This window comes from Flavobacterium sp. K5-23 (assembly GCF_023278045.1).
Classification (GTDB): domain Bacteria; phylum Bacteroidota; class Bacteroidia; order Flavobacteriales; family Flavobacteriaceae; genus Flavobacterium.
The window spans coordinates 2089557-2147227 of record NZ_CP056783.1; the positions used below are offsets into that span (position 1 = coordinate 2089557).

Here is a 57671-nt window from a genome sequence, read left to right on the forward strand (position 1 = left end):
TGTAATGCCTCTTGTCATATCTGGTTTAGCCTCTGGTATAGCAAAAGGTTTAAATTCATTTCCATTATAATAACAAGCTCCTTGTAAAGTACCTATCCATACTATTCCATTACGGTCTACTGCAATACTCCAAACATCATTATTTATCAAGCCATCCTTTTCATAATAGTTTGTAATAGCTTTTCCATCATATTTACTGACACCTCCTGTATGTCCAAACCAAATATTGCCATATTTATCCTCCGCAATATCTTTTATTGTTACCCCTTTACCTATTTGATTTTTAATTTCGTCAATTTTATCTAGTGTGACACCATTGTAACGGTATGCGCCACTTTCGCAACCAAACCAAAGATTCCCCTTTTTGTCTTGAATTACTTTACGTACGACTCTATTAAATTGTTCATCATTAATTGAATAGAGAAACGGTGCACTAAAATTTTGGTTATTTTGTTGAACTGTTTTTCCAATTGAATCTGTTTTTGATATAATAGTAGTATCCTGTTGTCTATTTATTTTATTTTGACCATTACACGAAAGGATGAAAACTGAAAAAAGTAGCCATAAATAGTTCAATGTATTAACTTGATGAAGTTTTCTTTCTATTCTTTCTTTCATATTTTTTAATGTTATGATTTTTGAAATCGGGTTTGTTCTTTCATTAATTAGGTTAGTCAATTTCGCCTTTAAATTGATGTTTCAAAATGAACTTATTAGTACAATAAAATTCATCAGCTTGGGAATATCAATAATTATGGCATAATATTAAAATACACGATTACATCTTCATTCGAAACTACGTTTCATTTCCCGGTTAGATTCTGGGAATAGAGCTTTCCAGAAAACAATATTATAAGTAATAAATCTTCCTCATTAAATCCGGTTTAAAGCAAAATAGCTTATTTTAATTAAGTACTAAAATAAGCTATTTTATATAAAGTCCACCCAATTGTTTTATTTCGAATAAGCACCTGAAGAATAGGTCAATTCATAACTATGCGTGTAGATTTCGAAAACAATTCCAAAAGGGTCTTCGACATAACACATTTTGAAAGGCTTGTCATTCGGGTAGTATTCTCTAATAGGCATTCTTTGCTTTCCTCCATAAGATACAATTTTATCTATTAAGGCTTCAATATTTGGATCTTGGACACAAAAATGAAAAAGACCTGTGTTGAAAGGATTAAATTCAGGTGCTTCTTTAACTCCGTTTGGAAAAGAAAATAATTCAATCCCAATTCCATCCGATGTTGAGAGATGAGCAATTTCAAATTCTTCCCATTCTTCCCCAAAAACGTCAATACACATTTGCCCAATGGCGGTTTCTTTTTCTTTTTTTACTTTAGAAGGTTCCATAATTACATACCATCCCATTACTTCTGAATAGAATTTTACGGCTTCTTTTATATTTGGAACCGTAAGGCCAATATGCGAAAATGATTTTGGATAATTTGTATTTGTAGTCATAAGTAATAATTTAGATTGCGAAATTAATCTATATTTGCCTTTTAAGCAATAACTTACTAAAAAGCAATATAGTTACCTAAACGAGTAAAATAATGATTATCAATACAATAAAATTATAATTTTGACTAAAGATAATAGTTGCCCTTTAAATTACACTATGAATTTAATAGGAACAAAATGGAAACCTCTAATTTTATTTCATTTGTTAGAAGCTGATTTACGCTCAGGAATATTACAAAAGAAAATCCCAGGCATATCAAATAAAATGTTTACTCAAACAGTGAGAGAGTTAGAGAGGGATGGGCTTGTTTTAAGAACCGTTTTTCCTGTAGTCCCTCCTAGAGTGGAATACAAATTAAGCGAAAGAGGCAGATCACTTGAGATGATTTTAAGAAGTTTAGATAAATGGGGGTTGGAGGATAACCAGAATTAATAAAATCGTTTTTTTTATGTTTTAGGCACTGAGTATAAGAATGAAGTTATAGTAAAATGTTTCAATATCAACTCAAAATCAGCAATTTGTGAAAGCGGAAGTCAGCTATAATGTTATCCTAATTTATGGCGAGTTTTCTTAAAATGTCTCTTTAATTAGTTAACTTTATTAAAATACTAAAGTTATGTCAAATATATTTAAAGTAATTCTCTGCATTGTTGTTTTAATGCAAGTTTCGGTTTTGGGCGCTCAGAATTTGAATGAGTCAAAGTTGGAAAGAAATGTTCCTTTAATTGTTCTTGAAATATTCGACCAAAAATTTCCTTCACAGGATCCTGTTTGGTTTTCTAGATATCAAGGAAGATTTAATGAAAAATTAGTTTTTGAAGGAAAGTTTATTTTTGACAATCGGTACTCCATTGTTGTTTATGATATTAATGGAAATCTTTTGGCTTTCGCTGCAACAATTGATAATAAAGAAATACCAGACAATGCAATCAAGTATATGACTGAAAATTATCCTTCTTTCCCTATTGTGGAAGCTTTATTAGTGACTCGAGGAAAAGAGGAAGTCACATATGAAATTGGAATTTATATCGATAATCAATTTGTGATACAAGTATTTACAAAAACAGGAGATTTTATAAAAAGTACAAAAGCGTAATTTTTTGAAGGTTTTTAAGCTGACGAACAACGCTCTTGTATATGGAAAACAACGATTTTTAACGCACTAATTTTTCGATTATACTCAGACTATAAATTATATAATTCATTTCGGTTGTGTACTCAAAACGCTATTTTTATATAAGTTGTTTGCTACTGACATTTACCTTTTAGCTTGGTTTTTAGTGCTGGTAAAGAGATATACTTCTGTGATTTTTGGCTGGTTCAAATTGCAAATGGATTTGACTTTTTAACAACAACTTTTATTCTCTTGGATTGGTGGACAAGGTACTGTTCCGTAGGAGCAATAAACACAACAATCTCCTTCTTTTGGTTTCAAAATCGTTTTGCAATTCTCACACTCGTAAAAGAATTGACAAGCGTTTGTTGGCATATCTTCCACTTTTTTATGTCCGCAGTTTGGACAAGTGATTTCTGATTTCAATTGGACTTTCATTAGTTTTCTTTTTTGTTGGTTACTTTGTATCCTGTTGAGTTAATTGCTTTCTCAATTTCCATTTCATTGGTTTTCGTTCTGTCAAATTCAATGACTGCATTTCCATTTTCGTATGACGCTTTTGCGTTTACAATTCCGTTGAGTTTATTTACTTCGAGATTTACGTGTTCTTCGCAACTGGCACAGGTCATTCCACTAATTTTAAATTCAATTGTTTGAATGTCCACTTTATCAACTACGATTATTTGTTTTTTGGTGTTAGGGTAAAAAATTCCAGAATAATAAGGAAAAGCCAACATTACAATTGTAAACACAGTTACTATTCCTAAAAAGGTTTTTGACTGCGTAAATTTGGGTTTTTCGTCCGTTTCGCATTCACAGTCGATTTCCTTTTGAGGTTTTAGTTTTTGATACCAAGCAAAAGCAAGGACCAAAATTGTAAGCCCAATTAGATACGGTCTAAAAGGCTCTATCCAAGAGAATGTCGAAGCAAGTCCGCTTGTACCAGCAATTAGAGCCAAAACAGGTGTAATACAGCATAACGAAGCTGTAATTGCAGTTAACAAACCTGCACCGATTAATTTATTTTCACTTTTCATATCGGTTCTAAAATTATCTTTTTATCAAGTGTTTCAAAATTTCTTGAGTATCTTAATCGGTTTCGAATAAATTTCTGTCTTTCCTTTTTCTCATATGTTGAGAATTAGCAGAAATGTTCATTCTAGGAATATCGCTTAAATCAAAAAAGCAAAGTCTTTTTTCCTCAATACAAAGGTAAAGTATTCAAGCCTTACCTTGTTTCAAATAAATGATAGTTAAATTTCTCCAACAAATTTTAAAAAGACTTTTTTCATGAAGTTCAAGATCCATATTTGGAGAATGAGCTACACGGGCAATATAATCTTTGTCACCTTCTTTAGTTGTTCCTTGAGTAGAGGTTGCAGGTATCTCCAATAACATCCTTTTAACGGACCATAACTCACGCAATACTTACTTTCATTTGGGATTTCAGATAGCATTATCTTGAAGCGCTTAAAAAAAGGTGTTTATCATGGCCATTAATTTTTCTTGATTAATTGGTTTGGAGACATATGCGTTACATCCAGCCTGTAAAGCCTTATTCTCATCTTCAGCCGATGCGTATGCAGCCTGAGCTATAATGATAACTTTTTTATTAAATTTTCGAATTTGACGTGTCGCTTCTAAACCATTTGTTTCGGGCATTTGTATATCCATTAAAACCAAATCAATATCCTGATTGTTTTGACAAACTGCTATGGTTTCTGAACCCGTTTTAGAAAAAACAATATTTTTGGATATTGGTTTAACAGTAATATTTAGCAACATTTTCGATGGTTCGTCATCTTCTGCAATTAAAATATTTAGTTTCCGAATAGGATCTTCTACACTAACAATTGAATCCTCAATTTTCACATTTTCTATTTCTTTGGAATCGGTGTCATATGGAAGTGTAAAATAAAATATAGATCCTTTATCGGTTTCGCTTTCCAACCAAATATTTCCTCCAAGCATTTCAACATAAGCCTTTGTAATGGCAAGTCCAAGTCCCGAACCCTGTAATGCCCTTTTATCTTCTATATCGGCCTGTTCAAAGCGATTGAAAACGGCACGCTGTCTGTTGGCTGGTATACCAATCCCGGAGTCCTTTACATGGAATTCAAGATATTTTTCTTTTTTAATACATCCCACACTGATTTTTCCTTTGTCGGTAAATTTTATAGCATTATTTATCAGATTTGTAAAAATGGAATTCAACTTAGTGTTGTCGGTTTTTATTATAATAGGCTCCGAAGTGATGAAGTTATCCACTTCTAATAGCAGCGCTTTTTCCAGACATCGGAGTTTGAAAAAATGGTGTAAATCATTTATTTGTTTTGTAATATCAACCTCCTGAATTGAAACAAGCATTTGTTTGGCCTCTATTTTTGAAATATCGATAATATCATTAATAGTATTGAGCATCCGCTCTCCACTTATTTCAATAATTTTAATGTATTCCTGTTGTTCTTCTCCTGTAAGTCCTGGTTCCTTCAATAAATTTGAAAAACCAAGAATTCCATTCATGGGTGTTCGAATCTCGTGGCTCATATTAGCAAGGAATGCTGATTTTAATCGATCACTTTCCTCTGCTTTTTCTTTGGCTATGGTTAATTCGTTATTTTTTAAAATGAATTCGTTGTTAATTTTAGAAAGTTCATTATTTTTTGAAATTAAAAGATTTTCGAATAAAAGATTTTCTAGTTCATGGGCCGTTTTAATTGCTACAATTTGAAGCGCTAATTCAATTATTTTTTTATCAAGTATAGGCTTGCTATCCATTATTGCAATTAGGCCTATTGGATCTCCATTAGAACTCCATAATGGAATTCCAATATAACTATCCACATTCATTTGTTTTAATAAATCATCTTGAGGAAATAAATGTTGAATGTTTTTCTCATAAGTACATAATTTACTTCCTATTACATTTTCACATGGGGTGAATTTTAGTTCATAGGTCATATTTGGAAGAAATGTACCTTTATTATAAATTGCAATAGTTTCAGCAAAATTTGGGGTTAAAATTGAATATTTATCAATTAGAACATAATCAACATTAAATAAATCACCTAAGTATTCTGTTAATGAATTAAGAAAAACAGTCTTATGTTCTTCCTTCCCTTTATTGGAAACAAAATCGAGTGATTGTTCTATAATTTTCTGATAATAAGTATTCATTTTTTAATTATATGAAAATAGTTAAAGTAATTTATTGATATGATTTTTCATATCAGTATTGATTATAACGTCTGAGTGTGTATGTAGTATGGAATTTCGGGATATTTTCTTGTCCACAGACACCGCAATTTGAGCTGTGCAGAATATTTGAATTGCCCCAGAAACTATATTAAATATACTCTTTATTTGTACCCCGTATTATTAGATTACGACTCGGAACCTATATAAAATTCTAAAATACAATTTTTAGGTTACAAACTGTTTTTTTAAGGCGTTATTTTTCCATAGGGGAAGTAACTTATAGGCGGATTGCCCCTAAGCCACTAATACGTCGAAAGGTGTAACTCTAAAAAGGTACTGAATAAAATAAAAAAAAAGGGAGGCGCTTACGGCCTCCCAATGGATCTAAATATTTTCAACAAATTTTAAAAAGACTTTTTTATGAAGTTCAAGATCCATATTTGGAGAAAGAGCTACACGGGCAATATAATCTTTATCACCTTCTTTAGTCGTTCCTTGAGTAGAGGTTGCGGGTATCGTCCAATAACATCCTTTTAACTGGCCATAACTCACGCAATACTTACTTTCATTAGGGATTTCAGTAATCATTAAGTTGATTAATTTAAGGTTTAACTCCCTTTTATATTCTTCTTTTTCTTCAGCAGTATTCCCTTTAGTGGGAAGATCCAGTGAAAACACAGAGGGAGTAAACCCTTGTTTTGCTAGTTCTTCAGAAACAAAATTGATTTTAGCGGCTGGCAAAACCTCTTGAATAAAGTTTACAAATTCACGTGTGTTCTTATAAGCATCCTCAATTCTTTGATTCATTGAAGGCATTTGTTTGGCTAATATTTCATATTGAAGAGCTGTAGCCTCATTGTCGCAAAGGATGAGATGCTTTTCAATTTTTTCCATCAAAGCTTCCGTTTTCGTATTTCCTACGCAGTAGCCAGCAGTACATTGCCCGCCACTTGGAAATTTTGATCCACTAGCAAATGAAATCGTCCTAACGGTTGAGAGTATTTCGCCTTCACCTAAAAAGTGAACATTAGGACAAAATGTTTGATCTAATATAAAAACGGGATCTATTGCTATTTCACCAGTTGCAGTTTTACGCACTTTACTTAAAACAGCTTTTAATTCTATAAGTTCAGGTACTTCAACTCTAGGATTTGTTGGAATTTCAGCGATTATATAAGGGATAGCGTCTTCTTGCGCCATTTTATTTAAAACGTAATCAATACTTTGAACCATATCATTACCGCCGTCAACTGCTAAATCTAATACTTCAACATTATCAATACAAGCAGCAACTCGTCTTGCTTGGTCATTGGTACCACCATAACAATTAGGGGGAACAATGATTTTTATAGCCTTTCCTTTGTGCATTTCTTGAGCATCGTGAATCAGCCCCATTAAAATCGCATATTGAATCGATAATCCACTTGAAGCAACTAGTGCCTTTGTGTTTGATCCGGTAATAGTTGCAATAGATTCTAAGACAAGTGCTTTGTCTTTCTCGATATTGCTTTTTTTAGTTTCAAAAGAGGATTTTTCTATTAGAGAATGCAATGCAGTTAGACAATTAGCTGGTGTCATTGCAATTGTTTCTCTTCTTCGTACGTGCTGAATTTCTGAAATATAACTTTCGTTTTGTTCGCCATTCACTAATAAAACACTTCCAAGTGGAGAATGAAGGTTGATGAAAAAGTCAATCCCGATAGCTATCGGGAGGTTGAGATCGCTAGTGCTAATTTCATCCTGTTGTGAAATGAAAATGGTACTGCCGTTAAATACTGGAATGGCTGACGCTTTCTCAACTTGTTTTAAATCAAATTTATAACCGTAAATATTCCTTAATACATCAGCATCAAAAAACTCAGGTAACTCTCCTGTATAAAGGATTTGGGTGTTTTTATTATCTAATAAATTTTTTCTTAAAATTGCCAAAACAGGAATCGTCTTCGAAGAAAAACTAATTACATTTTCTGGTTTTATATGATTAAATTTAGCAATAACCCATTCTAGAACACACGATAATGGATGGCCTAAACGGATATAGTCATATGCAGTGGGCAATTCACTTAGTACTGATGATTGATAATTATTGTTGTTATATAAGGTTTCAAACTGTTCCAAAAATTGAGTTTTAGCCAATTTTTCATCATAAATATCTAGTCGATGGGTTGTTATATTCAACCAGCCCGCTGGCATATTTTCTAATACTTTTTTAATATAATTAATCATTTTATTGTCTTCCATTATTTTCACCTTTATATAGGCCTGCAAGATACATTAATTAGATATGTTTTAAAAGAGTACTAATCGTTTTGTTGTATTATGGCTGACTTTAGTAAATGTAAATTTGGGTGAATTTGTGAAAGGATTTTTCGAAAGAAAATAAGAAGATAGCAAACGAGTAACTCACATTGGTTAAGCAAAAAGCAACAATTAATTATACACTGTGTTGCCCATCGTACTTTTTTCGCAATACTATTCCAATTAGTCGTGGAATTCCAATTTTATTTTCTTCGTCAAACCATTCTTTTAATTCCACCAATTCAAATCCGTTTTCGGTCGCAACGTTCAAATATTCCGAAATGTGATGAGCATAAGTTTCTAGTTCCTGTGTTCCGTTTTCGGTTTCAAATTTGGCTTTACTTCCGGAGTATTGTTTGAATGGATGAAGTTCGCTGATAAAGAAAATCCCACCATTTTTTAATTTCTTATTTGCTTGGTTAAAAACAAAATCTAAATCTTTGATATGTTCAAGAACTAAACTACAGGTTATTAAATCAGCAAAATCATTTTCAATATGCCATTCTGCTGTTAAATCTGCTTTTAGAAATTCCGCTCTTTCGTCTTGAATTTTCTCTTTGGCTTTATTCAGCATTTCTTGCGAAAAGTCCATTCCGATAATCTTATCCGCTTTTTTTAATAGGTAACTTGTGTTTTTTCCTGTTCCGCAACCTAATTCTATAACTTTTGAAAAGTCAAATTTACTCAGCGTTTCGATTGTAGATTTCGTGTCTAAATCTCTCGTTTTATTCAAGTTAGTGTCATATTGGTCAGCCCAAATGTTATATGCTTTTTCAATGTTCATTTAAGATACGATTGGTTTTTCTGTATTATTGGCTACGGTTCGCTGCTTTGAGATGGTGAGCTTTTTTAGTTATTTTTTATCATAGTATGTGCTATCGGTTTTTAACTTGACTTTAAAGATAAAAAAGTAACTTTGAATAAGCGCTAAAAACGCTATTATCTATAAACGGTGTTATGTCGATTAAAATTGATGTACTTTAGCAGTTAAACTATATCAAGAGATGAGACATTTAATGAGTAATACCAAATTTATGAAACTATCAAAATCATTTATGATAGCTATGATTATTATTTCTTCAATATCTTGTTCTTTTTTACGTGATAATGCTGTTAATCTTGCCTATGATTTAGAAGCAGCCTCTAAAACACTTAAGCCTCTTAAAATTGGAAGTGAGTATGTTATCAATTTTGAACCTGCTGATACAGAAGCTCCATTCACAATATTAATATTATCAGAAAAGGGAGTGACTTTTAATGAATTAATTGAAAAAGGACTTGATCCTCTTTTAGTAGAGGATTTATTTCCACAGCTGTCTTATATTGATTTAAAGAATGGAGCCACAAGTGTTGTATATCAAAACGGCACAATTAGTTTTACCACTTATTACAGGCGTTTTGTTGATGTCGCTACTACTCAAATAATTAATGGTAAAGGGAATACTGATATTCTTGTGAAAACTATAGGAGTTGCACCAGGAAACCTTTCTAATGAAGTCTTATTAATTGAATTACATTAAGGTATTAGTTAGAAACCTCTTTGTCTTATAAATAGGTTATAATAACGGTTTGTTTATGAAACGTAGCTTTTAATTCCGCTTTGATTTTTATTCAGCGTTTTTTCTTTGTTTTTTCCTATCACGAATTTTTAGAGCCATTGCTATAATCACTAAAACACTTCCAATAATTCGCATCCAAAATCCTAAATTCATTTCATCTGACGGGAAAATAAAATTCAATACGATTAATATTAAACTCGCAACAATTAAAATTAAAGGTAAATTATCTTTTTTCATTAATTAAATTTTTAGTTTTGAGTGTGTTACGCAATGAATGGCAACGTTTATGTATATGGACAGTTGCGGGTTTGCTTGCGAGGATTTTTCGAAGGGTAATCAAATGTAGCAAACACGTATCGACCTTTGTTTTAGTACTAAACCGCAATTATTTTTATACAGTGTTTTAATGCTTTTTACTACAGGTAGATGACTTAAATTGTTCGCACACAATTATCATATTTTCGTCAAATTCCTCATTAAAAGGTTTCATTTCTCTTGTATAATAATCTTTATGAACCTTTTTCCAATACCCTAACGTTTTATCACCTTCTCCTTCAATTTCAGCAAAATCAGATGTAATTTTGTTGTAAGGAACTTGGTCTACTTTAGTTGTTTTAATTACTGCTTTAGCATTTCCGCTCCAATCTGTTATAATATATTGGTCTCCAACTTTCGGAAGTGACTCATTATTTTTTTCATACCACCATAATGAAGTTGCTGTTGCTCTTTTTATTCCTTTTACAACTAAATCAGCACATTCATTGGCATCAAATTCATTATCACAAAAGTAGAAGGAAATAGGTGTTTTTAGACTTTTATTTTCAGGGTTTTCAGCGATATAATTTTTCCATAGAATTTTAACAGATTTTTTGTTTTCTTCGACATCTTTCATATGATTTTCAGTGTTTTCAGATTTGCAGTTAATTAATAAAAACAAAAATGGTAGAAGAATTATCTTGGTTAAAATACTATTCATTGGTTTTTGTCAAATGCATTACGTTCTGGTACTAAAGCGGGTTTGGTACTAAATTAAGCCCAATTTTCTGATTTGCCAAAATATCCTAAATCCGTTGTAGTAGCTATTTTATTTATTCCGCTAATCGGTTTTCAATATCCATTCTTTCGCATAAAACTCTTACGACTTCAATTACATTAGTTTTGTCTTTTCTAAAGAAAATTAAATGTGATTTTACTTTTGAATATTTATATGATTTTTTAATTTTTCCAAAGTCACGCCCCATTTCAAAATTATCTACAATATATTCAATTTCATCAATAATTAAGTTATAATATCTATTTGCTTGTTCAACTGACCAATTTTCTGCTGTATAAATCCAAATGTTATTAATGTCTTCTAATGCCTTTTCACTAATTATATACTCTGACATTATTTTTGAAAATTAGCTTTTAGCATTTCAAGATTTTTATTGCGGTCAAAATTTCTGATTTTGCTACTCTTTTCACCGATTTTTAGTTCATTGATTAAAGATTTTGTTTTAGTTTCTTCTTGCTCGAAAATTCTTAAAGCAGTTCTAACAACTTCGCTAACTGAACTATATTTTCCTGTTGAAATTTGTTCCTTAATGAAATTTTCAAAATGGTCTCCTAATAGTATTGATGTATTTCGTGCCATAATTTTTTTTATCAAAGATACCAATAATTGGTATTAGATTCAAATTTTTTAGGTTTTTGTGTAAAAATTTAGGCTAACGGTTTTGGGCTTGGCGAAGGTGGCGATTTTCACCACAAATGTTGATACGGAGAAGCAAACTTTGATTAACCACAAAACTGACTGTGGAGCACTGAACCGCCACTTTTGCCAAACCCGTGTGTGTGCCCTGCATGAGCAGGACCCACACTGTAAGCTCGAATAAAAATTCGAAAATACAAATTTACGAATTCTAAAACAAATCTTACAGTGTGTTATTTTTCCAGAGGGTATAAGTCCCTTATGGGCGGATTGAAACCCCGAACCATTAGTACGTCGCAAGCTGGTTTATCGTGAGATATGCAGTGAAGGAAGCGAAACGGCAAAATCCGGTACTGACGAACAGAAACGGCATAAGAGGCTGTTATACGAGGATAAGCAAGCACAGCATTGCAACGTCCAAAGATTATCAAAATCGTATCTCAGTAGATGTCGCAGGGATTGGACGAAGGAAAAAGCTCTTACCAGGGGAGGTCTTTGCAACCACGAGTTGGTAAAGTAAAGAAGTCAGCAGAAGTCATAGTACTTGGGGCAACGAGTTGCGAATAGATACCGCACAAGTCTCACAAACAAGGAAGGACTGAACGCAAGTGGTTCTTAATTTCTAAAGGAATGACGCAAGTTATAGCCCTAGAAAAGCGGAACAGTAAGAATTTAATGTAAAACTTAAGAATGATTGCACAAGTAACACATCCTTACAATCTCCAAAAGGCGCTACGTCAAGTAGTAGTCAACAAAGGTAGTGCTGGCGTTGATGGTTTAAAAACCACTCAGCTGACGGATTATTTCCGTGAACATAAATCTGCATTACTGGAAGATATTAAGAATGACCGTTATCTACCGCAACCCATTCTTGGGGTGGAGATTCCCAAAGGAGGCGGAAAGTTCCGACTCTTGGGAATCCCAACAGTAGTCGACAGACTACTTCAACAAGCCGTATCGCAAGCGATGATGCCAAGATTCGAAAAGGATTTTAGTGTGAATAGTTTCGGATTTCGACCCAATAAAAATGCCCGCCAAGCGGTAGGCAAAGCCTTGGGAAACATTCACGAAGGCTACAATTATATTGTAGATATTGACCTAAAGACCTTCTTTGACGAAGTCGATCATTGCTTGTTGCTGAACCTAATTTACCAAAAGGTAAAATGCCCAACGACTTTACGGTTAATCCGCAAATGGTTGCGAGTGCCTATACTCATCAAAGGAAAACTGGTCAAACGTAGAAAGGGCGTTCCGCAAGGAAGTCCGATTAGTCCGCTTTTGTCAAATATCCTACTCCACGAATTGGACAAGGAATTGACAAGAAAAGGAGTGAAGTTTGTTCGTTATGCCGATGATTTTAGCATTTACACCAAATCGAAAACCCAAGCCAAAACGGTTGGTAATGCTATCTTTCTGTTTTTGAGAGACAAGCTAAAACTGACTATTAATCAAGAAAAGAGTGGGATTAGAAAACCAATTCAGTTCACGATATTGGGATTTTCTTTTGCATCGACTTATCAAAAAGGCGTAAAAGGCAGGTATCAGTTAACGGTAGGAAAGAAAGCTTGGGCAAAACTCAAGCAAAGTTTAAAGGAAGCGACCCGCAAAACCGCACCTAGAAGTTTCGAGGAACGAATCCGAAAAATCAATGAAATCCAACGAGGATGGTTAAACTATTTTCGGGGAACGAGTATTCAAGGAAAGCTACGAGATATTGATGGTTGGTTGCGCAATCGTCTGCGCTATTGCATTTGGACGGACTGGAAGAAACCCGAACGCAAAAGGAAAAACCTGATGCGACTAGGAGTTGATAAAGACCACGCCTATGCTTGGAGCAGGACAAGAAAAGGAGGCTGGCGTATTGCTCAAAGTCCGATTCTAACTTCTACAATTACCCTACTACGGCTTAAGAAGAAAGGTTATCGGTCTATGTTGGAAACACACATTGAACTCAACCCATCACTTTGCGAACCGCCGTATACGTGACCCGTACGTACGGTGGTGTGAGAGGCGCACTCCGTTAGTTTCTAGCGGAGCCGTCTACTCGATTAGCGGTTGTGGTTTTATTTATTCAGTAATAATAAATTCCATTGTTTTTTCAATATGCTTTTGTTTGATTATTCCTTGAGCATATTGAGAATTACTTCCACTGTCATATTTCTCTAAATATGCATTATTGATTTGTTCAGAAATTTCAATTAAATCATCAGGTATTATGGCTTCTATATTAAAAACAGTTTCTCCACATTTTATTTGTCCATTGCTATCAGATAAAAAAGTATTATACCAACTTTTTTCTGCAAAACCCCAAGAACGAGCAAAGATTCGGTCATTAACTACTACCATCCAAATTTCCAAAAATGTTATTCGAAATTCACCTGCTTTTAGCCCGATTAAGTTATGTGTTTTAATATATTCTATTACTTCTGAATCTTTCATTTTGTTGTAATTTTAGTTTGTTTACCATAACCGCTAACTAGTGTATAGGCGCTACTAAGTAGCGGATTGTTGTCAAATATATAAATAATATTTTTATTACAAATCATCGAATGGGCTTTTTATATGTTGTAGATTTTTCGTACTAACGTGGGTGTATATTTGGGTGGTTTTACTGCTGTTGTGGCCTAATAATTCCTGTATATATCTTAATTAAATACCACTTTCTGGTTAGTAGGTCGCGTGAAGGATTAAGGCTTTGTTTGAGCTCCTTTTGGTGGAGCGTAGCGGAAACCAAAGAGCGAGTGCCGAAAGCCTGACGCTGCTGGAACGGAGTGGAAGCTGGGGCACGCCCATAAAAAAATCCGACTTGCTTTCACAAATCGGATTGATATAATAAAGTGGAGACGTATTGTTATGCGTCTCTACGGGATTGTTTTACAAGTGAATTACTTCTCCGTAAGCATCAGCCACGGCTTCCATAACCGCCTCACTCATTGTAGGGTGCGGGTGAATGGATTTTAGGATTTCGTGTCCTGTAGTTTCCAGTTTACGCGCCACAACTGCCTCAGCAATCATATCCGTTACTCCGGCACCTATCATATGACAGCCTAACCATTCGCCATACTTAGCGTCAAAAATTACTTTTACAAATCCATCAGGTGTTCCTGAAGCTTTCGCTTTTCCAGAAGCTGAGAATGGGAATTTACCAATTTTTAATTCGTATCCTTTTTCTTTGGCTTGTTTCTCAGTCAATCCTACTGAAGCGATTTCAGGAGTAGCATAAGTACAACCCGGTACGTTTCCATAATCGATAGGGTCAACGTGCATTCCTGCAATTTTCTCCACACAGTTGATTCCTTCGGCAGAAGCTACGTGAGCTAGTGCTTGTCCCGGAGTCACATCACCTATGGCGTAATAACCCGGAATGTTTGTTTGGTTGTAAGCGTCTACTAATATTTTGTCTCTGTCAGTAGCGATTCCCACTTCTTCCAGACCTATGTTTTCAATGTTGGTTTTAATTCCCACTGCCGATAGTAAGATGTCTGCCTCAAGAACTACTTCTCCTTTGGCCGTTTTTACAAATGCTTTTACACCAGCTCCTTTAGTGTCGATAGTCTCTACTGAAGAGTTAGTCATAATTTTAATTCCCGCTTTTTTCAACGAACGCTCAAATTGTTTTGAGATGTCTTCGTCTTCTACAGGGACAACATTTGGCATAAATTCTACGATAGTCACATCAGTTCCCATCGAGTTATAGAAATGAGCAAACTCAACTCCAATAGCTCCAGAACCTACGATGATCATCGATTTTGGTTGTGTTGTCATTGTCATCGCTTGACGGTATCCTATTACTTTCACACCATCTTGTGGCAAGTTAGGCAACTCACGTGAACGTGCTCCTGTAGCCACGATAATATGATCAGCACTGTATTCCGTTACTTTATTATCAGCGTCAGTAACATCGACTTTTTTACCTGGTTTTAGTTTTCCAAAACCATTGATAACGTCGATTTTATTTTTTTTCATCAAGAATTGAACTCCTTTGCTCATATCACTGGCAACTGTTCTACTGCGTTGAACTACTGCAGGGAAATCCTTGTCGAATGATGATACGGTCAATCCATAATCGGAAGCGTGTTTTAGATAATCAAAAACTTGTGCTGATTTTAATAATGCTTTCGTAGGGATACATCCCCAGTTCAAACAAACTCCACCTAAGTTTTCTTTTTCAATTACGGCTACTTTAAAGCCTAATTGTGATGCTCTAATGGCAGTTACATATCCGCCTGGTCCACTTCCTAAAACAATGATATCGTATTTCATCTTTTATTTTTTTATTTCTTTTAGTTGAAAAAATTGAATTCGCCAAAGCGCCTTTCCTTTTCTTGTTTTTTTTCTTTGTTTAATTGACTGTGCGAATTTAAGGATTTATTCTGTTTTGGAAAAATTTAAAGATTCAATTATTTAAAGATTTGTTAGGAAAAGAGAAAAGAGAAAAGAGAAAAGAGAAAAGAGAAAAGAGGAAAGAGGAAAGAGAATACTTTCTATTTATAACCCATAACCCATAACCCAAAACCCATAACTCATAATTCATCATTAATTCGCTACCGAAAACTGAGAGTCATACAAGTTCTTGTAAAAACCTCCTTCAAGATTGATTAATTCTTGATGTGTTCCTTGTTCTACTATCAATCCCTGATCCATAACCACAATTTTATCAGCATTGACAATCGTTGCCAGTCTGTGGGCAATAACAATTGAAGTTCTTCCCTCAGTGATGGTTTCTGTAGCGCGTTGTATCAACTCTTCTGAATAGCTGTCGATTGACGAAGTCGCCTCGTCTAGAATTAAAATACTTGGATTACTGACGTAAGCTCTCAAGAAAGCAATCAGCTGGCGTTGTCCTGATGACAGCATCACTCCGCGTTCTTTCACGTCAAAATCATAATTGTCAGGCAAACTCATAATGAAGTCGTGTACACCTATTTTTTTGGCTGCAGCCAAAACCTGTTCGCGAGAAATATCAGGATTGTTTAAGGTGATGTTATTGAAAATAGTATCTGCAAAAAGAAATACATCTTGAAGTACTACCGCAATTTGGTTTCTTAAAGAACCCAATGTGTACTCTTCAATATTATGGTTGTCTATAAAAATCGTTCCGCTATTAATTTCATAAAAACGGTTCAATAAATTGATAATGGTTGATTTTCCGGCTCCTGTAGAACCTACAATAGCAACGGTTTCTCCCGCTTTCACTTCTAGATCGACTCCTTTTATAACTTCCTCTTCAGGAATATAGCTAAAACGAACTTTATCAAACCTGATGCTTCCTTTAAAAACGGGAGCGTCAATTTTTCCAGTGTCTTGAATTTGATCTTGTGTGTCAATAATAGCAAAAACACGATTGGCAGCAATCATTCCCTGTTGCATTTCGTTGAATTTATCAGCAATTTGACGTAGTGGGTTGAATAACATTCCTATGAACATTGTATAAGAGAACAAATCCCCAAAAGTGGTAAAAGTATCTCCGTTCAAAATTTTCATTCCGCCATAAAGCACGATGAAACCTAAAGTCAAAGACGAAATAATATCAGCAATAGGAAAGAAAATCGAGTTGTATAAAATGGTTTTTATCCAAGCCTTTTTATGCTTGTCATTGATTTCTTTAAATTTTTCATATTCAGTGTCTTCGCGATTAAAAAGCTGAACAATTTTCATACCCGTAACTCGTTCCTGAACCATCGAGTTCATATTAGATATTTGATTGCGCACTTCTTCAAAAGCAACTTGCATTTTGCGTTGGAATATTCGAGTAATAAAAACTAGAATAGGCATAGCGACAATCACAATCCAGGTAAGCGTCCAGTTCATATAGAACATAAAAAGCAACACCACAACCATTTTCAACAAGTCACTGATGATCATAAAAATCCCCTGACTGAATATGCGGGCAATCGACTCAATGTCAGACACAGAACGAGTTACCAGCTGACCTACAGGAACGTGGTCGAAATATTTCATTCGGAAACTCAATATATGTTTGAATAATTTAATTCGAATATCTTTCACAATATCCTGACCCAGCCAGTTAGCCCAATAGGCAAAGTAAAACTGCGAAATAACCTCCATCAACAATACGATTCCCATTAAACTGATGTAGTACAAAAGCCCATTAGCATCTCGAGTTTGAATATAACCATCTACGGTTTGCTTCAGTAAATAAGGGCGCAATGCCGCAAATACAGAAAGGGAAATGGCAAAAAGAACCACACCGTTAAAACGCAACTGGTACGGTTTAGTGTAATGTAATATTCTCTTGAATAATCGGGTGTCGAATGCTTTTGCTTTCATATTATGAATGATGATTTATGAATTCCGATTTAGGGTTTTTATAACTACTAATCGGGATGCTGTATTTATTTTGTTATTGTAATACACTGTTATGTGTAAATTAATTTATATTATTTTTTAACCACATAGAAGCATAGTTTTTATAAAGTCGTTTCACTTAATTATAGTAAATCATAGGATTGTGACCCGATAGCTATGGTCGTACTGTCTATGCGAAACCAATTAATTGGTCTGTCTCATTCTATTTTTCTATGTTACTAACTTTTATTTATGTTTTTTTTTTTAATTAATGTTTAACGGGTTATTATTAACCTGTTATGTGTAAATTAATTTATATTATTTTTTAACCACATAGAAGCATAGTTTTTATAAAGTCGTTTCACTTAATTATAGTAAATGATAGGGTTGTGACCCAAAACCAAAGTCGTACTGTCTAAACGAAACCAATTAATTGGTCTATCTCATTCTATTTTTCTATGTTACTATGTGGTTAACTTTTATTTCCGCTATATTTTTTATTCGGTTTCATTACTTAAAAAAAAACACTCGAATTGATGATTTAAATGCTTGAACGAAATAAGTTTATTACCAACCCAAAACCCAAAAAACTATTTACAAATAATCGTAATGAATTTCAGTTAAATACAATCCGTGTGCCGGTACTGAAAACCCCGCTTTATCTCGGTTTTTACCTTCAATTATGTTGTTGAAATCAGCAAGAGTAATCTTGTGTAATCCAATATTAATTAATGTTCCCACTATGGCACGAACCATATTACGTAAAAAACGATTGGCCGAAATGGTGAACACCAGTTTCTCATTCTCCTGTTTCCAATAGGCTTCAAAAATCGTGCAATCAAATGTGTTTACATCCGTATTTACTTTCGAGAAACATTGAAAATCTATATGATTGAATAATATTTTGCTGGCCTCATTCATCAATTCAATATCTAGTTTTTGATAAAAATACCAACTTTGATCTTGCGAGAAAGCATCCTTGAATGTATTGATATGGTACTCGTACGTTCTTTTAGTAGCGTCAAAACGGCTGTGAGCTTCATCAGCAACGAGAATTATGTCATAAATAACAATGTCCTTTGGTAAATAGGAGTTGAGTTTGTGAACTAATTTCGAACTATCAATATGAGTGTCAAAATCAAAATGAGCGTACATTACCTTGGCGTGAACTCCTGTGTCAGTACGTCCCGCTCCCATAAGGTTTATCGAAGTATTCAATAATACAGAAAATGCTTTATTCAATGTTTCCTGCACTGATGAAGCATTAGGTTGGTATTGCCAACCATGATAAAGGGTTCCGTTATATGCTAATTTTATAAAATATCTCAAGTCTTATATAGGTTCAGAGTTTCAGAGCTGCAAAGGTACAAAGGTTTTATAAAAGTACTAAGATTCTGATTCGTAAACTTGCAATGGTATTGAGTAAAAAGGCACAAAAGTTTGAATTAAGATTTAGCATAAATAGATAAAAACCTTAGTACCTTTGTTTTTTAGGGACTTTTAAAAAAAACATTGAAAAAAATTCTTCTCCTTTCTGATACCCACAGTCATATTGATGACACTATTTTAAAATACGTAGCACAAGCTGATGAAGTTTGGCATGCAGGAGATATTGGAGATTTAGCAGTAACTGATGCCCTAAAAAAACTAAAACCGCTCCGTTGTGTTTACGGTAATATTGATGATGATAAAGCCAGATTAGAATTTCCGTTACACAATCGATTTATGTGCGAAGGAGTTGATGTCTGGATTACTCATATAGGTGGTTACCCCGGGAAATACAATCCTTCTTTAAGGAATGAAATGATGTCTAATCCTCCTAAATTATTCATTTGTGGGCATTCCCATATTTTAAAAGTGATATTCGATAAAAAACACAACCTTTTACACATGAATCCCGGAGCAGCAGGAAAAAGCGGTTTTCATCAAGTTCGCACAATGCTTCGGTTCCTGATTGATGGGGATAAAATAAAAAACTTGGAAATTATTGAAATTGAAAAGAGAGCCTAATTACGCAGTTTGTAAAATAGGGACTTTTATTTTAATTGAAGTTTCAGTATCGAGTTTGGACTGAATGGAAAACTCCCCATTCATATTGCTTATTCGGGCTCTAATCTGGTTGAGACCAAATCCTTCGATAACATCAAAATTCTTAGAGTCAAATCCTTTTCCGTTGTCATAAATGTGAATGATTAATTGATTGTCTTCTTCGTGTAAGTTGACCTTTGCGATTTTTGCCTGACTGTGTTTGATTATGTTATTTAATAACTCTGTTATGATGAAATACATTTTCATTTCAAATTCTTCGTTGAAGCGTGTTTTTGTTGCTAAGGAACTCGAATATTCAAAATGTATAACCGAGTTTGAGTTTTTTTCGCACAAATCCTGAAGTGCATAAAAAAGACCAAATCGGGCCAAAAGAGAGGGAAGGAGCTCATGAGACAAATCACGAACTTTATCATGTGCCTCTTCTAAAATAGCTTTGGTTTTTATGATTTCTTCAGAAAGGTGGTTGTTTTTAGAAGTCGCAACACTCAAGTGTAGTCCAGCCGTAGATAATAAAGCGCTTATATTATCATGTAAAAAAGAAGCTATTTTTTTTCGTTCGGTTTCCTGTCCGTTAATGGAGGCATTGATGATGTTTTGTTGTATTTTACTTTGTACGTCTTTGAGTTTGTTTTTTTGTTTTAGGCTTGTGTTTTGGTAAAAGAAGTAAGATAATATTAAAAGGAGGAGTAAGGAGGAGATTATTATAACACTTACCTGGATATTCTTATTCTGTTTATTAATTAGTAATTGCTGGTCAGTTTTGTATTTTGTTTCCATATTGTCAATCTCTCTTTTATATTCGTCTAATTGGAGATTAATACCTGCAACATTCGCCTTTTTTAATTTTTCTTCGTTATTTATTACGGCTGTGATAGAGTTGTATAGTGCCAGATTTTCGTAAGCTTTTTTATAAGACTTATTTTTTATTAAAAAATTGGAGTATTCCTGATGTGCTAGGGATAAATCTGATTTTTCTTCTCCCTTGTTTCCCAGTTGTATTGCCTTTTCAAAATACATGCTTGCTTTTGGGATGTTGCTAAGATGCCCGTAATACATTCCGTTAAGCATATTCAAAGCCACAATTGTAGACTTATCTCCAAATTTATTATGGTATTTATTGACAAGTTGTAGATAGGGGAGCCCTTTTTTAAAGGAACCAATATCAAAATAGGCCCAGCTTATGTTGAGATTTGTGAAGACGATTTGCGTTGAATCGCCTATTTTCGAACTGTATTCTAATGATTTTTTATAATAAGCAATTCCTGTGGCATATTCCTTTTTATCAAAACAATAAATATTTCCTAAATTGTTGTAGAGCCAGTTTTTTAACTCGTTATTATTCGTTTTATTAGCATAGCTAAGTCCTTTTTTATAATAATAAAAGGCTTTTTCATACTCCGATAATCCGTCAAAATTGGCAGCAATGGTATTATAACAAGTGGCAATAAGATTGTCGTTTTTAAGAACTATAGCTTGTTGTAATGCATATCTGGATTTGATTAAAGACTTTTCAAACTTGTTCTCCTTCATAAGCATTACAGCCTCATCGGAGGCTTTTTTTATTTCTGCTATTGTAGGGTTCGTCTCTTTAGCAAATAGGGGGTAATTAAAGGTACTGACGAAAAGGAACAGGATAAGGATAATTTGGTTTCTAACCATAATGATTTACTAATCTTTTAAAAGTTTATAACTAGGACGAGATTAATTTATTTTTAATGGCAAATTTCACCAAGCTAATGGTGTTTTTGGCTTTTAGCTTTTTCATAATATTTTTACGATGTGTCTCTACTGTATTAGTTGTTATGTAGAGTTTTTCGCTTATTTCTTTTCCGCTAAATTCTAAAGCAATTAATGTTATAATTTCTAATTCCCGTTCTGTTAAAATTGCGATAATAGTAGCACCAGTTTTGTTGAATTTAGGATTGTCTATAGTTACGGTGTTGAATATTTTTTCCCGTACTGATTTGCAAAAATATTCTTCTCCATTTGTAACTGTATGGATGGCCTCAATAATGTTTTCTCCGGCACATTTTTTTGTCAAATAACCGCTGGTACCAAGCTTCATAAGTTCCTTTATGATTTTTAAATCGTCATAGCTGGAAAGGATAATCACTTTGCAAGGGAAACCTTTTTTTGCAAATTCCTTCACCACTTCTATACCGTCCTTTTCGGGCATACTAATGTCAAGAATTAGAATGTTTGCGCCATTTGTGGTTACTTCTTCAAAAAGAGAGCTTCCATTAAGTGAAAACCCTACAACTTCAAAGCTAGGAACGGTGTGCAATAGCGTTATCATGCCGTCTATGAGCACTTTGTGATCGTCTGCGAGGTGGATTCTTATTTTATCTGTCATCGTATAAATATGCTGACTCAAATTTATGAAAAAAAATCAACTAATCATTTATAAGATTTTTATTATTTTTAAAGTAAATGAAATTGATTTTTACTATACAAAAAAACCCGAACTGTTACATTCGGGTTTTCTTCGCACTAATAAACTAAGGTTATAGGTTTATCTCAATCTGTCCACAGATTTCACAAGATCTTCATCCTTTTTGATGGCCTTATTAGCCAAGACTAATAACACGATAGCAACTATAGGTAGAAACATCCCAATACCTTTCTCAGAAACAAGAACTGTCTCTCCAGATATATTTAGTGAACGATATACAAATAATCCTAATAAACTTAAATTTAATACGATATTCAATCTGCCAAGTACAAATTGATTTTGTCTTTTTTTATATGAAATAATACTTAAAACGGTAAGCGTAGTGCTCAACCCCAATAGAACAACATAAACCTGATTTTGCATAAAGTAATATTCCTTAGTGTCATTCAATGTCCAAAGTGGAAATAAAAATGGAAGAACAGCAGTTACTACAAAGGCAAGAAATAAATATATTGTTTGAATTCTTTGAATCATAATTTTATTATTGTCTGACAAAAATATATTTTCTTTTTTAAAAATACTATTGTATCATTAAATATTATTCGTATTATTGCATAACAATACCGTAAGCACTTCATACTACGGAAGATTCATTATAAAAAAATCACTACTTATTTTTTTTGTATTCCAAATTAATTAAATTCATAGAACATTTATGTTTGATATTTCTGCATTAAAAGAAATGAAGCTTGCTGAGCTTCAAGAGATAGCTAAATTAGCTAAAACGATTAAGTTTAATGGTGTTAAAAAAGAGACATTAATCAGTCAGATTTTAGACCATCAGACAAAGAATGTTGATTCAATAACTGAAAACAAAGCAGAAATTACAGCTGAAGATGATAAGCCTAAAAGGGTTCGAATTATGCCTGTGAAAAAAGCAGCTATCCATAAAAAATCCACTGAAACTCTTTTCGAAAAAGAAGAGGATATAGTTGAATATGATGCTCCAACTGAAAGTAACACTTCAATTGAAAGTCAATCTCAGGAACAAACAGAAAGTGAAGCTCCTATAGTAGAGGATAAGCCCGCTAAAGTTATTAAGTTCAATAAGTCAGCTTATGAGAAAAAATTGGCTCTTAAAAAGGATAAAGAAGCTTCGAGAGAAATAAGTAATGATGGAGAAGTAGTTGTGAATACTGCTACTAATGAAAATGAAGAAGTGGCTGAGCCTGTAAAAAAAGTAAATCCAAATCAACTAAATAAACAAAATCAAAACCCGAATTTTAAAGCTAAGAAAAACAACTTTAGAGATTCTGATTTTGAATTTGATGGAATAATAGAAAGTGAAGGAGTTCTAGAAATGATGGCTGATGGCTATGGTTTTCTTAGATCTTCTGATTATAACTATCTGGCCTCTCCAGATGATATTTATTTATCTACATCCCAAATTAGATTATTCGGTCTTAAAACCGGAGATACAGTAAAAGGGGTTGTTCGCCCTCCTAAAGAAGGAGAGAAATTCTTTCCATTGGTAAAGGTTTTGAAAATAAACGGACACGATCCTCAAGTCGTTCGCGATAGAGTTTCATTTGAACATTTAACACCTGTTTTTCCATCTGAAAAATTCAACTTGGCTGAAAAGCAAAGCACAATTTCGACTCGAATTATTGATTTGTTTTCACCTATTGGAAAAGGACAGCGTGGTATGATTGTGGCACAGCCAAAAACCGGTAAAACGATGTTGCTAAAGGAAATTGCAAATGCAATTGCTGCTAATCATCCTGAAGTGTATTTAATAGTATTATTGATTGATGAACGTCCAGAAGAGGTTACAGATATGCAACGTAGTGTACGTGGTGAAGTGATTGCTTCAACTTTTGACAGAGAGCCACAGGAACACGTTAAAATTGCTAATATTGTTCTTGAAAAGGCAAAACGCTTGGTGGAATGTGGTCATGATGTAGTGATTCTTTTAGATTCTATTACACGTTTGGCTAGAGCCTACAATACAGTACAACCTGCTTCAGGTAAAGTATTAAGTGGAGGTGTTGATGCTAATGCATTACAAAAGCCAAAACGTTTCTTTGGTGCAGCCAGAAACGTTGAAAATGGTGGTTCGTTAAGTATAATCGCTACGGCATTGACTGAAACAGGTTCTAAAATGGACGAAGTAATCTTTGAAGAATTTAAGGGAACTGGAAATATGGAATTGCAATTGGATAGAAAAATTGCTAACAAACGTATTTTCCCAGCCATTGACTTGACTTCTTCAAGTACTAGACGCGATGATATGCTTTTAGACGAAAAAACATTACAAAGAATGTGGATTATGCGTAAATACCTTGCTGATATGAATCCTGTGGAAGCAATGAGTTTTATAAATGACCGTTTTAGACAAACTAGAAATAACGAAGAGTTTCTTATCTCTATGAATGACTAATTTAGAATAAAGAGAAAAGAGAATAGAATAAAAAAGATATAAAAAAATCCTCGAAAGTAGTAAACACTATTTCGAGGATTTTTTTTTTTTTGACTATTTAGGAGTCTAGAATCTATTTTCTATGCTCTTATTTCACTTCTTTCACTTCTTTTATTTCTTCTTCTTTTCTTTCTAAAAGAGCCATATAAAAACCATCAAAACCAGACTCTGAAGCCAGTATTTTTTGGTCTTTTATGAAATTGAACTGTTTACCAATGTCAGTTGTCAAAAAACGAGCAACTTGCTCTTGATTTTCTGATGGTAAGATGGAACAAGTAGCGTAAACTAGTTTTCCTCCTGGTTTTACAATTTTAGAATAGCTTTCTAAAACTTCAGACTGAATTTTTTTGATGTTATCGATGAATTCAGGTTTTAGTTTCCATTTAGCGTCTGGATTTCTTTTAAGAACCCCTAAACCACTACAAGGAGCGTCAATTAACACACGGTCTGCTTTTTCGTGTAGTTTCTTGATTACTTTAGTAGAGTCTATAATTCGGTATTCAATATTAAATGCACCGTCTCTTTTGGCTCTTATTTTTAATTGCTTTAATTTACTTTCGTATAAATCCATAGCAATCAACTGTCCTTTGTTTTCCATCAAAGCAGCGATGTGCAATGTTTTACCTCCAGCACCAGCACAAGTATCCACTACACGCATTCCTGGTTTTACGTCAAGGAAAGCGGCAACAAGTTGCGAGTTAGCATCCTGTACTTCAAAGAAACCTTGTTTAAATGCATCTGTCATAAATACATTTGCTCTTTCTTTAAGAACTAATGCATCCGGCTGATCTTTTAATAGTTCTGTATCGATATTTAAATCCATTAAGATAGCTCTTAAAGCTTCTTTTGTGGTCTTAAGTGTATTTGTTCTTAGTATAACTTTTGCAGGTTGGTTTTGTGCTGCAATCTCTTGAGCCCAAACTTTTTCTCCTAATTCTTTTACTCCTAATTCATCCATCCAGTCTGGAATAGATTCCTTAAGGGCTCTGTTTTTAGACAGTTCGTCAAAACGTCCTTTTATTTTTCTCTCTGGAGTTCCTTCCAGCTGACGCCAATCAGGAATAGGGTAGCCTCTTAAAACCGCCCATACAGAAAACATTCTCCAAAGATTATCTCTATTGAATGGTTCTTTAACTTCGGCAACTTCAGCATAAAGTCTTTTCCAGCGAACAACTTCATAGATAGTTTCGGCAACGAATTTTCTATCTGAACTTCCCCAACGTTTGTCTTTTTTTAAGGCTCTTGCTACAACTTTATCGGCATATTCTCCTTCATTGAAAATCGCATTCAAAGAATCGATTGTAGTATAAACTAAATTTCTGTGTAATCTCATTTTAATTAATTGAGGTGCAAAGGTACTATTAATTGATTGAAAGTTAAATTTTTAATAATGATTGTTGGTTATATATTTTTAAAACAAAAAAAACACCGCTTTCAAAGCGGTGTTTTTTTTGTTTATTTCGAAAATTAATCTATTTAACCCTTGTTAAAGCTATGTTTTCAGGTGTATGAAGCACCATTGGGAATTTTTCTATTTTAACAGAACTACTGTCTAATCCAAAAGCTTGCTCTTCAGATAAACTGAATCTTTTAATAAAGAAATACGAATTCATTATTAATTTTTCGTGCCATAGCATATAACCGTCGTTAGAAAGGAATTTTTCGGACAATACAAATTTGAAATCGCCAATTATATTATTCTTATTTAAAGATTCGTATCTACTTGTAATGTCAACTTCCCCTTTTTTAACCATATCCTTAATGACCTCTTTAAACATAAGGTTAATTTTTGTAGGCTCTCTAAAGCCTAAATTAAAGTCCACACGATATAAATCGTCTTTTATTATTTCAGAAACTTTATACTCGGTTTTATAAGGCTCGTTTAATATGTTTACATGGACAAACCAATATAGATCAGCTCTTTTTGGTCTTTTTTGTAAAATAGAATACATTACTTTTTCTTCAATTTCATCTGTACGATTGGCATTAGTCATATAAACTAAATGCGTTGCGTACTTTGGAATAGTTAAGTCGGCACTTAACTCCATTAATACTTTTTTGTAGTCTTCTATTTTTACAATTTTAGTATAACTCTTGTTGATTTTTTTCGCTAGGTACCAAGTAGTCATTACTGATATTAAGATAACCGCTATGATTAATGTAACATAACCTCCATCGGCAAATTTTGTAATATTAGCCGCTAAAAAACTAAATTCAATTAATAAATAAATAGTGATTAGTGGAATTATAAAGAACAGTTTTACTCTTTTCATAATCAGGTAGAAATTGAGTAGAATGGTGGTCATAATCATACATAGAATAATTGCTAGTCCATATGCATGTTCCATATTACTAGACTCTTCAAAATGCAATACTATACCAACACAACCAAGGAATAATAACCAGTTTATAGACGGAATGTATAATTGCCCTTTTAAATCTGTGGGGTATTTTATTTTTACTTTAGGCCAGAAATTCAATCTCATGGCTTCATTTATTAAAGTAAACGAACCGCTGATTAACGCTTGTGAAGCAATTACCGCAGCAAGTGTAGCAATTACAATACCTATTGGTTGGAACCAATCGGCCATAATTAGATAGAAAGGATTCCCGTTTTTACCTCCTAAAGCCTGAAGTGTTACTCCTTCGTGGTGAATTAGATAGGCAGCCTGACCAAAATAATTAAGTACCAAGGTCGTTTTTACAAAAATCCAGCTGATTCTAATATTTTTTCTTCCACAGTGTCCCATATCAGAATACAATGCTTCAGCTCCGGTAGTACATAAGAATACAAATCCAAGTACATAAAAACCCTCAGGATGAATAGTCAATAAGTGATACGCATAATATGGGTTTAAAGCCTTAAATACTTCAGGGTGTTGAACTATTTGTAACACTCCCAAAATACCAAGCATACTAAACCAAATTAACATCATAGGCGCGAAAAACTTACCTACGAGTTTGGTTCCAAATTGTTGAATTGTAAATAGTACAAAAAGAATTCCAATTACAATGGGAACTGTATTTATTTCAGGATAAAAGGTTCTAATTCCTTCCACTGCAGAGGATACTGAGATGGGCGGGGTGATGATTCCGTCTGCCAGCAAGGCACTTCCACCAATTATTGCGGGGACTATTAGCCAGGTTATTTTTGTTTTTTTGACCAGGGCATACAAAGCGAAAATTCCGCCTTCCCCATGGTTGTCAGCGCTCAAAGTGATGATGACGTATTTAATAGTGGTTTGTAGTGTAAGTGTCCAAAACACACATGATATACCTCCTAAAACGATATCAGCATTTATAACATAATTGCTAAGTATGGCTTTCATTACATATAGAGGTGAGGTACCTATATCTCCGTAAATGATCCCTAATGAAATTAATAAACCTCCTAAAGACAATTTACTGTGGAGATCCTTGTGTGCTGCGCTCATTTGTGACTTTTAAAAAACTCGTCAAATTTACTCTTTTTAAATAAATTAAGGTTGTTTTTCGTAGAAATTACACATAAAAAAAACACGGTTTGTAGAACCGTGTTTTTAGTAGTTTTTTACTTTATATTAGTCTCTTCTATTACCATTACCATTTCTTGAAGAAGAGTTTTCTCTTTTAGATTCTGTTCTCTGAGGACTTGCTTGTCTTGAAGAGTTATCTCTTTGAGGAGAGGCTTCTCTTGATGAATTTCCTCTGTTAGATTCTACTCTCTGTGGAGTTGCTTGTCTTGAAGTGTTATTTCTACTTTGAGAATTGTCTCTTTGAGGAGTCGCTTCTCTTGATGAATTCCCTCTGTTAGATTCTACCCTTTGAGGTGTTGCTTCTCTTGAAGAGTTTCCTCTGTTTTGAGAATATTCTCTTTGTGGAGTCGCTTCTCTTGATGAATTTCCTCTGTTAGATTCTACCCTTTGAGAAGTTGCTTCTCTTGAAGAGTTCCCTCTATTTTGAGAATATTCTCTTTGAGGAGTCGCTTCTCTTGATGAATTACCTCTGTTAGATTCTACCCTTTGATTGGCGTTGTCTCTTGAAGAATTAGATCTGTTTTGAGAATTATTTCTGTTAGATTCTGTTCTATTTGTTGCAGCGTCTCTAGAAGAACCTGATCTGGTATGTAAATAACCAATTTCATTTCTTGATTCACCATTTCGAGAACCTACATTACGTGTATCTCTTCTTTGATCTAATTCATAACGATTCGTTACGTTTGCATTTCTTCTTGAAAAGGCTTGGTTAGGATTTTGTCTTTCATAACTATTACTTCTTCTGCTATTGTATAAAACAACTGCTTGGCTGCTTCTTCTATAATTTACATAGTTATAATTGTTATTTAAGTTCAAGCAAATACTGATGTTATTTCTATATCTGAAAATCGGATAAGGATTCCATGCATAATAATAACTTGGGTAATAATTCCAATACCAGTTTGAATAATAAGGACGATAATTAGAAGCCCAAAAAGAAGCGTAAATATAAGGAGTTGTGTAATATACTGGCTCATAAATGTAATTTGGTCCATACATAAACGCATTTCCTACTACCTGTACATGGATTTGATTGTTTCTGTCTTTTTCTGCATCAATAGTAGCGACATCTTGATAAACGTCTCTATCTAAAACGGACTGGATAATAATAACGTGTGTTCTTCCTTCTACGGTTTCAATTACTCTTAAATAATCTACCTCGTCATCATAATTTAAATCTAAATTTGATATCTGTAGTTTGGGATCATTTAATCGTCTTTCAAAATCTTGAAGATTTCGGGAGTCCCCAAAAATAGATGCAATAGCTCTCAAATCTAAATTATCACTAATTTCATCATTCATGGCATTGACTCTGGTTCTATTTTGAGCTTGCAGCTGTACTGCAAAAAATGCAGTCATTAAGCTTAGTAAGAGTATTTTAGTTTTCATCGCTTTTGTATTTATGTTTAACAATTATAGAATATCCAATTACTGTGCCAATAAACATTTTCCTTTATACTTATTATTATATTAAATTGTAAATTAGCTCTAAATAATTTTAAATAATGAAAAATATTTTTTTGGTAATAATAGCTTCAAGTGTATTTTTATCTTGTAAAACAGCCCGAGATAGTGTTGTTTATAATGAAAGTGCTGCTTTTGAATCGGTTCAAGTCGATACTTTATTTCAGGATAAAATAAGTATAAGAGCCTTGGTTGTTGATGCTGATAAAGTTTGGTATGCGGCTAATAATTCAAGATTTGGTTATTTTGATTTAGTAAAAAATAAAAAAGTTGAAAACAATAGTATAAAGGATACACTAAAACGGGAGTTCAGGAGTATTGCTCAAACTCAAGAATATATTTTTATACTCAATGTGTCTAATCCGGCTTTGTTATATAAAGTATCAAAAAAGGAGGGGACCCTAAAGTTAGTTTATCAGGAACATCACGAAAAAGTATTTTATGATAGTATGCAGTTTTGGAATGATAAAGAAGGAATCGCTATGGGCGATCCTATAGGAGAAAGTCTTTCTATCATCATTACAAGAGACGGAGGTAATTCATGGAATAGAATCCCGTCAAATAAGTTGCCCAAAGTTTCAGCGGGTGAAGCAGCTTTTGCGGCTAGCAATACAAATATTGTATTAAAAGGGAATAATGCCTGGATAGTTTCAGGCGGTGTGAAATCTAGGGTGTTTTACTCATCAGATAAAGGAAAAAATTGGGAAGTGTATAATACCCCGATTATTCAAGGAAAGGCAATGACTGGGATTTTTACTGCGGATTTCTATGATGCTAAAAACGGTTTTATTGCTGGTGGAGATTATGAAGTTCCCATACAAAATTTTACAAATAAAGCCATTACAAAAGATGGAGGAAAAACTTGGGAATTAATAGGGGAGAACCAAGGATTTGGGTATGCATCCTGTATACAATACGTTCCTGACAGTAAAGGCAAAGGACTGGTCTCAGTAGGTGCCACAGGATTGCATTATTCGTCAGATAGCGGTAATTCATGGAAACAATTGGCAACCGACCCAGGTTTTTTTACAATTCGGTTTATAAATGATCATACGGCAATTGCTGCAGGTCATAATAAAATGGTTCGAATAATTTTTAAATAAAAAAGTGCCCTAAATAATAAAGAAATTTATTATTTAGGGCACTTTTAAGTTGAATCAATTAACCATTTTATTTGTGTTTGTCTCTGTATTGGTGTAATAACTTTCTGTTGAAATTATCTTCCGCTTTTTTAAGTTTAATGATTTTTACAGAAGGTAAAATTTCTTTTAAATCATTATTTAATTTTTTACGCAATAAAAACAAGTCTTCTTCTGAACTCGATAGGAGTGACAAGAGCGTACTTGCTTCTTTTTCGCTCATTTTGTCTAAAGCGTTATCATCCATTTTATGGACAAAAGCTTTCATTTTTTTATGTCTGATTTCAAATTGCTTGTCATCATAAGTATTGTAGATAGGCCAGAAGCGTTCAGCTTCATTAGATGTTAAGTCTAATTCAGTAGTGAAAAATGCTACTTTCAAAGCTTTAATCTGTTCTTTCTTTTCTTTCATTCTTTCGACTTGACCGAAAAAAGTAAAAGAAACAAAAAACAGTAGTATCGGTAAAAGGGTTTTAATGTTCATTATGTTGTATTTTAAATATGTAAAATTGTGTTCGAATTTATTCCAGAATATAATTCTCTAAGTTAGCGTTTGAAATAAGGATGTCTTCGACTGTTTTGTCTTCTAAAGCCAGAGATGTATTCATTTTATTTAAATCTTTAGCGTCTAAAACACTAATAAGATCATATTGATTCATATTTGTTTGATAGGATAAATAATTTTCTAAAGTTGCATCATCTAATTCTTTTGCATTAGTAGAATTATTATTTAGGATAGGAATCATTAAAGCTATAATTAAAACAGCTGCGGCCATCATTATAAGGTAATGCTTTTTTTGAAAAAACGAAATTACCTTAGTTTCTTCTTTAGGTAATTCCAGCATTAATTGCTCTGAAAAATTTTCAAAGTAATTCTCTGGAATAATAAATCCTGTTTCTATTTTAGGTTCGTCTTCTAATTTAAATGCTTTCATATTATTTCTTAGACTTTAAAAACTTTAAAAGGTTTAATTGGTGTTTATAAAGAGTTCGATTTTCTTTACTGCATGATGGTATGAAGCTTTCAAAGCGCCAACTGAAGTTCCTAAAACAGATGATATTTCTTCATATTTGAGTTCTTCCATGTATTTCATTTTAAATACGAGTTGCTGTTTTTCAGGAAGGGTTGCAACGGCTTTGTGAAATTTTATTTGCATTTCATTCCCGTCAAAATAAGTGTCTGCCGTTAGATTGTCTAAGGCTTTGTTTTGTAATATTTCCGATGAAATTCCGCTTTTGGTTGCTTTTTGTTTTAAGAAAGTCAAAGCTTCATTTGTAGCAATTCGATATATCCAGGAAAAAAGTTTACTTTCCCCTTTAAAATTTTTCAAATGCTGAAACACTTTTATGAATGTGTTTTGTAAAACATCATTGGTGTCATCGTGGTTCAACACAATGTTACGTATGTGATTGTATAAAGGCTTTTGGTAGGTTAACAAGAGTTTTTGAAACGCTTCATTTTGCGTTTTTGGGTTCAATAACTGTTGTATAAATTCCTGTTCTTCCAGCAAAGCTATTATTTATCTAGTTAGAGTGGAAATCTTCAAATAGGTTTAATCGATAACTAAAAAAATTATTGATATTCATCTATTTCTGTTGCTTTAGGAGCAACTATTTTTTTAGCTTCGGGTTTTTTAATAATAGGCTTTACAATAGGTTTAATAACTTTTACCGGTACTGCTGTGTTGTTAACTGTAGGTTCTTCCTGAGTAGTTTCTACCGGAGTACTATTTGGTTGTATGTATGTAGTCGTAGTAGATACAGGTACAGCTTTTGAAACTATTGGTATATAAAACTCAGTAACCCATTTTGAAGGACTTTTTATTTCAGCTTTAGTAGTAGTGTAAATTTCAAGATGAGACATAACTGGGTCTATTCTAAGCTGGTTTATTTTAATGTATTCCAATGCTTTGTTTAACGCATGTATTCTGTGTGAATAATCTCCTGTCAAAGTTGTTTTTACTGCTTCAAAAGTTTCATATTTTCCCGATAAGATATCACTTCCAGGGCTTATGTAAATTTCTTCTTTTATTGGTACACAAATAGAAATTCGGGCTATTTCATTAATTGCATCATACGTTTCATAGATTACAAAAGGTTTTCCTTTTACTACTATGTTGTTTTTTTTACAGAAATCAATAATTTTAGGAAAAAGGAGACGTGTGTTTTTTAAAATACTTGAAAATTTGCTTGTAAAAGTTTGTTTTAAATAGAAGGAGGCTGTTTTTTTTACTAAGCCATCAACCTTAACTGAAAATGTGTTTATTTCGTAATCAAGAGATTTGTCTAAGTTGGTTAAGCTTTTTTCATACATTCCGCCTATAACCTTATCTACACCACCATTGAAAGCAGTATAAATTTTGAATATAAAACTCATTTTTCCTTTGGTTTTCCAACTTACTTTAGTTCCTCCAATGGTATCTTTAAATTTCCAGTAAACATCAGAAGAAGTGCCGTTAAAATTCATTTTTTGAGAAATACTGTCATTTTCTTTTGTGAAAAGGGTCTTCATGTCCCCAGTACCTTCTTTCCCTTCCCAAGAATAAGAAGCTCCTGCGCCAACGGTTTTTTGAGAGTAAATTATTTTCATATTTGGATCCTCAGTTACCCAAGAACCAAAATCTTCCCAATTTCGATAATCATTAACATAATTAAAAACTTCCGATTTAGATGAATTGATAATTTTACTTCTCTCTACGACGTAGTCTCCTTTTTGTGTGGCAACAAAAATCGAAAGAGCTACTAGACTTAGTAAAAGTAAAAGAAAAATATATTTTAAAATTCTCATAATTAATTGGTTATTTTCAGTTGTAAAGTTATAAATTTTATTAATAATTAATACGTTGTGTGAAAATAATGTAAAACTCAGATTTACAGAGCAGTATCTGTTTTTCTTGAAGTTTAACTTTTAATTTTAAGGATTGTGTTTAAGATTCACACTTTTTTAATGTAATAAAAGGAGTATCAAAAAATTATATTGAAAAGCAGTCCTATATGATTTTTTAGTGTTCAGCTTAATTCAGTCGACTTGGATTCAAAATAATAAAAAGAAGAAACGAATTATTTTAATCAAAAAGGGATGATGTAATATGGAACGTATGTGTAGAATGTAGAAAACGAAAAAAAAAACGCCGCGAATAAAGGGCGTTTTAATGTTGAAAAAGGAATGGAGTTACCTTTTAAAATATACTTTTATCAAGAATAAAATCCCAATAAAAACAATAAAACCTATCAATATTTTATAGTTACCCTTGTAAAACGTTCTGTGTAATGTTAAATCTTTTCGGTAGGCATAAATCATTGCAATAACAAAAGCAATAAAAAAACAGCCTGCAAATATTAATTGTCCTTGACTAAACATAGTTATAATTTTTTGGACAAAAATAGTTAATTGTTTAGGAATAGTTACTATTTTGCCTATTCATTTCAAAAATTAAAATTATGCAAAAACAAATCAATTCTGTTAAGGAATTTCATACCGCATTTAAGATAGGACATAGTGAATCTCCGGTGGCTGATTTAGGGGAAAGCAAGAACATACTTCGGTATCATTTGATGAAAGAGGAAAATGAAGAATATCTTGAAGCGGTTCAAAATAATGATATTGTTGAAATTGCAGATGCTTTGGGTGATATGATGTATATTCTATGCGGTACCATTATTGAACATGGATTGCAGCATAAAATTGAAGAAGTTTTCGACGAAATTCAACGTAGTAATATGAGTAAATTAGGGGAGGACGGTAACCCTATATATAGGGAAGACGGCAAAGTGATGAAAGGGCCTAACTATTTTAAGCCTGATTTTTCTAAGATAATTTAAGGTTATGCAAAACTTTATTTCAAAAAAAAATCTCTTTTCAAAGAAAAGAGATTTTTAATTATTTGTAATCTATAATTATACTTTTACAGTCCAACCAAAAGTATCTTCAGTTAGTTTGTGTTGCATATTTGTTAATTTGTCTTTAAGAAGTAAAGCCATAGAATCATCTACTTTTGGCAATTCATAATAAACCTCTTTATATGAAAAACCAATAATTGGATTCACAACAGCTGCTGTACCTGCTCCAAAAATTTCTTTTAAAGTCCCGTTTTTAGACGCTTCAACTAATTCTGATACCAATACTGGACGCACATCTACAGTAATTCCTTCTTTTTTAGCCATATCGATAAGACTTTTTCGGGTAATACCATCTAAAATTCTTTCGCTTGTAGGAGCAGTATATAAGGTGTCGTTAATTCTAAAAAACACATTCATTGTACCTGCTTCCTCAAGTTTTGTATGAGTTGCATCATCTGTCCAAATCACTTGTTGGAATCCTTGTTTGTTAGCAAGAGTTGTAGGGTAAAATTGTGCTGCGTAATTTCCAGCCGCTTTTGCCGCTCCAATTCCTCCGTTTGCCGCTCTACTGAAATGCTCAGCAATAAGAACTTTAACCTCACCTGAATAATAGGCTTTAGCAGGAGATAATATAATCATGAATTTATAATCACTGGAAGGGTTTGCAACCACTCCAGTTCCTGTAGCAATCATAAAAGGTCTTATATATAGTGTGTTTCCTAATCCCTTTTTTACCCAAGCTTCATCTAATTGTAACAATTGATTAAGTCCATCCATAAAAACATTTTCAGGAACTTCAGGCATTGCCATTCTTACTGCTGAAGTGTTGAATCTTTTATAATTTTCTTCAGGTCTAAAAAGCCAAAGATCATTATTATCATCTTTATATGCTTTCATACCTTCAAAAATAGCTTGGCCATAGTGAAAAACTTTTGCAGAAGGGTCAAGTAAAAACGGTTGGTAAGGTTTGATGATTGGTTTTTGCCACTCTCCATTTATATAATCACATTCAAATAAATGGTCTGTAAATACAGCACCAAAGCTTAAATTTTCAAAATCCACTTCGTTTATTTTTGAAGTAGCAGCTTTAATAATTTCAATTTTGTTGGTTTGAGTTGTACTCATAATTTAGATATCGTTTTTTGTTTTTTGTTTTTACAAAGTGTAAGGTTGAGACAAAACATTAAATTGAGACAAACTCAGACTTTGATTTTTGCAAAATTAATTAAAAATCAATAGAATCATTGTATAATAGGACATTAAATGTATCCTTTTTTAAACTTTTTTTATATGCTAATAAGTTGAGTGAAATAAATTTAAAAGGTTTGTTCTAAATACAGCTTAGTTTTAAATTATGATTTATTTGTTTTTACTTAAATTTGGCAAGATTAAATAAATCCATTTTATAAATTCCAATTAATAATTATTTTGAAAAGAGAAGTAATCAAAACCCTCGACGGCTCAACTACAATTCAAATAGAAGGATGGGATGAATGTTATCATTCTAAACACGGAGCGATTCAAGAAGCGAAACATGTTTTTATTAAAAACGGGCTTTCTTTATATGAAAATAGAACTGTTTCAATTTTGGAAATAGGATTTGGTACTGGTTTAAATGCTTTTATTACTTTTTTGGATGCGAAAAAATTAAATCAAACTATTGAATATGTTGGAGTGGAGGCTTATCCCATATCAGCCGAAGAGTTAATTTCGATGAATTATGTTGAAGAATTGAATGCTTCAGCCGAAAACGAAGTTTTCAATAAAATGCACGAATGCAGTTGGGAAGAAAAAGTGAGATTAAGTGATCACTTTTCATTAACAAAACGGAAACAATTATTTTCTGACATTGATGACATTGATAAATTTGATTTGATATATTTTGATGCTTTTGGATATAAAGTACAACCTGAATTGTGGAGTACAGCCATTTTTAAAAAAATGTATGATTCACTAAAGAGTGAAGGTGTTTTAGTAACATATGCTGCACGTGGGGTAGTAAAACGTAGTATGATTGAAGTAGGATTCACAGTAGAAAAATTAGAAGGCCCTCCTGGGAAGCGTGAAATGTTTAGAGCCCGTAAATCCCAGTAATTTATAATATTTACTTTTTTTAACATAATAAATTCTTAAAATGTACGTTTAATCATCATATTCCATTTAGAATAAATGTATATTTACAACAGTTAATAGAATTAAAGACAACCCCAAAACCTTAAATTAGTATGTCTAAAATTATGTTTGATTACACAAAATCAATCTTGGAAAGAGTAAGTTTTGACCCAAAATTATTCTGTAAAGAATTAGAAAAGGCTATAAAATCACTGTTGCCTTATGAAATGGAACAGTTACGTGAATGGTTATTTGATTTTATAATAGAAAAACCAGAATTAAAACAATGCTTACTTATTATAAATAAATAAAACATAAAAAAAAGGAACCTTAACGGTTCCTTTTTTTTATGTTTTCATACCATCTATTTATGCTAATTTACAATTCTGTTTTAATATATTATTGTAGGTTAATAATTATTTAAAACTAAAAAAGATGTAGTTAAACGATGAAATGTACTTTTTAACGTTTTTTTTGAAGAATAAAACTCAGTGATTTTATACATTTACAGTATACATTATTTAAATAACTTTATAAACCTTCTTATTATGTCCAGAATGATATATGATTACACAAAAGAAGTACTCGAAAGAGTTAGTTTTGACCCAAGGCTTTTTATAAAAGAGTTGAGAAAGGCAATTAGAAATTTATTGCCTTATGAAATTGAACATTTAAGGAAGTGGCTGTCATTTTTTACAAATGAAAAACCAGAATTAATAGAATGTTTATACGTTGTTAGTGATTAAGTATTTGTTTTAAAAAAGGAAAGCTCCCCCAAGCTTTCCTTTTTTTTATTTCTTTTGTATTGGGCTAATTATTTGAACGTTTTGAAAAACTATGGCGCCTTTAATAACTCCTGCGATTGTATTTCTTAAAGCATCAATAATATGAATCTTAAGTTCGCTTTTAGGGAATATCAAACTTACTTCACGGGCTGGTTTAGGCTCAGCAAAATGACGGAGTTTTAACTTGTCAGATTCCTTTAAATCTAATGTGTGTAAATAGGGTAGTAGTGTAGTTCCAAGTCCTTCATCAGCTAATTTTATTAATGTCTCAAAGCTTCCACTTTCAATTCTGAAATGATCAAAATCCTTTTTAGAGGAGTTTTTACATAAATTCATAATTCCGTCTCTGAAACAATGACCGTCTTGAAGTAATAAAATTTCATCTAGATTTAAATCGGATATTTCAATCTCTTCTTTTTGGAAATTTTGATGATTCTCCGGAATATAAGCCACAAATGGTTCGAAATACAATACAATTTCTTTAATTTTTTCTTCCATTAATGGAGTTGCGGCAATTGCAGCATCAAGATGACCATTATTGAGCTTGGTGATGATTTCTTCAGTATTCAGTTCCTCTATGATTAACTTTACTTTTGGGTATTTTTTTATGAAATTATTTAAAAACATCGGCAATAGAGTAGGCATAATTGTTGGAATTATTCCCAATCTGAATTCCCCGCCTACAAATCCTTTTTGTTGCTCAACTATGTCTTGAATTCTGTCGGCTTCATTGACAATATTTTTGGCTTGATTTACAATTTTTTGCCCAATATCTGTAAGCTGAATTGGTTTTTTGGTCCTATCAAAAATTAAAATACTTAATTCATCCTCTATTTTTTGAATTTGCATACTCAGTGTGGGTTGAGTAACAAAGCATTTTTCTGCAGCCAGTGTGAAGTTTTTATGTTCGGCTACGGCCAAAACATATTTTAATTGAGTAATTGTCATTGAATAGTATTTTGTGATGCAAATATAAAAACAATCAATTTAAGTTATAGTATAAAATAAGATTTTCTTCTTTTCTTTTGATTCAGACTTTAAAATGTTGTAAAATTTTGATGTTTTGGTATTATTTTATTGAATTAGTTTTTATTTTTTATAATTAGCTTGTATTTTTGTGAAATATGAAATTTGCTGTACAATTAGTTTTATTCTTATTTATAACTTTTCTTCTGACTCCTACTATAGTTCGTCTGGTTGAAGAGAATACGGATACTTCCTATTTTTACAGTATGTCTGAAGAGGAACGTACCTATAAAGAAATTACAGCTGATTATAATTTTGATATCGATGTCGAGTTTATGAATTTCCTACCGTTAACTTCAAGTCTTATTCAATCTAAGAATATTCTGGAGCACGATTCAATATCTTCCGACATAGTTATTCCCCCACCCGAACAAGTTTAATACATAATTGATTTTATATTTTTAAAATCTAAATTTCGCATTATTGAATTGTGAAAAACTTCTTTGTATTCAATTTTTATAAGTATTATGACAAAAAAAATAAATCTTTTTGCTAACCTTAAATCTGATTTTGCTTCAGGTTTAGTGGTTTTTTTGGTGGCGCTACCCTTGTGTTTAGGTATTGCAATGGCTTCTGGAGCTCCCTTGTTTTCAGGTATTATCTCTGGTGTTATTGGAGGAATTGTAGTAGGGTATTTAAGTAAGTCACATTTAAGTGTTTCAGGTCCTGCAGCTGGTTTAACTGCAATTATATTAACCGCAATTACGGACTTAGGTGCGTTTGATGTTTTTCTTACTGCCGTTTTCATTGCGGGTATACTTCAGTTGGCTTTAGGTTTTATTAAAGCTGGAAGTATTTCAAATTATTTCCCTACTAATGTAATTGAGGGAATGTTAGCCGGAATAGGTATTATAATAATTCTAAAACAACTGCCTCACGCTTTTGGGTATGATAATGATTTTGAAGGAGATCAATCCTTTCTTCAAAGTGATGGGCAAAATACGTTTTCTTCTTTATTAGGGATATTTGATTATATTCAAATGGGTTCCATTATTATCACAGCATTATCTTTAATTATTTTAATTTCTTGGGACAAAGTTCCTTTTTTTAAGCGACTTAAATTAGTACCTGGGGCTCTTGTAGCCGTAGTTGTTGGTGTTGTTTTAAACGAAATGTTTATGGTTTCAGGCAGTTCTTTCGCTATTGCAAAAGAGCATTTAGTTTCCCTTCCTGTTCCTACTAGTTTAGAAGAGTTCAGCGAAATTATCGTTACTCCTAATTTTTCTGGATTTATGAATCCAAAAGTTTGGGTAGTAGGATTAACAATTGCAATTGTAGCTTCGATAGAAACATTATTATGTATTGAAGCAGCCGATAGAATGGATGCTAAAAAACGATTTACAGACACTAACGTTGAGTTAAAAGCACAAGGTGTTGGAAATATTCTAAGTTCACTTTTAGGAGGTTTACCTATGACATCAGTTGTGGTTAGGACTTCAGCTAATAATAATGCAGGAGCTAAATCTAAAATGTCAGCTATTATCCATGGTGTTTTGTTATTGATAAGTGTTGTGACAATTCCTTTTATGTTGAATAAAATTCCACTGGCAACTTTAGCGGCAATTTTACTTATGGTAGGATATAAACTAGCTAAACCTGCTACTTTTATTCATTTCTGGCAAAAAGGGAAATACCAGTTTGTACCTTTTATAGCTACTTTGGCTGCAGTTGTCTTAACTGACTTGTTGAAAGGTGTTGCTTTAGGTATGATCATTAGTATTATCTTTATTCTAAAAGGAAATTTAAAAAGAGCGTATAGCTTTAAAAAGGAAGTATATGAAGACGGTGACGTGATTCACATTGATTTAGCACAGGAAGTTTCTTTTTTAAATAAAGCAGCAATAAAATCAACATTGAATGATATTCCAGAGAATTCTAAAGTTATCATTACAGCTTACGATACTGTTTATGTTGCTCATGATATATTGGATTTAATCCATGATTTTAAAACGACAAAAGCTAAAGAAGATAATATAAAAGTCAAACTTAAAGGGTTTAAAAAAGCATATGAACTTAATAATTCAGATGACACACCTAATAATGTTACAGTTGAACATATTTATGATGCAGCTAAGAGAAAGATGGTGAAAAAGGAAGTGTTAACAGATGAGATAAGTAATTAATTACTAAACATCAATTTGTCTATAAACTAAATACTTATTTTAATATCATTGTAATTCTAAAATTCATAGAGTCAATATTAAAATAAAGATTAATATTAAAAATAATGAGTGATTTTTATAAAAAAATACTAGATAATAATAAAGTATGGGTCGAGAAGACTTTGGAAACAGATCCAAATTATTTTAAAGATTTAGCGAAAGGACAAACTCCACCTTTATTGTGGATAGGTTGTTCAGATAGTCGCGTTCCTGCTAATGAAATCATTGGTGCTAAGCCAGGAGAGGTTTTTGTTCACAGAAACATTGCTAATATGGTTGTGCACTCCGATATGAATATGTTGAGTGTGTTAGATTATGCAGTCAATGTTTTAAAAGTAAAACATGTTATTGTATGTGGTCATTATGGCTGTGGTGGAGTAAAAGCAGCTATGGGGAATGATTCCATAGGAATTATAGACAACTGGATTCGTCATATAAAAGATGTGTATCGTCTTCACAATACCTATTTAGATTCGATTGTCGATGAGAATGAACGCTTTAATAAGTTTGTTGAATTAAATGTAAAAGAACAAGTGTTCGATTTAGGTAAAACATCCATAGTGCAGTCAGCATGGAAAAACGGACAAGAATTGAGTATTCATGGTTGGGTTTACGGATTAAATTCAGGTTTTGTAACTGATTTAGACGTAAATCTTAGTTCAAACAATGATTTAGATCAAGTTTACCAATTAAAGTTTTAAAATAAAACAAAAAAATATCCGCTTTATAGCGGATATTTTTTTAATCAGTATCTAGATTTTCATTGAATGCTGAAGGTAGCATTTTAGGGATAAACTTGATAAGTATTGGTAATAACAAACTACCACCAGGCAATAAAAAGATGGTTAAGGACGGTATTGATTTACAAATGTCAAGTAGCTGTTTTTTTACTTTTTTCTTTTCTTTTTCATCTAAGTCTCTTCTAGTGGAAATTGCCAGTAATATCATCAATTCTTTACTTAGAACTATTTCTTTTACTAATCGGTTTTTATTTCTGGTGATTAGTGTAATTACACTTTGAGTCGTTTGATCATAAAAATGTTTTACGGGATTCGAATAATTAAAATAGGGAATCTCTTTTTTGTGTTTTGTTATGAACTCATCCGTACTTTTTATGCTTTGATCAACAAATTCATCTGGAACAGCCATCAATTCAGCTATTTTATGTAAAAAATAAGTCTCCTCGTTTTCTATCACACCATCACTCCATATCGCCATTCCGGCAATGTCTAGCAGGTAATATTTTTCTAATTCAGAAGTGAAATACTCTAATTTAAGTTCTTCAAGATTTTGAATATTTACTTTAGAAAATTTACTGTATCGTACAGATGCCTCGAAAAGTTTAATTAATAAATCATCATAATTAGACTTGTTTGACTTTGTTTTCAACGAAAGCGAGACAATACTAATGACAGCTTCTTCTATCTTTTTTAAATATTTCTCTGGGATTGAACCATGAATTAAATATTGACGGAAAGCCAAAACATCAACAAAGAGCAGAGCATTGGTTACAATATGCGAAAAATTCTTACTGATGATATCGACATTTGTTTGAACTCTACTGTCGATTATCTTTTCTAGATTTAAAGAGGGAGGGCTATTAGGTAAGACTTTTTTAAATAAATTAAAGCCTTCGGGATTCATTTCGTTATAGAAAGTCATCGCTTTTATCACAAAATCTTTTTCGTCTTTTTCACTTGTAGTAAGCCTGTAAATATCGTAAAGGGTATTGAGTAAGGCTACCTTAGAAATTTCGTTTTGAAGCCATCCTTTTGTATTTATAGGCTCTACTGTATCAAAAGATACAATATGACCGTATATAAATCCAGTATCCCTTACATTTTGATAAAATAAATCTACAGTTTTAGATAGGTTTTGGTCTGAACATTTTTGTTCACTAAAAAATTTATCTATCCAACCAGGAGCCGATGGGTTAATCATTATTGTATTTTGAAATTGCAAATTTATATATAATTACGAAAGTAAAAGAAAACTTAGCCAAATAATAATTAATTTCTTGACTTTATGTTTTGTTGGCAAAGAGCTACTATTTCTGTAATTCTATTGTTTCTTGTTTCTTCACGCTTTGCTTGATTGAGCCAATAGAGATAACTTTTTCTATAGGAGGGACTGAAATTTTGATAATTGTCGAAAGCTATACTGTTTTTATGGAATTCAATTTCTAAATCTAAAGGGATAATTAAATCTTCAACAGCATCTAATGAAGTCCAAGAACCGTTTTGTTTTGCGATTTCTATTTTAGCAAAACCACTTTCATGTATTAGATTTTCTCTAATAAGATTTTCAATGTATGTTTTGTTGAGTTTACTCCATACACTTTTGTCTTTTCTAGGAGAAAAAGTTTGCTTTCGTCTATCGGAATCAATTTTTTTTACGGTCGAATCAATCCAGCCATAGCATAGCGCAACTTGAACAGCTTCTTCCCAACGCATACTTTCATAAGGACTTGCCACTTTATAAAAAATTAAAGAAACGCCTTTTGAAAATTGATGGTTCTTATGCAGCCATTCCCGCCATTCAGTTGCATTTTTAAAATAGTGAAGTTCCTTTTCTTCCAAAATACTTTTCCTAATTTGTAATAAAATTATTTAATTATAGCTGAACAGGCAACTCTGGCACCAGCATTTCCTGAAGGTTGAGAAGTGAAATCATCAGTTCCTTGATGCACTATTAATCCTTTTCCAAGGATGTCTTTTGTAGGATCGCCAGAACCAATATTCCATTCATCAGTAGTCATGCTAATTGTTCCGTTTCCATTTTTGTCTGCAATAAAATTCCCTATGTCTCCTTTATGATAATCACCAACTCCCCATTTACCATGGTTTTTGAATGTAGGGTTCCAGTGTCCGCCAGCCGAACTTCCATCTGCAGCAGTACAATCTGATTTTTCATGGATATGAATGGCATGAACTCCGGGAGTTAATCCAGATAATTTAGCTGTAAAACTAACTTTGCCATTTTGTTCAATAAAAGTAGCTGTTCCTGATACTTTACTATTGCTTTTTGATTCGAAGGATAGTACTAATTTTTTGGAGTCATTGGGATTGCTATTTGTTTTGCAACCAATAAGCACTGCAATTATAAATGCTGTCGAAAATATTATTTTTTTCATGATGTTATATGTTTTACTAATATTGTATAAAATTACGTATAAAATTAGGATCATAAAATTAATTTTAGTTTTAATATTTTATTTACATTATCTTACAAATTAAATGTGACGTTTAAAGAGTTTCCTTTTTATTAAGTATTATCCCTGTTAAAAAAAATGTTTTATATTTATATAAACCAAAAGAGAATTACATCAGATTTTAGAGCGATATAATAACTTTATGTGAAAGTATATTGCTGTTTTTTTTGGCAATAGTTCGTGTGATTTTTTCAATTGACAATTTTTGATCTTTTATAATGGTTTTTTTTAATAATAAAAATACAAATTATTCAAGGTTTGGCTTTTATTAGTGTGATATTCTCTGAAGTAAATCTTATTCCTTATTTATAGGGATTTAACCCTCTTTTTTGACTAATTTTGCACTCCAATATTTTGTTTTTTAAAAACGGCTTCCGATCAAACAGGATAGCATTGATTATAAGTCTTTAATCATTTAAGTTTTTTTTTGAAATACTTACTGTGTATTTAGTCATAGTATGTACTATCATTTTTATTTGCAATTATTTGCAAAAGAGGCGTAGTTAGAGATTAATCACATTTACTGCCGGACTTCTATAATAACAATTATTTGTTTTCTATTTTTTTTACTTTAATCATAACTAATCACTAATTAATTTCACAATCACTATATGTTACAAAAAAATACTCGTTTACAATTCTCAAAAACTTTTTGTTTTGCAATCTTAGCCTTGCTAATGGCATTTCCTATAATGGCTCAGGATAAACCAGAACTTAATATTGGCGGAGCATTGCGTTTCAACTATAATTTATCTTCATGGAAAGAAGGCCAGAAAAAACGTGGTGGGGATTTTGGATATGATTTGTTCAGAATTAATGCCAAAGGTGCTTATAAGGGAATATCGATGAATGCCGAATACAGATTGTATTCTCAAGATTTTGGAGGCGGAATGCTTAAGCAGGGTTGGCTGGGGTACAATTTCAATGAAAAAGACCAAATTCAGGTTGGTTTAACCCAGGTTCCTTTTGGTATTCAACAATACAACTCTAACAACTGGTTTTTCAACCTGACCTATTATGTAGGATTGGAGGATGACCATGATATGGGGGTTAAATACATGCATACAGGAGAGAAATTTGACTACCAACTAGCATTCTTCAAAAATGCGGAAGAATTAAGATTTGGTAACAATTCCGAAAATTCTCCAAACCGTTATTCTTATGATATCGCAGGCAGAAACAAAGAAGTAAATCAATTCAACGGAAAAATCAGCTACAAATTCGGAAAAGAATCCGCAAGTAGATTGGGTGTTTCCGTGGAATATGGAGGCCTATACAATCTTGACACCGAAGAAATGGGCGATCACGCTGCTTTTGCCGCTCATTACGAAATAACAAAAGGAAAATGGAATGGTAAAGCACAATTTATTACCTCTTCAATTAACCCGGAGAATGCAAATGGAGAATCCAAAGATGTAGTTACGATGGCTGCCTATGGAGCGCCTTATGAAGTTGCTGCCGATTTTAATATGTACTCTTTGGGGATCTCCAGAAATGTTCCCGTAGAATGGGGACCTGTTTCAAATTTACAGTTTTATAATGATTTTGGCTATATGCAGAAAAAAGCGTCCGGATTTACTGATTCTTACATGAATGTAACTGGAGTTTTAATCTCTGCCGGAAGTGTATATACCTATATTGATTATGCTGCGGGATACAATCATTCCTGGTTAGGTGGAAATTTTGTAGACGATTTCTCCAAAGGGAATCCAGATGCTAAATGGGAAGCAAGGTTTAACATTAATATTGGTTACTATTTTTAGAGTTCATATATAAAAAGAAGGGATTCAAACTCCCCAAGAAATTAAATTACATTAAAAAACAATTTGCTTTATGGCTAAGAAAATTATAAGAAGTGATGAGAGGAAATCCATTTTTGGATTGGATGTTAATGGACCTGTGTTTTTCACATCAGCGATTACCATCATCATCATAATAACATTAACCCTGATGTTTAAAGAAGGGGCAGAACAAGTTTTTACGGCAACCCAGAATTATGTCGCAAATAAGGCGGGTTGGTTTTTTATCTTAAGCGTAAATATTTTTCTGATATTTATGATTTATCTGGCCTTCAGTAAATTTGGACATTTAAGGATTGGAGGACAAAATGCGAAACCTGAATTTAAAACCCTTTCCTGGTTCGCAATGCTATTTAGTGCCGGAATGGGAATTGGATTGTTGTTTTGGAGTATTTCAGAACCCGTTTATCATTTTCTGAGCCCACCAATGGCCGCAGGCGGAACTGCCGAAGCAGCCAAGGAAGCTATGAAATTTACCTTTTTACACTGGGGCTTTCACGCCTGGGCAGTTTATGCATTGGTAGGATTATCTCTGGCATATTTTACCTATTCTCGTGGACTTCCACTTACCATTAGATCAATTTTTTATCCTTATTTAGGTGATAGAATTTATGGAAGAATTGGAGATGCGATAGATATCTTCGCTGTACTTGCCACTTTATTTGGTCTTGCCACTTCTTTAGGAATGGGAGTTCAACAAATTGCTGCAGGGTTACATCACCTATTTGGAATAGATAGTGGTGTACAAACTCAAATTATCCTAATTGCCGTAGTAACCTCAATTGCTACTGTTTCAGTTGTTTTGGGAGTTGATAAAGGAGTTAGAGTTTTGAGTGAATGGAATATGAGAATAGCGGTGCTATTTCTTTTGATGGTAGTGATATTAGGACCAACAATCTTTATTTTTAAATCCTTCGTACAAAACACAGGGAGTTATGTATCTAGTTTTCTTGAAGTTGCAACTTGGACAGAAAGCTACACTGGTTCTAACTGGCAAAATGCCTGGACCGTTTTTTACTGGGGATGGTGGATTGCTTGGTCACCTTTTGTAGGAATGTTTATTGCTCGTATTTCCAAAGGGCGTACAGTGCGTGAGTTTATTTTGGGAGTTTTATTAGTGCCTTCCCTTGTAACTTTTTTCTGGATTACAGCCTTTGGAAGCACAGCGTTACATCAAACGCTTCTTGGTGATAATACTATTGCAAATGCCGTAAATGATAACGTTGCGACTGCACTGTTTGTATTTTTAGAAGATTATCCTTTCTCATTTTATCTTAATATTGTTGCCATAATTTTAATTGCAGGTTTTTTTATTACGTCTTCAGATTCCGGATCTTTGGTGGTAGATAATTTAACCTCAGGGGGTAAAATAGATTCTCCAGTAGGCCAAAGAATTTTTTGGGCGATTGCTGAAGGTGGTGTTGCTGCGGTACTTTTAATTGGTGGCGGATTACAGGCGCTTCAAACAGCCACTATTGTAACCGGATTGCCATTTGCCGTGATTTTAATAATTATGTGCTTTTCACTTTACAAAGGTTTAAGCGAAGACCTGAAGAAACTACAAAAGCGAGAATCCCAAAAAGAACTAGAAAATTACGAGGAAATCGTTTCTGACATCGTTAAAAAACAAAATAGTAATCAACAAAACAAAATTAAATAATCCCAATAATGACTGAAATAAATAACATCTTGGTCGCCTTAGACCTTTCGGATATTGATAACACCTTAATTGAGTATGCATCATTTATTGCAGATACACTGAAGGTAAAAAAAGTGTACTTTGTACATAATATCAAAAAATATGAGATCTCGGAATTATTTGAAGAACAGTTAAAGGATATTAACCTTGACGAAATAATAGGGGATGAGTTAAATGAAAAGGTAGAAGAAAAATTCACCTCTTCAGCAGAATGGGAAGTGCTTATTTCAGAGGATCCTTATTCTGAATCCCTGATCAATTATATTGTCAATAAATACGAGGTTCAGCTCGCTTTAGTTGGAAATAAAAATAAGTTAAAAGGTACTGGAGTCGTTAGCGGGAAATTACTACGTATGCTTAAATGCAATATTCTGTCTATCCCTAAAAATGCGAAACCGGTTATTAGCAATATTTGGGCGGGAACAGATTTCTCAAGTGCTTCCAATAAGGTTTTTGAAGTGGCTGAAAATTTGCAGAGAAGCACTGCGGCTAAAGTAAAAGCCGTGCACGTATACAATGTGCCTCTTCAATTCTCTCCTTACATTCCAAAAGAGCATCTCGATCTGAAGATAGAAAATCATCTAAAGGAAAAATATGAGAAATTCATAAAAAAAATAGGATACAAAGGGGAATTAACTACTGAAATTATTCCGGGAAGAGATAGCGGGGTTGCAGAAAAACTGCGTGCCAAGGCCGAAGCTTCAAAGGTGGATCTTATTATTGTGGGAGACAAAGGCAGAAATACCTTCTCTTCTTTACTTGTAGGAAGTGTTACTGAGGAACTTTTTAATCAGGATCTGGAAGTGCCTTTATGGATTGTTAAGTAGTAAATCAACATTGGATTCAACCTTTTAGCAAATATTGAAATTAATATGGTTTTGACATTGATTTCAGCAAGTTTTTCGTTTAAAAAAAACAAGTTGAATGCAACAAGAAGATCCATTATCCAAATAAAGAAAACCCACGATAGTAATCGTGGGTTTTACATTTAATGTTTTGTGTAAAAAGGGTTAAACTATTGCTTCAACCCAACGCCTAAGAGTTATAAAAATTAAAAGCCGCAATCATCAGATGATTGCGGCTTTTTAAACAAAAAACTAAAAAAAAATCTATATGGATTAGAAGCAGTATTCGTTTTCTGCCACTAATTTAGAAGTAATAGTTTCTCTTAAACCTACAATATTTGGCATATTTGTATATTTAGTAAAACGTCTTAATCCCATTAACATCATGCGTTGTTCATCTCCTTCAGCAAAAGAGATAATACTTTCTTTTCCTTTTTGAGTTACAATATCAACTGCTTGGTAAAGGTATAATTTAGCCATTGCAATTTGTTCTTGAACTTTATCTTCTCCTTCTTTTTTGGCTGTTTTTTCCGTTCTTAGAATGGTGCTTTCAGCCATGTAGATTTCGATTAATATATCAGAAGCTGCCATTAATAACTGTTGGTGTGCATCTAAATCCGGTCCGTATTTTTGAACAGCTCCACCAGCAACCATTAAGAATGCTTTTTTCAATTTACCAATCATTTCCTTTTCTTCTGCAAATAATTCAGAATAATCAGGAGTGTCAAAAGAAGGTATTCCCATTAATTCTTCTTGCACTTTTGAAGCAGGTCCAAGTAAATCAACGTGTCCTTTCATTGCTTTTTTAATCAACATTCCTACAGATAGCATTCTGTTGATTTCGTTTGTACCTTCATAGATACGAGCAATTCTAGCATCTCTCCAAGCACTTTCCATAGGTGTGTCTTCAGAGAATCCCATTCCACCAAAGATTTGAATTCCTTCATCAGCACAATTTTGTACGTCTTCAGAAACAGCTACTTTAAGTACTGAGCACTCAATAGCATACTCTTCAACTCCTTTTAATTCAGCATCTTGATGAGTAGAACCTTCCGCTTCACGAGCCGTAATTCTATCTTCAATATTTTTTGCTGCTCTATAAGTGGCACTTTCACCAGCATAACAAGAAGTTGCCATTTCAGCTAATTTTGAACGAATCGCTCCAAATTGTGAAATAGGCGTGTTAAATTGGATTCTTTCGTTAGCGTATGCAGTTGCGTTTGTAATTACTCTACGTTGAGCATCAAGACAAGCTGCGGCTAATTTAATACGTCCAACATTCAAAGCGTTCATAGCTATTTTGAAACCATTTCCTCTTTCTGACAACATGTTTTCTGCCGGAACCTTAGTTTCGTTAAAGAAAACTTGACGAGTAGAAGAAGCACGAATTCCAAGTTTGTGTTCCTCTTCATTCATTGAAATTCCATTGTCATCCGAGTTTTCAACGATAAAACCAGTAATGTTTTTATCATCTCCAATACGAGCAAAAACGATGAATACGCTACAGAAACCTGCATTCGAAATCCACATTTTTTGACCTGTAATAGAATATGTTTTTCCGTCTTCTGATAAAACTGCTTTTGTTTTTCCAGAGTTAGCATCTGATCCAGCACCTGGCTCAGTCAAACAGTAAGCACCAAACCACTCACCTGAAGCTAATTTAGGTACGTATTTTTGTTTTTGCTCTTCGCTACCATATAAAGTAATTGGCATAGTTCCAATTCCAGTATGTGCTCCAAAAGCAGTAGAGAATGAACCCGTTGCTCCCGAAATATAATCACAAACTAAAACCGTATTTACAAATCCCATTCCCATTCCACCGTAAGCTTCAGGAACTGCAACGCTAAGGAAACCTAAGTCTCCCGCTTTACGCATTGTTTCTTCAGTTAAAGCGTAATCTTTCTTTTCAAAACGGTCTTTATTAGGCCATAATTCTTTGTCTACAAACTCTTTAACAGAGTCACGCATCATTAATTGTTCTTCATTGAAGTCTTCTGGAGTGAAGATATCTTCGCACTTTGTCTCTTTTACAAGGAATTGACCTCCTCTAGTTACGTCGCTCATTTTTTTGATTTTTAGATAAAAGATTTTAGAGTAAAGAATATAGAAAATAGATTAGAGAGTATTGCTGATAGCATTATTTTAATCCATTTTGAAAACCCATAGTCATTCTTTGAAATTCTTCTATTTTTGTTTCTATTTTATTAAATTTTTCTTCGTTGATATATTTTCTATGCTTTGCAACTAATAGTTGTGTAATAAGTTCAAATGAAGAACCTAAAGAGATATCTATAAAATGGCTAAATGATTTATCAGTTCTTGATGAACCCTCAGCAATATTACTAGGTATTGAAACCGAACATCTGCTTAATTGAGAGCTTAAATCAAATCTTTCGTGTTTTGGAAACTCTAAAAGTAAATCCGAGACATCATTAGCGATTTCGATACCTATTTGCCAAATTTTTAAATTCTTATAATTATGGCGCATATTCTCTCTTCTTAAGCAATATTATTTACTCTTGTTTCTGTTTTCTATACTCTTTGTTCTCTTCTTTACATCAACTCATAAACACCTGCAGTCCCTTGTCCAGTTCCTACACACATAGATACGATTCCGTATTTATCTCCTCTGCGTTTCATTTCGTCAAATAATTGAACAGAAAGTTTTGCTCCAGTACATCCTAGTGGGTGACCCAATGCAATTGCTCCTCCATTTACATTCACGATATCAGGGTTTAATCCTAATTCACGAATCACGGCAATCGATTGAGAAGCAAAGGCTTCGTTCAATTCGATCAAACCAATATCATTCAATGATAATCCAGCTTGTTTCAATGCTTTTGGAATCGCTTTTACCGGTCCTATTCCCATGATTCTTGGTTCAACTCCTGCCGAAGCAAAGTTTACTAATCTTGCGATAGGCTCCAGGTTTAATTCTTTAACCATTTCTTCGCTCATAACAAGTACAAAGGCAGCACCATCACTCATTTGTGAAGAGTTACCAGCAGTTACACTTCCTCCAGCTTCAAAAACCGGTCTCAAACCTGCTAATGCTTCTTTAGTTGTTCCTGCTCTAGGGCCTTCATCTTTGTTTACAACATAAGATTTAGTTTCTTTTTTTCCGTTTTCGTTGATGAATGTTTGCTCAATAGTGATAGGTACGATTTGTTTGTCAAATTTACCTTCCGCTTGTGCTTTCAATGCTTTCATATGTGAGTTGTACGCAAACTCATCTTGATCTTCTCTGGAAACTTTAAATTGTTGGGCAACTGCTTCTGCAGTTAATCCCATTCCCCAGTAGTAATCTTCGTTTCCTGCTTTTGCAACAGCATAATCCGGAGTAGGCTTGTAACCTCCCATTGGAATAAAACTCATGCTTTCGGCTCCACCTGCAATAATACAATGTGCCATTCCTGATTGGATTTTGGCTGTAGCCATTCCAATAGTTTCAATTCCAGATGCACAGTAACGATTCACTGTTACACCAGGAACATCCTCCACTTTCAATCCCATTAAGGAGATTAAGCGTGCTACGTTCAAACCTTGTTCTGCTTCCGGCATGGCATTTCCTACCATAACGTCATCAATACGGGTTTTATCAAAATCAGGCAACTCATTCATCATAAATTCGATGGTTTCTGCTGCTAATTCATCAGGTCTTTTAAATCTAAAAACTCCTTTTGGTGCTTTACCAACTGCAGTTCTGTATGCTTTTACTATATAGGCTGTTTTCATGTTTTTTCTTTTTAAGAGTAGAGAATCTAGAGAATAGAAAATAGACTTTAAATTGGTCTTAATTCTATATTCTATTCTCTTTGTTCTATTTTCTAATTACGTAACGGTTTCCCTTTGGTTAACATAAATTGGATTCTTTCCAATGTTTTTCTTTCAGTACATAATGACAAGAAAGCTTCACGTTCTAAATCCAATAAATATTGCTCACTTACTAATGTAGGCTCAGATAAATCTCCACCTGCCATTACATAAGCCAGTTTATTAGCGATTTTTTTATCATGTTCTGAGATGTATTTACCCGCTTGCATTTGGTCCGTTCCCACTAAGAACATTCCTAAGGCTTGTTTTCCAAGTACTTTTACATCCGTTCTGCGTATTGGTTGTGTGTAACCCGCTTCCGCCATTAACAAGGCATGTTTCTTGGCTTCTGCAATTTGACGGTCTTTGTTTACCACAATGATATCTTTTCCTTTTTGTAAAAGTCCAGAGTCAAAAGCTTCATAACCAGAAGTTGATACATTTGCCATAGCGATAGTCAAGAAATACTCTTGCAACACGTTTAGCTCCACATCATTTTTATGGAATAAATCAGAAGCTCTTAAAGCCATTTCTTTAGATCCACCACCTCCAGGAATCACACCAACACCAAATTCCACTAATCCCATATAGGTTTCAGCAGCAGCAACAACTTTATCAGCATGTAAGCTCATTTCGCATCCACCACCAAAAGTCATTCCGTGAGGAGCGACCACAACTGGAATTCCAGAGTAACGTACGCGCATCATAGTGTCTTGGAACATTTTGATGGCCATATTCAACTCATCGTATTCTTGTTCCACTGCCATCATAAAGATCATTCCGATATTAGCACCCACAGAGAAATTCGCTGCTTGGTTACCAATAACTAAACCTTGGTATTCTTTTTCCGATAAATCGATAGCTTTATTGATTGCTTGAAGTACATCGCCACCAATAGTATTCATTTTAGATTGGAACTCTAAATTCAAGATTCCGTCTCCTAAGTCTTGGATAATAGCACCGCTATTGCTCCACACTTTTTTGCTTTCGCGTATGTTGTTCAGGATGATAAATGAATCTTGTCCTGGTATTTTTGTTTGTGATTTTGTAGGGATATTGTAGAAATAAGTAGCTCCTTCTTTTATTGAATAGAAACTTTTACTTCCAGAAGCAATCATATCATTTACCCAAGCAGCAGGAGCAAGTCCTTCCCCTTTCATGATTTCGATTCCTTTTTCAACACCAATAGCATCCCAAATTTCGAATGGACCATTTTCCCAACCGAAACCAGCTTTCATAGCATCGTCGATTTTGAAAAGTTCGTCTGAAATTTCAGGAATTCTGTTCGAAACATAAGCGAACATAGCCGAAAAACTTTTTCTGTAGAATTCACCTGCTTTGTCTTTTCCTTTTACAAGAACTTTAAAACGATCGATAGGTTTATCAATTGTTTTTGTCAATTCAAGAGTAGTGAAAGAAGCTCTTTTAGCAGCACGGTATTCAAGAGTGTTTAAATCCAAAGTCAGAATTTCTTTTCCTTCTTTTTTATAGAAACCTTGTCCCGTTTTACTTCCTAGCCATTTGTTTTCCATCATTTTATTGATGAAACTAGGTAGTTTAAATAAATCGTGTTGTTCGTCAGTAGGACAGTTTTCATAAATACCGTTAGCAACATGCACTAAAGTATCTAGTCCAACAACGTCAACGGTTCTAAAAGTAGCCGACTTAGGTCTACCAATAACTGGACCAGTCAATTTATCCACTTCTTCAATAGTCAATCCCATTTCGGTAACCAAATGGAATAAACTTTGAATTCCGAAAATACCGATACGGTTTCCAATGAACGCCGGAGTATCCTTAGCAACAACCGAAGTTTTACCCAAGAATTTCTCTCCGTATATAGTAAGGAAGTCTAAAACTTCAGTAGAAGTTTGCGGACCAGGAATAATTTCGAATAATTTTAAGTAACGCGCAGGGTTAAAAAAGTGTGTCCCACAAAAGTGTTTTTGGAAATCTTCACTTCTTCCTTCACTCATAAAGTTAATAGGAATACCAGAAGTGTTAGATGTAATTAGAGTACCCGGCTTGCGGTATTTCTCCACTTGCTCAAAAACTAGTTTCTTGATGTCCAGTCTTTCTACAACTACCTCAATAATCCAGTCTACATCAGCAATTTTTGCCATGTCATCCGTCGTATTTCCAGTAGTGATTCGGTTAGCGAATTTTTGACTGTAGATAGGAGACGGTTTCGATTTCAAAGCATTCATTAAATGCTCATTCACTAAACGATTGCGTACTATCTTGCTTTCAAGGGTCAACCCTTTTTTAGTTTCTACATCAGTTAATTCTCTAGGAACAATGTCAAGAAGTAAAACTTCAACACCAATGTTAGCAAAATGACAAGCAATTCCTGAACCCATGATTCCAGATCCAATTACTGCAACTTTTTTAATTGTGCGTTTCATACGTTATTAATATTTATTTTTTATTAGATCCCAATAATTCTATCGGGAGGCAATGTAATTCGTAATTATTTATTGTTCGTTTTAATCATGGCGCTATCATTATCAGTGACTTCGGTTTGATTAAATATGCTTTTATCTAGAATTAATTCGTTGATCGTTTCAGCAACTTCCATAAAATGTTTTAGTTTTTCATCAGAGATATGTTCTCTTACGGTTTCATTAAATTTCAATACCGTATTTTTAGACAATTCTCTTTTTTCTTTACCAAAATCAGTTAGGTAAATCAATACCCCACGACCATCTTCCGGGTTTTTCTTTCTTATGATTAAGCCTTTTTCTTCCATTGATTTCAAGGTCCTGGTTAAGCTCGTGGCTTCCATTCCCATTTTTGGGCCAAGTGAAGTAGAAGGTGTTCCTTTATCTTTATCCATACTCAACAAAGCGAAACCCGTTGCCATAGTAGCGCCATATTTAGACGCCTCTTCATTATACATTCTGGAAACAGCTTGCCAAGTGGCTCTTAAAACATAATCTATTGTTTTATCTTTCATATTTATGGATATCGAATTCAAATATAATAAAAAATACTATGCACGCATAATATATTTGAATAATTTTTTGTTAAATTTATTTGAATATAAAAAAACTCCTCAAATAATTGAGGAGTTTACTGTTTTTTTGCCAAAAAGGGCAATTATATATTGTTGTTTACCTTTTCTTTAAGTATTGATAAAATAAGTACAATTTATAATGTTGAGTTTATTAATTATAGATTTTGTCAAATAATTTCTTATACATCTCCATCACTATTTTTCTTTTCAGTTTCAGTGTAGGGGTAAGGTGACCGCCTTCAATAGACCAAGCGTCAGGGGTTAGTTCAAAACGTTTTATTTTTTCCCAATTTCCAAATTTCTCATTTAGCTCGTTCACTTCTTCTTGAATGCGTTCGATCACTTTAGTGTTTGAAACCATCTCTTCATTAGTAGTACCTATGTCTATTTTATGTAAAGAAGCCCATTCTTTTACGAAATCAAAATTAGGCTGTATAAAAGCGGCAGGCATTTTTTGTCCGTCACCTATTACCATAATCTGCTCGATAAAACGAGACTGTTTCATAGTGTTTTCAATGATTTGTGGCGCAATGTATTTTCCTCCTGAGGTTTTAAACATTTCTTTTTTACGGTCGGTAATTTTCAGGAAACCTTCTTTGTCAAATTCTCCTATGTCACCAGTATGGAAATACCCATTTTGTATTGCTTCAGCCGTTTTTTCTTCGTCTTTGTAATACCCCATCATTACATTAGGACCTTTGCATAGGATTTCGCCATCCTCGGCAATTTTAACTTCTACACCATCAATCACTTTTCCTACTGTTCCCACTTTGAAACCTTTGTTTCTCATGTCGTTTACGGAGATTACAGGAGACGTTTCTGTCAATCCGTAACCTTCCATTACAGGGATTTCTGCTGCTGCAAAAACTCTTGATAATCTACTTTGCAATGCGGCACTTCCTGAAACCATTAAATCTAAGTTACCACCCAAACCTTCTTTCCATTTGCTGAAAATCAATTTACGGGCTATTTTTAGTTGGAATTCATACCAAGCTCCATTAGCGCCATAAGGTTCGTATCTTAAACCTAAATCAATAGCCCAAAAGAAGAGTGCTCTTTTGATTCCCGTTAATTCGGCGCCCTTTGCATATATTTTGTCGTATACTTTTTCAAGAAGTCTAGGAACCGCAGTGATTACATTTGGTTTGATTTCTTTCAGGTTGTCGCTAATTTTCTCTATTGATTCCCCAAAATAAACGGATACACCATAATACTGGTATAAATATAAAATCATTCGTTCAAAAATATGACAAATAGGAAGGAAGCTTAAAGAACGGGTTTCTCCTGGTGAAAAAGGGATTCTAGTAGCGCTATTCAATACATTTGAAACAATGTTTTTATGAGAAAGCATTACTCCTTTAGGTCTTCCTGTTGTTCCTGAAGTGTATATAATTGTGGCTAAATCTTCTGTAGTCACATTATTTTTACGGTCTTCTACTTGATCTTGATTGCTTTGGTCTTCCCCTAAAGTCAATAATTCGTTCCAGTTTTTACAACCTTCGATTGTATCAAATGAGAAAACCTCTTTTAGGTTAGGGACTTTATGTTTTATTAAGTTGACTTTACGCAATACCTCGGCATCCGATACAAAACAATATGTTGCTCCACAATGATTAAGGATGTATTCGTAATCATCTTCGGATATAGTAGGGTAGATAGGTACATTTTGCGCTCCGGTTTGAAGGATACCAATGTCCATGATATGCCATTCGGTTCTATTGTTAGTAGAAATCACGGCTATTTTATCGTTTTTTTGAATGTCCATTTTCAAGAGTGCTCTTGAAATGGTATTTGCTTTAGCAATATATTCTTGTGTAGATGTTTTTACCCAAACTCCATTTTGTTTGCTAACTAAAGCATCTGGGATAGAATTGAATTTTTCTTGCTGATAATATGGAAAATCAAAAAGTCTAGTTATTGAAGTCATTATAGGGTTGTTGAGTTTTGTTGCAAATTAAAAAAAAAATTATCGATTTTATTTAATATTTTAAAAATAAATGAATAAAATATACTTAAATATGTAAATAGGCGATAATAATTTTATTAAAGAGTTGTTTGTTTGTATATATAACAGCGTTTTAATCACCAGTTAAAAACAGTGCCTTTTTATTTATAATGTACCGTTTCGTTATTTTTTATTGCGACTGATTATTTTTTAACTTCTTTGATTTCAGGTGTTTTTTGGTAAATTTCTATCTCTTTTTTTTGTAATCGCTTTTGAAGCCAAAGGGTAAGCTGTTCTTTTGACGACTCGCTTAATGGAGTTTTACTTTTGTAAATTAAAATTGGGATAATTTTAGTGCTATCTGTATTTTCATTGTAAATATGGTTTGAAATCGAAATATTTTCGACAATGGGATATAGGATTTTCATCTCGGCTAAAAGGGCATTATTGTCATATAAGTTAGCTGAAATTTCTTTTTTCAAATTTAAAATGGTCATGTCTTTTTCACTTAAGACTGATTTATTGAATTTTATTTCGTTGAGGATACTGCTTTTTAAATCAGTTGTATCTTGTTTAATCGATAACTGAGTATTATTGATGTTATAAGAAATCAATTTTTCATTCAGTTCTTTTATTTCAAGATTATTGAATTTTTTAGTCAAAAAACCCAGCTCAATCTTTTTAGGGTTACTGTTAAATTTCGTTCTCTGGTAAAGAACGGCATATCCTTTATTGGTAAATTCA

The 57671-nt window shown here is 33.2% G+C and carries 55 protein-coding genes and 2 pseudogenes (2 of these 57 cut by a window edge); 17 read left to right on the top strand and 40 right to left on the bottom strand.

All coding sequences use genetic code 11. The annotated features are described in order from the left end of the window. Together FLAK523_RS09075 and FLAK523_RS09080 are read right to left on the bottom strand one after the other, a co-directional pair. Positions 1-618, bottom strand: partial view of a two-component regulator propeller domain-containing protein gene (locus tag FLAK523_RS09075; protein WP_248902797.1) — the 5' portion only. The gene continues 507 nt to the left of window position 1, outside the view; 618 of the gene's 1125 nt are visible here — the first part of the coding sequence; it begins with the start codon at positions 616-618; the stop codon falls past the left edge of the window. A gap of 336 nt (positions 619-954) precedes the next feature. Next, positions 955-1467 carry a VOC family protein gene (locus FLAK523_RS09080; protein ID WP_248902798.1) on the bottom strand — a complete coding sequence of 171 codons (513 nt, stop codon included), beginning with the start codon at positions 1465-1467 and terminating at the stop codon, positions 955-957. A 157-nt stretch (positions 1468-1624) separates the two neighbouring features. Between FLAK523_RS09080 and FLAK523_RS09085 the strand changes: the two genes are divergently transcribed. Then, positions 1625-1900: a helix-turn-helix domain-containing protein gene (locus FLAK523_RS09085; RefSeq protein ID WP_248902799.1), complete on the top strand. Its 276-nt coding sequence runs from the start codon at positions 1625-1627 to the stop codon at positions 1898-1900. A 184-nt stretch (positions 1901-2084) separates the two neighbouring features. Beyond that, on the top strand, positions 2085-2564 hold the full coding sequence (locus FLAK523_RS09090; RefSeq protein ID WP_248902800.1) for a hypothetical protein: 480 nt from the start codon (positions 2085-2087) through the stop codon (positions 2562-2564). Between the two features lie 249 nt (positions 2565-2813). Here FLAK523_RS09090 and FLAK523_RS09095 read toward each other — a convergent pair whose 3' ends face one another. The 7 genes and pseudogenes from FLAK523_RS09095 to FLAK523_RS09125 form a co-directional block, all read right to left on the bottom strand. Further along, on the bottom strand, positions 2814-3020 hold the full coding sequence (locus FLAK523_RS09095) for a DpnI domain-containing protein (protein WP_248902801.1): 207 nt from the start codon (positions 3018-3020) through the stop codon (positions 2814-2816). Beyond that, the gene (gene merTP, locus FLAK523_RS09100; protein ID WP_248902802.1) at positions 3020-3619 is read right to left on the bottom strand and encodes a mercuric transport protein MerTP; all 600 of its coding nucleotides are present in this window, start codon (positions 3617-3619) and stop codon (positions 3020-3022) included. Before merTP ends, FLAK523_RS09095 begins: the two co-directional genes overlap by 1 nt. 55 nt (positions 3620-3674) lie before the next feature. Beyond that, positions 3675-3803 (bottom strand): annotated as a pseudogene (locus FLAK523_RS09105) (transcriptional regulator); the annotation flags it as partial. A 32-nt stretch (positions 3804-3835) separates the two neighbouring features. After that, a pseudogene (locus FLAK523_RS09110) lies at positions 3836-4042 on the bottom strand (cystathionine beta-synthase); the annotation flags it as partial. Between the two features lie 10 nt (positions 4043-4052). Next, on the bottom strand, positions 4053-5759 hold the full coding sequence (locus tag FLAK523_RS09115) for a GAF domain-containing hybrid sensor histidine kinase/response regulator (protein WP_248902803.1): 1707 nt from the start codon (positions 5757-5759) through the stop codon (positions 4053-4055). A gap of 405 nt (positions 5760-6164) precedes the next feature. Next, positions 6165-8021: a PLP-dependent transferase gene (locus FLAK523_RS09120; RefSeq protein ID WP_248902804.1), complete on the bottom strand. Its 1857-nt coding sequence runs from the start codon at positions 8019-8021 to the stop codon at positions 6165-6167. 193 nt (positions 8022-8214) lie between these two features. Further along, positions 8215-8862, bottom strand: a complete 648-nt coding sequence (locus FLAK523_RS09125; protein WP_248902805.1) for a class I SAM-dependent methyltransferase — start codon at positions 8860-8862, stop codon at positions 8215-8217. Positions 8863-9112: 250 nt separating this feature from the next. Here FLAK523_RS09125 and FLAK523_RS09130 point away from each other — a divergent pair, with 250 nt between their 5' ends. Then, a complete protein-coding gene (locus tag FLAK523_RS09130; RefSeq protein ID WP_248902806.1) occupies positions 9113-9598 on the top strand; it encodes a hypothetical protein in 486 nt (161 codons plus the stop codon). Between the two features lie 87 nt (positions 9599-9685). On the opposite strand, the gene FLAK523_RS09135 is transcribed toward FLAK523_RS09130, so the two are convergent. The 4 genes from FLAK523_RS09135 to FLAK523_RS09150 all read right to left on the bottom strand — a co-directional run bounded on the left by FLAK523_RS09135 (position 9686) and on the right by FLAK523_RS09150 (position 11270). Next, the gene (locus FLAK523_RS09135) at positions 9686-9874 is read right to left on the bottom strand and encodes a hypothetical protein (RefSeq protein ID WP_248902807.1); all 189 of its coding nucleotides are present in this window, start codon (positions 9872-9874) and stop codon (positions 9686-9688) included. Between the two features lie 166 nt (positions 9875-10040). Further along, entirely contained in the window at positions 10041-10613 is a 573-nt protein-coding gene (locus FLAK523_RS09140) for an ASCH domain-containing protein (protein ID WP_368670289.1), read from the bottom strand. Between the two features lie 112 nt (positions 10614-10725). Beyond that, entirely contained in the window at positions 10726-11025 is a 300-nt protein-coding gene (locus FLAK523_RS09145) for a type II toxin-antitoxin system RelE/ParE family toxin (protein WP_248902808.1), read from the bottom strand. Then, entirely contained in the window at positions 11025-11270 is a 246-nt protein-coding gene (locus FLAK523_RS09150; protein ID WP_248908083.1) for a type II toxin-antitoxin system ParD family antitoxin, read from the bottom strand. The genes FLAK523_RS09145 and FLAK523_RS09150 overlap by 1 nt, the downstream gene beginning before the upstream one ends. 747 nt (positions 11271-12017) lie before the next feature. On the opposite strand from FLAK523_RS09150, the gene ltrA reads away from it, so the two are divergent. After that, entirely contained in the window at positions 12018-13313 is a 1296-nt protein-coding gene (gene ltrA / locus FLAK523_RS09155) for a group II intron reverse transcriptase/maturase (protein WP_248902809.1), read from the top strand. Positions 13314-13394: 81 nt separating this feature from the next. On the opposite strand, the gene FLAK523_RS09160 is transcribed toward ltrA, so the two are convergent. From FLAK523_RS09160 to truA, 4 genes are all read right to left on the bottom strand, one after another. Next, entirely contained in the window at positions 13395-13766 is a 372-nt protein-coding gene (locus tag FLAK523_RS09160; RefSeq protein WP_248902810.1) for a DUF2255 family protein, read from the bottom strand. A 435-nt stretch (positions 13767-14201) separates the two neighbouring features. Next, complete coding sequence (gene lpdA / locus FLAK523_RS09165; RefSeq protein ID WP_248902811.1) at positions 14202-15590, bottom strand: dihydrolipoyl dehydrogenase; 1389 nt, start codon at positions 15588-15590, stop codon at positions 14202-14204. 273 nt (positions 15591-15863) lie between these two features. Continuing rightward, positions 15864-17618 carry an ABC transporter ATP-binding protein gene (locus FLAK523_RS09170; protein WP_248902812.1) on the bottom strand — a complete coding sequence of 585 codons (1755 nt, stop codon included), beginning with the start codon at positions 17616-17618 and terminating at the stop codon, positions 15864-15866. 612 nt (positions 17619-18230) lie between these two features. Then, entirely contained in the window at positions 18231-18965 is a 735-nt protein-coding gene (gene truA / locus FLAK523_RS09175; protein WP_248902813.1) for a tRNA pseudouridine(38-40) synthase TruA, read from the bottom strand. 183 nt (positions 18966-19148) lie between these two features. Here truA and FLAK523_RS09180 point away from each other — a divergent pair, with 183 nt between their 5' ends. Further along, on the top strand, positions 19149-19646 hold the full coding sequence (locus FLAK523_RS09180) for a metallophosphoesterase (protein ID WP_248902814.1): 498 nt from the start codon (positions 19149-19151) through the stop codon (positions 19644-19646). On the opposite strand, the gene FLAK523_RS09185 is transcribed toward FLAK523_RS09180, so the two are convergent. From FLAK523_RS09185 to FLAK523_RS09195, 3 genes are all read right to left on the bottom strand, one after another. After that, a complete protein-coding gene (locus tag FLAK523_RS09185) occupies positions 19647-21344 on the bottom strand; it encodes an ATP-binding protein (protein ID WP_248902815.1) in 1698 nt (565 codons plus the stop codon). It abuts the gene before it with no gap. A gap of 31 nt (positions 21345-21375) precedes the next feature. After that, entirely contained in the window at positions 21376-22038 is a 663-nt protein-coding gene (locus FLAK523_RS09190; protein ID WP_248902816.1) for a response regulator transcription factor, read from the bottom strand. Between the two features lie 159 nt (positions 22039-22197). After that, positions 22198-22611 (bottom strand): DUF4293 domain-containing protein, encoded by a 414-nt coding sequence (locus FLAK523_RS09195; protein WP_248902817.1) that lies wholly within the window; start codon positions 22609-22611, stop codon positions 22198-22200. A 181-nt stretch (positions 22612-22792) separates the two neighbouring features. On the opposite strand from FLAK523_RS09195, the gene rho reads away from it, so the two are divergent. Continuing rightward, positions 22793-24517: a transcription termination factor Rho gene (gene rho / locus FLAK523_RS09200; protein WP_248902818.1), complete on the top strand. Its 1725-nt coding sequence runs from the start codon at positions 22793-22795 to the stop codon at positions 24515-24517. 127 nt (positions 24518-24644) lie between these two features. Here rho and FLAK523_RS09205 read toward each other — a convergent pair whose 3' ends face one another. From FLAK523_RS09205 to FLAK523_RS09215, 3 genes are all read right to left on the bottom strand, one after another. Next, positions 24645-25889 (bottom strand): RsmB/NOP family class I SAM-dependent RNA methyltransferase, encoded by a 1245-nt coding sequence (locus FLAK523_RS09205; protein ID WP_248902819.1) that lies wholly within the window; start codon positions 25887-25889, stop codon positions 24645-24647. A 139-nt stretch (positions 25890-26028) separates the two neighbouring features. After that, on the bottom strand, positions 26029-27990 hold the full coding sequence (locus FLAK523_RS09210; protein ID WP_248902820.1) for a KUP/HAK/KT family potassium transporter: 1962 nt from the start codon (positions 27988-27990) through the stop codon (positions 26029-26031). Between the two features lie 126 nt (positions 27991-28116). After that, positions 28117-29460: a hypothetical protein gene (locus FLAK523_RS09215; RefSeq protein ID WP_248902821.1), complete on the bottom strand. Its 1344-nt coding sequence runs from the start codon at positions 29458-29460 to the stop codon at positions 28117-28119. 116 nt (positions 29461-29576) lie between these two features. Here FLAK523_RS09215 and FLAK523_RS09220 point away from each other — a divergent pair, with 116 nt between their 5' ends. Further along, on the top strand, positions 29577-30638 hold the full coding sequence (locus tag FLAK523_RS09220; protein WP_248902822.1) for an oxidoreductase: 1062 nt from the start codon (positions 29577-29579) through the stop codon (positions 30636-30638). Positions 30639-30705: 67 nt separating this feature from the next. On the opposite strand, the gene FLAK523_RS09225 is transcribed toward FLAK523_RS09220, so the two are convergent. From FLAK523_RS09225 to FLAK523_RS09245, 5 genes are all read right to left on the bottom strand, one after another. Beyond that, positions 30706-31158 carry a sensor of ECF-type sigma factor gene (locus tag FLAK523_RS09225; protein WP_248902823.1) on the bottom strand — a complete coding sequence of 151 codons (453 nt, stop codon included), beginning with the start codon at positions 31156-31158 and terminating at the stop codon, positions 30706-30708. Between the two features lie 37 nt (positions 31159-31195). Then, on the bottom strand, positions 31196-31609 hold the full coding sequence (locus FLAK523_RS09230; RefSeq protein WP_248902824.1) for a hypothetical protein: 414 nt from the start codon (positions 31607-31609) through the stop codon (positions 31196-31198). A 33-nt stretch (positions 31610-31642) separates the two neighbouring features. Continuing rightward, positions 31643-32185 carry an RNA polymerase sigma factor gene (locus FLAK523_RS09235; RefSeq protein WP_248902825.1) on the bottom strand — a complete coding sequence of 181 codons (543 nt, stop codon included), beginning with the start codon at positions 32183-32185 and terminating at the stop codon, positions 31643-31645. A 62-nt stretch (positions 32186-32247) separates the two neighbouring features. Next, on the bottom strand, positions 32248-33462 hold the full coding sequence (locus FLAK523_RS09240) for an SRPBCC family protein (protein WP_248902826.1): 1215 nt from the start codon (positions 33460-33462) through the stop codon (positions 32248-32250). A gap of 384 nt (positions 33463-33846) precedes the next feature. After that, entirely contained in the window at positions 33847-34035 is a 189-nt protein-coding gene (locus FLAK523_RS09245; protein ID WP_248902827.1) for a hypothetical protein, read from the bottom strand. Positions 34036-34115: 80 nt separating this feature from the next. Between FLAK523_RS09245 and FLAK523_RS09250 the strand changes: the two genes are divergently transcribed. After that, entirely contained in the window at positions 34116-34496 is a 381-nt protein-coding gene (locus FLAK523_RS09250) for a nucleoside triphosphate pyrophosphohydrolase family protein (protein WP_248902828.1), read from the top strand. A 75-nt stretch (positions 34497-34571) separates the two neighbouring features. Here the strand turns inward: FLAK523_RS09250 and FLAK523_RS09255 are convergent, their stop codons facing one another. Further along, complete coding sequence (locus FLAK523_RS09255; RefSeq protein ID WP_248902829.1) at positions 34572-35639, bottom strand: branched-chain amino acid aminotransferase; 1068 nt, start codon at positions 35637-35639, stop codon at positions 34572-34574. A 303-nt stretch (positions 35640-35942) separates the two neighbouring features. Between FLAK523_RS09255 and mnmD the strand changes: the two genes are divergently transcribed. The 3 genes from mnmD (at position 35943) to FLAK523_RS09270 (ending at position 37372) form a co-directional block, all read left to right on the top strand. Further along, the gene (gene mnmD, locus FLAK523_RS09260; RefSeq protein WP_248902830.1) at positions 35943-36608 is read left to right on the top strand and encodes a tRNA (5-methylaminomethyl-2-thiouridine)(34)-methyltransferase MnmD; all 666 of its coding nucleotides are present in this window, start codon (positions 35943-35945) and stop codon (positions 36606-36608) included. Positions 36609-36739: 131 nt separating this feature from the next. Then, positions 36740-36937, top strand: coding sequence for a hypothetical protein (locus FLAK523_RS09265; protein ID WP_248902831.1), 198 nt, complete (start codon positions 36740-36742; stop codon positions 36935-36937). Between the two features lie 237 nt (positions 36938-37174). Then, positions 37175-37372: a hypothetical protein gene (locus FLAK523_RS09270; RefSeq protein WP_248902832.1), complete on the top strand. Its 198-nt coding sequence runs from the start codon at positions 37175-37177 to the stop codon at positions 37370-37372. Positions 37373-37417: 45 nt separating this feature from the next. On the opposite strand, the gene FLAK523_RS09275 is transcribed toward FLAK523_RS09270, so the two are convergent. Next, on the bottom strand, positions 37418-38359 hold the full coding sequence (locus FLAK523_RS09275; RefSeq protein WP_248902833.1) for a LysR substrate-binding domain-containing protein: 942 nt from the start codon (positions 38357-38359) through the stop codon (positions 37418-37420). Positions 38360-38535: 176 nt separating this feature from the next. Between FLAK523_RS09275 and FLAK523_RS09280 the strand changes: the two genes are divergently transcribed. The 3 genes from FLAK523_RS09280 to can all read left to right on the top strand — a co-directional run bounded on the left by FLAK523_RS09280 (position 38536) and on the right by can (position 41300). Further along, the gene (locus tag FLAK523_RS09280) at positions 38536-38817 is read left to right on the top strand and encodes a hypothetical protein (protein ID WP_248902834.1); all 282 of its coding nucleotides are present in this window, start codon (positions 38536-38538) and stop codon (positions 38815-38817) included. Between the two features lie 87 nt (positions 38818-38904). Beyond that, on the top strand, positions 38905-40560 hold the full coding sequence (locus tag FLAK523_RS09285; RefSeq protein ID WP_248902835.1) for a SulP family inorganic anion transporter: 1656 nt from the start codon (positions 38905-38907) through the stop codon (positions 40558-40560). Positions 40561-40664: 104 nt separating this feature from the next. After that, positions 40665-41300, top strand: a complete 636-nt coding sequence (gene can / locus FLAK523_RS09290) for a carbonate dehydratase (RefSeq protein WP_248902836.1) — start codon at positions 40665-40667, stop codon at positions 41298-41300. Between the two features lie 40 nt (positions 41301-41340). Here can and FLAK523_RS09295 read toward each other — a convergent pair whose 3' ends face one another. From FLAK523_RS09295 to FLAK523_RS09305, 3 genes are all read right to left on the bottom strand, one after another. Beyond that, on the bottom strand, positions 41341-42540 hold the full coding sequence (locus FLAK523_RS09295) for an LETM1-related biofilm-associated protein (protein WP_248902837.1): 1200 nt from the start codon (positions 42538-42540) through the stop codon (positions 41341-41343). 68 nt (positions 42541-42608) lie between these two features. Further along, positions 42609-43178, bottom strand: a complete 570-nt coding sequence (locus FLAK523_RS09300) for a YdeI family protein (RefSeq protein ID WP_248902838.1) — start codon at positions 43176-43178, stop codon at positions 42609-42611. 26 nt (positions 43179-43204) lie between these two features. Next, complete coding sequence (locus tag FLAK523_RS09305; RefSeq protein WP_248902839.1) at positions 43205-43732, bottom strand: superoxide dismutase family protein; 528 nt, start codon at positions 43730-43732, stop codon at positions 43205-43207. 755 nt (positions 43733-44487) lie between these two features. Here FLAK523_RS09305 and FLAK523_RS09310 point away from each other — a divergent pair. The 3 genes from FLAK523_RS09310 (at position 44488) to FLAK523_RS09320 (ending at position 48135) form a co-directional block, all read left to right on the top strand. Then, a complete protein-coding gene (locus FLAK523_RS09310; protein ID WP_248902840.1) occupies positions 44488-45573 on the top strand; it encodes a hypothetical protein in 1086 nt (361 codons plus the stop codon). A 70-nt stretch (positions 45574-45643) separates the two neighbouring features. After that, positions 45644-47269 (top strand): BCCT family transporter, encoded by a 1626-nt coding sequence (locus FLAK523_RS09315; RefSeq protein ID WP_248902841.1) that lies wholly within the window; start codon positions 45644-45646, stop codon positions 47267-47269. Between the two features lie 8 nt (positions 47270-47277). Further along, positions 47278-48135 (top strand): universal stress protein, encoded by an 858-nt coding sequence (locus FLAK523_RS09320; protein ID WP_248902842.1) that lies wholly within the window; start codon positions 47278-47280, stop codon positions 48133-48135. 291 nt (positions 48136-48426) lie between these two features. On the opposite strand, the gene FLAK523_RS09325 is transcribed toward FLAK523_RS09320, so the two are convergent. From FLAK523_RS09325 to FLAK523_RS09355, 7 genes are all read right to left on the bottom strand, one after another. Further along, positions 48427-50217 carry an acyl-CoA dehydrogenase family protein gene (locus tag FLAK523_RS09325; protein ID WP_248902843.1) on the bottom strand — a complete coding sequence of 597 codons (1791 nt, stop codon included), beginning with the start codon at positions 50215-50217 and terminating at the stop codon, positions 48427-48429. Between the two features lie 73 nt (positions 50218-50290). After that, on the bottom strand, positions 50291-50641 hold the full coding sequence (locus tag FLAK523_RS09330) for a four helix bundle protein (RefSeq protein WP_248902844.1): 351 nt from the start codon (positions 50639-50641) through the stop codon (positions 50291-50293). Between the two features lie 65 nt (positions 50642-50706). Beyond that, complete coding sequence (locus FLAK523_RS09335) at positions 50707-51888, bottom strand: acetyl-CoA C-acyltransferase (protein ID WP_248902845.1); 1182 nt, start codon at positions 51886-51888, stop codon at positions 50707-50709. A 92-nt stretch (positions 51889-51980) separates the two neighbouring features. Then, complete coding sequence (locus tag FLAK523_RS09340) at positions 51981-54371, bottom strand: 3-hydroxyacyl-CoA dehydrogenase/enoyl-CoA hydratase family protein (RefSeq protein ID WP_248902846.1); 2391 nt, start codon at positions 54369-54371, stop codon at positions 51981-51983. Between the two features lie 65 nt (positions 54372-54436). Further along, the gene (locus tag FLAK523_RS09345) at positions 54437-54922 is read right to left on the bottom strand and encodes a MarR family winged helix-turn-helix transcriptional regulator (protein WP_248902847.1); all 486 of its coding nucleotides are present in this window, start codon (positions 54920-54922) and stop codon (positions 54437-54439) included. 211 nt (positions 54923-55133) lie between these two features. Then, positions 55134-56909, bottom strand: coding sequence for a long-chain fatty acid--CoA ligase (locus tag FLAK523_RS09350; protein ID WP_248902848.1), 1776 nt, complete (start codon positions 56907-56909; stop codon positions 55134-55136). A 221-nt stretch (positions 56910-57130) separates the two neighbouring features. Beyond that, positions 57131-57671, bottom strand: partial view of a DUF389 domain-containing protein gene (locus tag FLAK523_RS09355; RefSeq protein ID WP_248902849.1) — the 3' end only. Its footprint extends 791 nt past the window's final position; 541 of the gene's 1332 nt are visible here — the last part of the coding sequence; the start codon falls outside the window, past its right edge; its stop codon occupies positions 57131-57133.

What these genes read in the sequence shown, in the direction of transcription:
- FLAK523_RS09140 (WP_368670289.1), bottom strand. Translation starts at nt 10,613, where the DNA reads ATGAATAGTATTTTAACCAAGATAATTCTTCTACCATTTTTGTTTTTA.
- FLAK523_RS09160 (WP_248902810.1), bottom strand. Translation starts at nt 13,766, where the DNA reads ATGAAAGATTCAGAAGTAATAGAATATATTAAAACACATAACTTAATC.
- FLAK523_RS09345 (WP_248902847.1), bottom strand. Translation starts at nt 54,922, where the DNA reads ATGAAAGATAAAACAATAGATTATGTTTTAAGAGCCACTTGGCAAGCT.
- rho (WP_248902818.1), top strand. Translation starts at nt 22,793, where the DNA reads ATGTTTGATATTTCTGCATTAAAAGAAATGAAGCTTGCTGAGCTTCAA.
- FLAK523_RS09240 (WP_248902826.1), bottom strand. Translation starts at nt 33,462, where the DNA reads ATGAGAATTTTAAAATATATTTTTCTTTTACTTTTACTAAGTCTAGTA.
- FLAK523_RS09125 (WP_248902805.1), bottom strand. Translation starts at nt 8,862, where the DNA reads ATGAACATTGAAAAAGCATATAACATTTGGGCTGACCAATATGACACT.
- FLAK523_RS09225 (WP_248902823.1), bottom strand. Translation starts at nt 31,158, where the DNA reads ATGAACATTAAAACCCTTTTACCGATACTACTGTTTTTTGTTTCTTTT.
- FLAK523_RS09190 (WP_248902816.1), bottom strand. Translation starts at nt 22,038, where the DNA reads ATGACAGATAAAATAAGAATCCACCTCGCAGACGATCACAAAGTGCTC.
- can (WP_248902836.1), top strand. Translation starts at nt 40,665, where the DNA reads ATGAGTGATTTTTATAAAAAAATACTAGATAATAATAAAGTATGGGTC.
- ltrA (WP_248902809.1), top strand. Translation starts at nt 12,018, where the DNA reads ATGATTGCACAAGTAACACATCCTTACAATCTCCAAAAGGCGCTACGT.
- FLAK523_RS09280 (WP_248902834.1), top strand. Translation starts at nt 38,536, where the DNA reads ATGAAATTTGCTGTACAATTAGTTTTATTCTTATTTATAACTTTTCTT.
- FLAK523_RS09305 (WP_248902839.1), bottom strand. Translation starts at nt 43,732, where the DNA reads ATGAAAAAAATAATATTTTCGACAGCATTTATAATTGCAGTGCTTATT.
- FLAK523_RS09285 (WP_248902835.1), top strand. Translation starts at nt 38,905, where the DNA reads ATGACAAAAAAAATAAATCTTTTTGCTAACCTTAAATCTGATTTTGCT.
- FLAK523_RS09295 (WP_248902837.1), bottom strand. Translation starts at nt 42,540, where the DNA reads ATGATTAACCCATCGGCTCCTGGTTGGATAGATAAATTTTTTAGTGAA.
- lpdA (WP_248902811.1), bottom strand. Translation starts at nt 15,590, where the DNA reads ATGAAATACGATATCATTGTTTTAGGAAGTGGACCAGGCGGATATGTA.
- FLAK523_RS09205 (WP_248902819.1), bottom strand. Translation starts at nt 25,889, where the DNA reads ATGAGATTACACAGAAATTTAGTTTATACTACAATCGATTCTTTGAAT.
- FLAK523_RS09215 (WP_248902821.1), bottom strand. Translation starts at nt 29,460, where the DNA reads ATGAAAACTAAAATACTCTTACTAAGCTTAATGACTGCATTTTTTGCA.
- FLAK523_RS09170 (WP_248902812.1), bottom strand. Translation starts at nt 17,618, where the DNA reads ATGAAAGCAAAAGCATTCGACACCCGATTATTCAAGAGAATATTACAT.
- FLAK523_RS09270 (WP_248902832.1), top strand. Translation starts at nt 37,175, where the DNA reads ATGTCCAGAATGATATATGATTACACAAAAGAAGTACTCGAAAGAGTT.
- FLAK523_RS09135 (WP_248902807.1), bottom strand. Translation starts at nt 9,874, where the DNA reads ATGAAAAAAGATAATTTACCTTTAATTTTAATTGTTGCGAGTTTAATA.
- FLAK523_RS09090 (WP_248902800.1), top strand. Translation starts at nt 2,085, where the DNA reads ATGTCAAATATATTTAAAGTAATTCTCTGCATTGTTGTTTTAATGCAA.
- FLAK523_RS09230 (WP_248902824.1), bottom strand. Translation starts at nt 31,609, where the DNA reads ATGAAAGCATTTAAATTAGAAGACGAACCTAAAATAGAAACAGGATTT.
- FLAK523_RS09350 (WP_248902848.1), bottom strand. Translation starts at nt 56,909, where the DNA reads ATGACTTCAATAACTAGACTTTTTGATTTTCCATATTATCAGCAAGAA.
- FLAK523_RS09310 (WP_248902840.1), top strand. Translation starts at nt 44,488, where the DNA reads ATGGCATTTCCTATAATGGCTCAGGATAAACCAGAACTTAATATTGGC.
- FLAK523_RS09250 (WP_248902828.1), top strand. Translation starts at nt 34,116, where the DNA reads ATGCAAAAACAAATCAATTCTGTTAAGGAATTTCATACCGCATTTAAG.
- FLAK523_RS09330 (WP_248902844.1), bottom strand. Translation starts at nt 50,641, where the DNA reads ATGCGCCATAATTATAAGAATTTAAAAATTTGGCAAATAGGTATCGAA.
- merTP (WP_248902802.1), bottom strand. Translation starts at nt 3,619, where the DNA reads ATGAAAAGTGAAAATAAATTAATCGGTGCAGGTTTGTTAACTGCAATT.
- FLAK523_RS09255 (WP_248902829.1), bottom strand. Translation starts at nt 35,639, where the DNA reads ATGAGTACAACTCAAACCAACAAAATTGAAATTATTAAAGCTGCTACT.
- FLAK523_RS09085 (WP_248902799.1), top strand. Translation starts at nt 1,625, where the DNA reads ATGAATTTAATAGGAACAAAATGGAAACCTCTAATTTTATTTCATTTG.
- FLAK523_RS09340 (WP_248902846.1), bottom strand. Translation starts at nt 54,371, where the DNA reads ATGAAACGCACAATTAAAAAAGTTGCAGTAATTGGATCTGGAATCATG.
- FLAK523_RS09335 (WP_248902845.1), bottom strand. Translation starts at nt 51,888, where the DNA reads ATGAAAACAGCCTATATAGTAAAAGCATACAGAACTGCAGTTGGTAAA.
- FLAK523_RS09275 (WP_248902833.1), bottom strand. Translation starts at nt 38,359, where the DNA reads ATGACAATTACTCAATTAAAATATGTTTTGGCCGTAGCCGAACATAAA.
- FLAK523_RS09115 (WP_248902803.1), bottom strand. Translation starts at nt 5,759, where the DNA reads ATGAATACTTATTATCAGAAAATTATAGAACAATCACTCGATTTTGTT.
- FLAK523_RS09320 (WP_248902842.1), top strand. Translation starts at nt 47,278, where the DNA reads ATGACTGAAATAAATAACATCTTGGTCGCCTTAGACCTTTCGGATATT.
- FLAK523_RS09130 (WP_248902806.1), top strand. Translation starts at nt 9,113, where the DNA reads ATGAAACTATCAAAATCATTTATGATAGCTATGATTATTATTTCTTCA.
- FLAK523_RS09145 (WP_248902808.1), bottom strand. Translation starts at nt 11,025, where the DNA reads ATGTCAGAGTATATAATTAGTGAAAAGGCATTAGAAGACATTAATAAC.
- FLAK523_RS09195 (WP_248902817.1), bottom strand. Translation starts at nt 22,611, where the DNA reads ATGATTCAAAGAATTCAAACAATATATTTATTTCTTGCCTTTGTAGTA.
- FLAK523_RS09220 (WP_248902822.1), top strand. Translation starts at nt 29,577, where the DNA reads ATGAAAAATATTTTTTTGGTAATAATAGCTTCAAGTGTATTTTTATCT.
- FLAK523_RS09315 (WP_248902841.1), top strand. Translation starts at nt 45,644, where the DNA reads ATGGCTAAGAAAATTATAAGAAGTGATGAGAGGAAATCCATTTTTGGA.
- FLAK523_RS09245 (WP_248902827.1), bottom strand. Translation starts at nt 34,035, where the DNA reads ATGTTTAGTCAAGGACAATTAATATTTGCAGGCTGTTTTTTTATTGCT.
- FLAK523_RS09185 (WP_248902815.1), bottom strand. Translation starts at nt 21,344, where the DNA reads ATGGTTAGAAACCAAATTATCCTTATCCTGTTCCTTTTCGTCAGTACC.
- FLAK523_RS09080 (WP_248902798.1), bottom strand. Translation starts at nt 1,467, where the DNA reads ATGACTACAAATACAAATTATCCAAAATCATTTTCGCATATTGGCCTT.
- FLAK523_RS09325 (WP_248902843.1), bottom strand. Translation starts at nt 50,217, where the DNA reads ATGAGCGACGTAACTAGAGGAGGTCAATTCCTTGTAAAAGAGACAAAG.
- FLAK523_RS09210 (WP_248902820.1), bottom strand. Translation starts at nt 27,990, where the DNA reads ATGAGCGCAGCACACAAGGATCTCCACAGTAAATTGTCTTTAGGAGGT.
- FLAK523_RS09265 (WP_248902831.1), top strand. Translation starts at nt 36,740, where the DNA reads ATGTCTAAAATTATGTTTGATTACACAAAATCAATCTTGGAAAGAGTA.
- FLAK523_RS09095 (WP_248902801.1), bottom strand. Translation starts at nt 3,020, where the DNA reads ATGAAAGTCCAATTGAAATCAGAAATCACTTGTCCAAACTGCGGACAT.
- FLAK523_RS09150 (WP_248908083.1), bottom strand. Translation starts at nt 11,270, where the DNA reads ATGGCACGAAATACATCAATACTATTAGGAGACCATTTTGAAAATTTC.
- FLAK523_RS09120 (WP_248902804.1), bottom strand. Translation starts at nt 8,021, where the DNA reads ATGGAAGACAATAAAATGATTAATTATATTAAAAAAGTATTAGAAAAT.